At 67.5% G+C, this 57,671-nt stretch carries 52 protein-coding genes, 1 tRNA gene and 1 pseudogene (2 of these 54 cut by a window edge); 31 read left to right on the top strand and 23 right to left on the bottom strand.

Annotation, left to right across the window (positions count from 1 at the left end; all coding sequences use genetic code 11):
- The 7 genes from K3U96_RS22460 to K3U96_RS22430 all read left to right on the top strand — a co-directional run.
- A protein-coding gene (locus K3U96_RS22460; RefSeq protein ID WP_230982249.1) for a S15 peptidase family protein crosses the window boundary here: on the top strand, positions 1-2,010 show its 3' portion. The gene continues 462 nt to the left of window position 1, outside the view; 2,010 of the gene's 2,472 nt are visible here — the last part of the coding sequence; the start codon falls outside the window, past its left edge; it ends in the stop codon at positions 2,008-2,010.
- 110 nt (positions 2,011-2,120) lie between these two features.
- On the top strand, positions 2,121-3,926 hold the full coding sequence (gene stpK7, locus K3U96_RS22455) for a serine/threonine protein kinase StpK7 (RefSeq protein WP_220691145.1): 1,806 nt from the start codon (positions 2,121-2,123) through the stop codon (positions 3,924-3,926).
- Between the two features lie 61 nt (positions 3,927-3,987).
- Complete coding sequence (locus K3U96_RS22450) at positions 3,988-4,362, top strand: hypothetical protein (RefSeq protein WP_220691144.1); 375 nt, start codon at positions 3,988-3,990, stop codon at positions 4,360-4,362.
- Positions 4,363-4,516: 154 nt separating this feature from the next.
- Complete coding sequence (locus K3U96_RS22445; RefSeq protein WP_220691143.1) at positions 4,517-6,037, top strand: serine/threonine-protein kinase; 1,521 nt, start codon at positions 4,517-4,519, stop codon at positions 6,035-6,037.
- Between the two features lie 278 nt (positions 6,038-6,315).
- Positions 6,316-6,807 (top strand): DUF5994 family protein, encoded by a 492-nt coding sequence (locus K3U96_RS22440; RefSeq protein WP_220693649.1) that lies wholly within the window; start codon positions 6,316-6,318, stop codon positions 6,805-6,807.
- A 123-nt stretch (positions 6,808-6,930) separates the two neighbouring features.
- Entirely contained in the window at positions 6,931-7,134 is a 204-nt protein-coding gene (locus tag K3U96_RS22435) for a cold-shock protein (RefSeq protein ID WP_069404468.1), read from the top strand.
- 184 nt (positions 7,135-7,318) lie between these two features.
- Positions 7,319-7,837 carry a DUF5994 family protein gene (locus K3U96_RS22430; protein ID WP_069404469.1) on the top strand — a complete coding sequence of 173 codons (519 nt, stop codon included), beginning with the start codon at positions 7,319-7,321 and terminating at the stop codon, positions 7,835-7,837.
- Between the two features lie 8 nt (positions 7,838-7,845).
- Here K3U96_RS22430 and K3U96_RS22425 read toward each other — a convergent pair whose 3' ends face one another.
- Entirely contained in the window at positions 7,846-7,986 is a 141-nt protein-coding gene (locus tag K3U96_RS22425; RefSeq protein ID WP_165614103.1) for a hypothetical protein, read from the bottom strand.
- 242 nt (positions 7,987-8,228) lie between these two features.
- Here K3U96_RS22425 and K3U96_RS22420 point away from each other — a divergent pair, with 242 nt between their 5' ends.
- Genes K3U96_RS22420 through K3U96_RS22410 form a run of 3 tightly spaced genes read left to right on the top strand, consistent with a single transcriptional unit; the run spans position 8,229 to position 10,760 of the window.
- The gene (locus K3U96_RS22420; protein ID WP_220691142.1) at positions 8,229-9,329 is read left to right on the top strand and encodes a glycosyltransferase; all 1,101 of its coding nucleotides are present in this window, start codon (positions 8,229-8,231) and stop codon (positions 9,327-9,329) included.
- On the top strand, positions 9,326-9,523 hold the full coding sequence (locus K3U96_RS22415; protein WP_220691141.1) for a hypothetical protein: 198 nt from the start codon (positions 9,326-9,328) through the stop codon (positions 9,521-9,523). The genes K3U96_RS22420 and K3U96_RS22415 overlap by 4 nt, the downstream gene beginning before the upstream one ends.
- A 49-nt stretch (positions 9,524-9,572) precedes the next feature.
- Positions 9,573-10,760 (top strand): fatty acid desaturase family protein, encoded by a 1,188-nt coding sequence (locus K3U96_RS22410; protein WP_220691140.1) that lies wholly within the window; start codon positions 9,573-9,575, stop codon positions 10,758-10,760.
- Here the strand turns inward: K3U96_RS22410 and K3U96_RS22405 are convergent.
- Both K3U96_RS22405 and selD read right to left on the bottom strand, forming a co-directional pair.
- Complete coding sequence (locus K3U96_RS22405) at positions 10,757-12,145, bottom strand: glycoside hydrolase family 183 protein (RefSeq protein WP_220691139.1); 1,389 nt, start codon at positions 12,143-12,145, stop codon at positions 10,757-10,759. The genes K3U96_RS22410 and K3U96_RS22405 overlap by 4 nt on opposite strands.
- A gap of 140 nt (positions 12,146-12,285) precedes the next feature.
- Positions 12,286-13,278: a selenide, water dikinase SelD gene (gene selD / locus K3U96_RS22400; RefSeq protein WP_220691138.1), complete on the bottom strand. Its 993-nt coding sequence runs from the start codon at positions 13,276-13,278 to the stop codon at positions 12,286-12,288.
- Positions 13,279-13,315: 37 nt separating this feature from the next.
- Here selD and K3U96_RS22395 point away from each other — a divergent pair.
- Positions 13,316-13,410 (top strand) — tRNA-Sec (locus K3U96_RS22395).
- Positions 13,411-13,422: 12 nt separating this feature from the next.
- On the opposite strand, the gene K3U96_RS22390 is transcribed toward K3U96_RS22395, so the two are convergent.
- Positions 13,423-13,941: a DUF488 domain-containing protein gene (locus K3U96_RS22390; RefSeq protein ID WP_220691137.1), complete on the bottom strand. Its 519-nt coding sequence runs from the start codon at positions 13,939-13,941 to the stop codon at positions 13,423-13,425.
- A 41-nt stretch (positions 13,942-13,982) separates the two neighbouring features.
- Here K3U96_RS22390 and selA point away from each other — a divergent pair, with 41 nt between their 5' ends.
- The 5 genes from selA (at position 13,983) to nrfD (ending at position 22,168) form a co-directional block, all read left to right on the top strand.
- Positions 13,983-15,320: an L-seryl-tRNA(Sec) selenium transferase gene (gene selA, locus K3U96_RS22385; RefSeq protein ID WP_220691136.1), complete on the top strand. Its 1,338-nt coding sequence runs from the start codon at positions 13,983-13,985 to the stop codon at positions 15,318-15,320.
- On the top strand, positions 15,308-16,993 hold the full coding sequence (locus tag K3U96_RS22380) for a selenocysteine-specific translation elongation factor (RefSeq protein ID WP_220691135.1): 1,686 nt from the start codon (positions 15,308-15,310) through the stop codon (positions 16,991-16,993). The genes selA and K3U96_RS22380 overlap by 13 nt, the downstream gene beginning before the upstream one ends.
- 134 nt (positions 16,994-17,127) lie before the next feature.
- Entirely contained in the window at positions 17,128-20,397 is a 3,270-nt protein-coding gene (fdh, locus tag K3U96_RS22375) for a formate dehydrogenase (RefSeq protein ID WP_220691134.1), read from the top strand.
- The gene (locus K3U96_RS22370; RefSeq protein WP_220691133.1) at positions 20,394-21,227 is read left to right on the top strand and encodes a 4Fe-4S dicluster domain-containing protein; all 834 of its coding nucleotides are present in this window, start codon (positions 20,394-20,396) and stop codon (positions 21,225-21,227) included. The genes fdh and K3U96_RS22370 overlap by 4 nt, the downstream gene beginning before the upstream one ends.
- The gene (gene nrfD, locus K3U96_RS22365) at positions 21,224-22,168 is read left to right on the top strand and encodes an NrfD/PsrC family molybdoenzyme membrane anchor subunit (RefSeq protein ID WP_220691132.1); all 945 of its coding nucleotides are present in this window, start codon (positions 21,224-21,226) and stop codon (positions 22,166-22,168) included. The genes K3U96_RS22370 and nrfD overlap by 4 nt, the downstream gene beginning before the upstream one ends.
- 249 nt (positions 22,169-22,417) lie before the next feature.
- Here the strand turns inward: nrfD and sodC are convergent, their stop codons facing one another.
- From sodC to K3U96_RS22330, 7 genes are all read right to left on the bottom strand, one after another.
- Positions 22,418-23,287, bottom strand: coding sequence for a superoxide dismutase[Cu-Zn] (gene sodC / locus K3U96_RS22360; RefSeq protein ID WP_220691131.1), 870 nt, complete (start codon positions 23,285-23,287; stop codon positions 22,418-22,420).
- Between the two features lie 72 nt (positions 23,288-23,359).
- Positions 23,360-24,376 (bottom strand): NAD(P)/FAD-dependent oxidoreductase, encoded by a 1,017-nt coding sequence (locus K3U96_RS22355; RefSeq protein ID WP_220691130.1) that lies wholly within the window; start codon positions 24,374-24,376, stop codon positions 23,360-23,362.
- Positions 24,373-24,876, bottom strand: coding sequence for an isoprenylcysteine carboxyl methyltransferase family protein (locus tag K3U96_RS22350; protein WP_069404482.1), 504 nt, complete (start codon positions 24,874-24,876; stop codon positions 24,373-24,375). Before K3U96_RS22350 ends, K3U96_RS22355 begins: the two co-directional genes overlap by 4 nt.
- 1 nt (position 24,877) lies before the next feature.
- Complete coding sequence (locus tag K3U96_RS22345; protein ID WP_220691129.1) at positions 24,878-25,936, bottom strand: type III polyketide synthase; 1,059 nt, start codon at positions 25,934-25,936, stop codon at positions 24,878-24,880.
- Entirely contained in the window at positions 25,933-28,131 is a 2,199-nt protein-coding gene (locus K3U96_RS22340; protein ID WP_220691128.1) for an MMPL family transporter, read from the bottom strand. The genes K3U96_RS22345 and K3U96_RS22340 overlap by 4 nt, the downstream gene beginning before the upstream one ends.
- 166 nt (positions 28,132-28,297) lie before the next feature.
- The gene (locus tag K3U96_RS22335) at positions 28,298-28,834 is read right to left on the bottom strand and encodes a M15 family metallopeptidase (RefSeq protein WP_372515049.1); all 537 of its coding nucleotides are present in this window, start codon (positions 28,832-28,834) and stop codon (positions 28,298-28,300) included.
- Between the two features lie 382 nt (positions 28,835-29,216).
- Positions 29,217-31,469 carry a molybdopterin-dependent oxidoreductase gene (locus K3U96_RS22330; protein WP_268928458.1) on the bottom strand — a complete coding sequence of 751 codons (2,253 nt, stop codon included), beginning with the start codon at positions 31,467-31,469 and terminating at the stop codon, positions 29,217-29,219.
- A gap of 90 nt (positions 31,470-31,559) precedes the next feature.
- On the opposite strand from K3U96_RS22330, the gene K3U96_RS22325 reads away from it, so the two are divergent.
- From K3U96_RS22325 to K3U96_RS22310, 4 genes are all read left to right on the top strand, one after another.
- Positions 31,560-32,024, top strand: coding sequence for a Crp/Fnr family transcriptional regulator (locus K3U96_RS22325; protein WP_069404486.1), 465 nt, complete (start codon positions 31,560-31,562; stop codon positions 32,022-32,024).
- Positions 32,025-32,080: 56 nt separating this feature from the next.
- Positions 32,081-33,466 carry a WS/DGAT/MGAT family O-acyltransferase gene (locus tag K3U96_RS22320; RefSeq protein WP_220691127.1) on the top strand — a complete coding sequence of 462 codons (1,386 nt, stop codon included), beginning with the start codon at positions 32,081-32,083 and terminating at the stop codon, positions 33,464-33,466.
- Between the two features lie 92 nt (positions 33,467-33,558).
- A complete protein-coding gene (locus tag K3U96_RS22315) occupies positions 33,559-33,732 on the top strand; it encodes a CsbD family protein (protein WP_069406559.1) in 174 nt (57 codons plus the stop codon).
- Between the two features lie 145 nt (positions 33,733-33,877).
- The gene (locus tag K3U96_RS22310; protein WP_220691126.1) at positions 33,878-34,036 is read left to right on the top strand and encodes a DUF6307 family protein; all 159 of its coding nucleotides are present in this window, start codon (positions 33,878-33,880) and stop codon (positions 34,034-34,036) included.
- Here the strand turns inward: K3U96_RS22310 and K3U96_RS22305 are convergent.
- Entirely contained in the window at positions 34,033-35,187 is a 1,155-nt protein-coding gene (locus K3U96_RS22305; protein ID WP_220691125.1) for a N(5)-(carboxyethyl)ornithine synthase, read from the bottom strand. The genes K3U96_RS22310 and K3U96_RS22305 overlap by 4 nt on opposite strands.
- 360 nt (positions 35,188-35,547) lie before the next feature.
- Between K3U96_RS22305 and K3U96_RS22300 the strand changes: the two genes are divergently transcribed.
- The 3 genes from K3U96_RS22300 to K3U96_RS22290 all read left to right on the top strand — a co-directional run bounded on the left by K3U96_RS22300 (position 35,548) and on the right by K3U96_RS22290 (position 38,556).
- On the top strand, positions 35,548-36,930 hold the full coding sequence (locus K3U96_RS22300; RefSeq protein WP_220691124.1) for a hypothetical protein: 1,383 nt from the start codon (positions 35,548-35,550) through the stop codon (positions 36,928-36,930).
- A gap of 53 nt (positions 36,931-36,983) precedes the next feature.
- Positions 36,984-37,691 carry a hypothetical protein gene (locus tag K3U96_RS22295; protein WP_230982554.1) on the top strand — a complete coding sequence of 236 codons (708 nt, stop codon included), beginning with the start codon at positions 36,984-36,986 and terminating at the stop codon, positions 37,689-37,691.
- A 325-nt stretch (positions 37,692-38,016) separates the two neighbouring features.
- Positions 38,017-38,556 (top strand): VldE C-terminal domain-containing protein, encoded by a 540-nt coding sequence (locus tag K3U96_RS22290; RefSeq protein ID WP_308206813.1) that lies wholly within the window; start codon positions 38,017-38,019, stop codon positions 38,554-38,556.
- 62 nt (positions 38,557-38,618) lie between these two features.
- On the opposite strand, the gene K3U96_RS22285 is transcribed toward K3U96_RS22290, so the two are convergent.
- On the bottom strand, positions 38,619-40,184 hold the full coding sequence (locus K3U96_RS22285) for a DUF7937 domain-containing protein (protein ID WP_220691122.1): 1,566 nt from the start codon (positions 40,182-40,184) through the stop codon (positions 38,619-38,621).
- Between the two features lie 125 nt (positions 40,185-40,309).
- Between K3U96_RS22285 and K3U96_RS22280 the strand changes: the two genes are divergently transcribed.
- The gene (locus K3U96_RS22280; protein WP_220691121.1) at positions 40,310-41,734 is read left to right on the top strand and encodes a DUF7159 family protein; all 1,425 of its coding nucleotides are present in this window, start codon (positions 40,310-40,312) and stop codon (positions 41,732-41,734) included.
- A 209-nt stretch (positions 41,735-41,943) separates the two neighbouring features.
- The gene (locus tag K3U96_RS22275; RefSeq protein ID WP_220691120.1) at positions 41,944-42,984 is read left to right on the top strand and encodes a patatin-like phospholipase family protein; all 1,041 of its coding nucleotides are present in this window, start codon (positions 41,944-41,946) and stop codon (positions 42,982-42,984) included.
- Here K3U96_RS22275 and K3U96_RS22270 read toward each other — a convergent pair.
- From K3U96_RS22270 to K3U96_RS22255, 5 genes and pseudogenes are all read right to left on the bottom strand, one after another.
- A pseudogene (locus tag K3U96_RS22270) lies at positions 42,977-43,956 on the bottom strand (ERCC4 domain-containing protein). The gene K3U96_RS22275 and the pseudogene K3U96_RS22270 overlap by 8 nt on opposite strands.
- A gap of 53 nt (positions 43,957-44,009) precedes the next feature.
- Positions 44,010-44,405: a type II toxin-antitoxin system VapC family toxin gene (locus K3U96_RS22265; RefSeq protein ID WP_220691119.1), complete on the bottom strand. Its 396-nt coding sequence runs from the start codon at positions 44,403-44,405 to the stop codon at positions 44,010-44,012.
- A complete protein-coding gene (locus tag K3U96_RS22260; RefSeq protein WP_220691118.1) occupies positions 44,406-44,654 on the bottom strand; it encodes a type II toxin-antitoxin system Phd/YefM family antitoxin in 249 nt (82 codons plus the stop codon). It lies immediately after the preceding gene.
- A 363-nt stretch (positions 44,655-45,017) separates the two neighbouring features.
- Entirely contained in the window at positions 45,018-45,287 is a 270-nt protein-coding gene (locus K3U96_RS27230) for a WXG100 family type VII secretion target (protein ID WP_372515050.1), read from the bottom strand.
- Positions 45,288-45,291: 4 nt separating this feature from the next.
- Positions 45,292-45,576, bottom strand: coding sequence for a type VII secretion target (locus K3U96_RS22255; RefSeq protein ID WP_220691117.1), 285 nt, complete (start codon positions 45,574-45,576; stop codon positions 45,292-45,294).
- 237 nt (positions 45,577-45,813) lie between these two features.
- Between K3U96_RS22255 and K3U96_RS22250 the strand changes: the two genes are divergently transcribed.
- The 3 genes from K3U96_RS22250 to K3U96_RS22240 all read left to right on the top strand — a co-directional run bounded on the left by K3U96_RS22250 (position 45,814) and on the right by K3U96_RS22240 (position 48,117).
- On the top strand, positions 45,814-46,512 hold the full coding sequence (locus tag K3U96_RS22250; RefSeq protein WP_220691116.1) for a mycothiol-dependent nitroreductase Rv2466c family protein: 699 nt from the start codon (positions 45,814-45,816) through the stop codon (positions 46,510-46,512).
- Positions 46,513-46,612: 100 nt separating this feature from the next.
- Complete coding sequence (locus K3U96_RS22245) at positions 46,613-46,756, top strand: hypothetical protein (RefSeq protein WP_220691115.1); 144 nt, start codon at positions 46,613-46,615, stop codon at positions 46,754-46,756.
- A gap of 209 nt (positions 46,757-46,965) precedes the next feature.
- The gene (locus K3U96_RS22240; protein ID WP_220691114.1) at positions 46,966-48,117 is read left to right on the top strand and encodes a serine hydrolase domain-containing protein; all 1,152 of its coding nucleotides are present in this window, start codon (positions 46,966-46,968) and stop codon (positions 48,115-48,117) included.
- On the opposite strand, the gene K3U96_RS22235 is transcribed toward K3U96_RS22240, so the two are convergent.
- Positions 48,087-49,397, bottom strand: a complete 1,311-nt coding sequence (locus K3U96_RS22235; protein ID WP_220691113.1) for an alpha/beta hydrolase — start codon at positions 49,395-49,397, stop codon at positions 48,087-48,089. The genes K3U96_RS22240 and K3U96_RS22235 overlap by 31 nt on opposite strands.
- Positions 49,398-49,685: 288 nt before the next feature.
- Between K3U96_RS22235 and K3U96_RS22230 the strand changes: the two genes are divergently transcribed.
- Complete coding sequence (locus K3U96_RS22230) at positions 49,686-51,401, top strand: molybdopterin-dependent oxidoreductase (RefSeq protein WP_230982248.1); 1,716 nt, start codon at positions 49,686-49,688, stop codon at positions 51,399-51,401.
- Positions 51,402-51,457: 56 nt separating this feature from the next.
- Here the strand turns inward: K3U96_RS22230 and K3U96_RS22225 are convergent, their stop codons facing one another.
- The 3 genes from K3U96_RS22225 to K3U96_RS26975 form a co-directional block, all read right to left on the bottom strand.
- The gene (locus K3U96_RS22225; RefSeq protein WP_230982247.1) at positions 51,458-52,426 is read right to left on the bottom strand and encodes a hypothetical protein; all 969 of its coding nucleotides are present in this window, start codon (positions 52,424-52,426) and stop codon (positions 51,458-51,460) included.
- 39 nt (positions 52,427-52,465) lie between these two features.
- Positions 52,466-52,759, bottom strand: coding sequence for a DUF732 domain-containing protein (locus tag K3U96_RS22220; protein WP_230982246.1), 294 nt, complete (start codon positions 52,757-52,759; stop codon positions 52,466-52,468).
- 611 nt (positions 52,760-53,370) lie between these two features.
- Positions 53,371-54,153 carry a hypothetical protein gene (locus tag K3U96_RS26975; protein ID WP_230982245.1) on the bottom strand — a complete coding sequence of 261 codons (783 nt, stop codon included), beginning with the start codon at positions 54,151-54,153 and terminating at the stop codon, positions 53,371-53,373.
- A gap of 296 nt (positions 54,154-54,449) precedes the next feature.
- On the opposite strand from K3U96_RS26975, the gene K3U96_RS22210 reads away from it, so the two are divergent.
- Positions 54,450-54,746, top strand: coding sequence for a hypothetical protein (locus K3U96_RS22210; RefSeq protein WP_220691110.1), 297 nt, complete (start codon positions 54,450-54,452; stop codon positions 54,744-54,746).
- A gap of 14 nt (positions 54,747-54,760) precedes the next feature.
- On the opposite strand, the gene K3U96_RS22205 is transcribed toward K3U96_RS22210, so the two are convergent.
- Positions 54,761-56,077, bottom strand: a complete 1,317-nt coding sequence (locus K3U96_RS22205) for a plasmid pRiA4b ORF-3 family protein (protein WP_220691109.1) — start codon at positions 56,075-56,077, stop codon at positions 54,761-54,763.
- Positions 56,078-56,150: 73 nt separating this feature from the next.
- Between K3U96_RS22205 and K3U96_RS22200 the strand changes: the two genes are divergently transcribed.
- Positions 56,151-57,671: the 5' portion of an NERD domain-containing protein gene (locus K3U96_RS22200; RefSeq protein WP_220691108.1), read on the top strand. 138 nt of this gene lie beyond the right edge of the window; the window shows 1,521 of its 1,659 coding nt (coding positions 1-1,521); the start codon lies at positions 56,151-56,153; its stop codon lies beyond the right edge, outside the window.

The raw sequence follows: 57,671 nt of genomic DNA, 5'->3' as shown, positions 1-57,671 counted from the left end.
ATGCTCGGCGATCCCCGGCCAGTCGAGGAGCCTGCCCCAGCCGACGACGACGTGATCCCAGCGGCGCAGGACACGCCCTCGACGTCGACCGTCGACGTGGTCGTCGAGCAGCTGCCCGACCCGCAGCCGCAGGAGCGCATCACGGTCGTCATCTCGGAGCTTCTCACCGCGGTCTTCAACCCGTTCGCCGGTGCCGGTGACACGCCCGCGGCTCCCGCCGGTGCGCCCGCCGTCTGGGCGCTGGCCGCCGCCGCGCGACGCGAATTCCTCGGCGCGGTGCCCGATCTCGACCCGCAGCTGAACCCGGCGGCGACCGCGGCGGTGCAGCCCGTCGTCGCCATTGCGGTGACCCCGATTCTGGCGCCGCTGCAACACATTCCGATCCTCGGGCCGCTGGTGATCACCCCGATTGTCGCGACCCTCAAGCAGATACCGCTGATCGGTGACATCCTGCACCCGATCATCGGCTACCCGCTCGGCGCGACCGGCGGAACCACGCCTCGCGACGTGTACGTCATCTCCGCCGACGGCACCCCGATCTACGTGCACTTCTTCCCGGCGCAGGGGACAGCGAAGGGCACAGTCGCGCCGACGATCCTCTACGGGTCGGGCCTGGGTCTGCCCGGCGAGACGAACCCGCTGGCGATGAAGAGCCCGTTTCTGCCCAACCAGGTGATCGGCATCGGCATGCTGCTGCGGGCCGGCTACAACGTCGTCACGTGGGATCCGCGCGGTGAGTGGAGTTCTGGCGGCCGGCTCGAGATCGACCACCCCGATTACGAAGGCCAGGACATGGTCGCCATCATCACCTGGGTTTCGCAGCAGCCCGAGGCGCTGCTCGACGCGCCAGGCGATCCGCGAATCGGCATGGCCGGCGCCTCCTACGGCGGCGGAATTCAGTTGGTAACCGCGGCGATTGACCATCGGGTCGACGCGATCGTGCCGACGATCGCCTGGCACAACCTCAACACGGCGCTGGACAAGAACGGCGCCACCAAGAGCAGCTGGGGCGCCATCCTCAGTGCGGCGCTGCTGTTCACCGGCGCGCGGGTCAACCCGCGGATCTACTCCGCGGTCGCGATCGGCCTGATCACCGGGCAGCTGCCGAAGGTCGACCAGAATTTCCTGGACGCGCGCAGCCCGTCGCAGCTGCTCGAAAACATCACCGCCCCAACGCTGTTGATCCAAGGCACCGTCGACACGCTGTTCACCCTGCAGGAAGCCCACGACAACGCGATGGTGCTGATCGGAAACGGTGTGCCCACCAAGGTGGTGTGGTACTGCGGCGGCCACGGCGCGTGCATCACCAGCACCAACAACGGTGAAGTCATCGAGCGGGCCACGCTGGACTGGCTGGACAGGTACGTCAAGGGGCTGCCGGTGTCGACCGGCCCGCAGTTCGAGTGGGTTGACCAGCACGGCCAGAACTTCGGCTCGGATACCTACCCGGTCAAACCGGCGACCCCGCTGACCATCTCGAGCGCCGCGGGCGGCACCCTGCCGCTGCTGCCGTTGCTCGGCGGCTCCGGCCCCAACTTCAGCGCGCTGCGCGCAGGGCCGCTCGGCGCGCTGCTGGGCATACTGTCGGGCGCCAAGGCGATCAACGCGGTCAACCTGACCACCGCCAAGGCGGCGACGACCACGTACATCGTCGGCGCGCCCGAGCTGGAGTTCACCTACTCCGGCGCGGGCTTCACCCGCCACGTGTACGCCCAACTCGTCGACGACTCAACGGGTTTGGTGCTCGGTAACCAGGTGACGCCGATCCCGGTGACGCTGGACGGCAAGACCCACACGGTGAAGATCTCGCTGGAACCCGTCGCGCACACGCTCGCGCCGGGGCAGACGGTGACCGTGCAGATCGTCGCGTCCGCGGTCACCTACCAGGCCATCTGGACGCTGGGCGAGGTGCGCATCTCGGACATCACGCTGACCCTGCCGACCGCGGACGCCTCGGCGATCTCGACCCCCGACACCGAAACCGCCGCCGTACCGGTGCGAGCAGCCTGAGCCGGCCCACGCAGACGATCCGTCAAAATTGACACGCGCTGCCACATTGCTGGCAAACGTGATGTAGTTTCGATCGACACAGCGACGCGGGGACGCTGCGAGGAGTGAGGGTGGACGCGACACCTTTCGGGCACTATCAACTGCAGCAGTTGATCGGCCGGGGCGGAATGGGTGAGGTCTATCGCGCCTACGACACCCGCACCGACCGCATCGTCGCACTGAAGCTGCTTCCGGCTGCGATGGCCGTCGACGAGACGTTTCAGCAGCGGTTCCGCCGCGAATCCCAGGCCGCGGCCGGCCTGAACGATCCGCACGTGGTGCCCATCCACGGCTTCGGCGAGATCGACGGCCGGCTGTATCTGGACATGCGCCTCATCGAGGGCCGCAACCTCGGCACCATTCTGGCCGGCGGTAACAACGCGCTGGACCCGGCGCTGGCGGTCAAGGTCGTCGAACAGGTCGGCTCGGCGTTGGACACCGCGCACGCAGCGGGCCTGATCCACCGCGACGTCAAACCGTCGAACATCCTGATCACCGACCGAGAGTTCGTGTACCTCATCGACTTTGGGCTCGCACGCTCGGCCGGCGAGCAGGGATTGACGACGGCGGGCAGCACCCTGGGCACGATGGCCTACATGGCCCCCGAGCGCTTCGAGGGCAAACCCGTCGACCCCAGCGCCGACATCTACGCGCTGACCTGCGTGCTTTACGAGTGCCTGACGGGGGTGCGGCCGTACCCCGCCGACACGCTCGAGCAGCAGATCGCCGCGCACATGACCAAGCAGGTGCCGCGGCCGTCGGACACCGATCCCGGGCTCGCCGCGTTCGACGACGTCATCGCCAAGGGCATGGCCAAGAAGCCGGAAAAGCGGTTCCAGACGGCAGGGGCGCTGGCCGAGGCGGCCCGGCGGGCGCTCAACGCGCCGGTGCGGGTGGCGGGCAGCGGACGTCACGCCGCGCGCAGGACCCCGGTCGCCAAGCACGGGGTGTCGCGGCGGGCGCTCGCGGTGGCCGGCGCCGTCGTGCTGGTGGCCGCGCTCGGCACCTTCGGCGTCTGGCAGTGGCGCGGCGGCTCCGGGGGTGATGCCGCCCCGGCCAGCATGGCGGAGAGCTCGTCGACGGCGACGCCGGAGGCCGTGCCGGGTGCGGTGGAGTCGATCGCGGCGACGGTGCCCGCGGACATCCGGTCGACGGGCCGGCTGCTCATCGGCGTCAACGTGCCTTACGCACCAAACGAATTCAAGGACGCCGACGGGCAGATCGTCGGGTTCGACGTCGACTTGATGAACGCGATCACCCGCACGCTGGGCCTGGTGCCGGAGTACCGCGAGACCGCGTTCGAGGCGATCTTCCCGTCGGTGCGCGCTGGCGACTTCAACGTCGGGATGTCGTCGTTCACCGACACCAAGGAACGCCAGGAGTCGGTGGACTTCGTCAACTACTTCGTGGCGGGCACGCTGTGGGCGCAGCAGGCCGGCTCTTCGGTCGACCCGGACGACGCGTGCGGGCTGCGCGTCGGGGTGTCCTACGCGTCGCTGCAGGAGACCGCGGAGATCCCGGCCAAGAGCGCGGCGTGTGAGGCCGCAGGCATGGCCCCGATCGAGAAAACGGTCTACGTCAGCCAGAACGACCTCAACACGGCGTTGATGAACGGCGAGGTCGACGCCATGTCGGCCGATTCGCCGGTCACCGGGTTCGCCATCAAGACCTCGGGCGGCGAGCTGGAGGCGGCCGGGCAGGTGTTCGATTCCGCGCCCTACGGCTGGCCGGTGGCCAAGGGGTCGGCGCTGGCCGAGTCGCTGCGGCTGGCGCTGGAACACCTGATCGAGACCGGTGAGTACCGCACCATCGCCACGATGTGGGGCGTGGAGAAGGGCATGATCGACCAGCCGTCGATCAACGCCGCGACGAAGTAACGTTTTGCGCTGCGGGCACCAGGGAACCCGTGGGCTTTTACCGCCGAACCTGGGAGCGCTGATGAGGAAACCGATCAACCGCGCTGTACGACTCGCGATCGGCGCGGCCGCCGTCGTGGCGACCGCCTCCTTGGCCGCGTGCGGCGGCGACGAGGCCGAAGACACCACCACCACGACACCGACCACCACCACGCCCACGCTCACCACCCCGCCGCCGCCGCCCCCACCGTCGCCGACCCCGGCGCCGACGACCCAGCAGGCGCCGATCACCACATCGCCCGTCGTCGCGCCCACCGGCCCGCCCGTCGGCCAGCCGCCGGCAGAGGAGCCCAACGAGGGCCCGACGTCGGAGACACGCACACCCGATGTCAGCGCATCACCGCCGGTCACCGCGCCCAACCCGAACGCCACCGAGGAAGAAGAGTCCGGAGGCTGAGCTTTCATTCAGCGGGAGTACCAAACCACCTGTGCGGCATACACTTTGGTAGTGTCGAGCGCTCGCGCCTCCGACGTTCACGTTACGTCCGAGCGCCAAGCGGGAAGACTGATCCTGCACAGTCGCCGCACGCCGTAAACGGAAAGGATTTCATGTGAGTTCCCCGAAGGGCAGCTCACGTCTGGGCACCCGGTTCGGGTCCTATGAGCTGCAGTCTGTGATCGGGGTCGGGGGCATGGGCGAGGTATATCGGGCCTACGACACCGCGCGGGACCGCATGGTGGCGATCAAGTTGCTGCGCTCGGACCTGGCGTCGGATCCGACGTTTCAGGAGCGGTTCCGCCGCGAATCCCGGGTCGCGGCCCGGCTGCAGGAGCCGCACGTCATCCCGGTGCACGACTTCGGCGAGATCGACGGGGTGCTCTACATCGACATGCGCCTGGTCGAGGGCGCCAGCCTCAAGGAGGTGCTGCGCGACGGCGCGCTTCCGCCGGCGCGGGCGGTGTCGATCATCACCCAGGTGGCGTCGGCGCTGGACGCCGCGCACGCCAGCGGCCTGGTCCACCGCGACATCAAACCGGAAAACGTCCTGCTCACGCCCGAGGATTTCGCCTACCTCGTCGACTTCGGCATCGCACACGGCAGCGGCGAGGCGACGGTGACGATGACCGGGCTGCTCATCGGGTCCAGCGCCTACATGGCACCCGAACGCTTCAACGGCGAGCGCGGCGGCCCGGCGTCGGACGTGTACTCGTTGTCGTGCCTGCTCTACGAGGCGCTCACCGGCCGGGCCCCGTTCGAGACCGCCGATCTGCGCCAGGTCATCAGCGCGCACTTGTTCAACCCACCGCCGCGGCCCAGCATCATGCGGCGGGGGATCAGCCGGGCGTTCGACGACGTCGTCGCGCGCGGCATGGCGAAGAAACCCGCGGAACGCTACGCCTCGGCAGGCGAGCTGGCCAAGGCCGCAGGCGCGGCGCTCGATCAGCCGCCCGGCGCGCCGCCGCCTGCCCCGGCCCCGCCGCCGTCGACGCGGCAGTTCCCCGCGGGCTTTCCGAACCCGGTCGCGACGGGTTATCCGCCGTACGCACCGCCCCCACCTGCGCGGTCTGCGGGTACGTCGCGGTTCAGCCGGGGCCAGCTGGCGCTGCTGGTCGCGACGATCGTGATGTTCACCGCTGCGGTGGTGCTGGCCGCGGTGCTGGTGTTCGACGGCGGGGACGCCAGCCAGCCGCAGACCAAGCTGGCGGTGCCGCCGACGGAGCCCACCTCCCCGGCGACCACCACAACGACGACAACGACAACGACGCCCACGACGACCACTCCGCGGCCGAGCGGGGCACCGATCGCCGGGGTCTCGGGAACCGATTCGCTGGGGTTCGTCGGGCACTCGGCGCGGTGCGACGCGGGCGACGCACCGGAGGCGGCGATCCGGACGTCGAACTCGCTGGCGGTGGTGTGTGAATCGGCGCCGGGCAACTACTACTACCGCGGCGAACGGCTGCGTGACGGCGCCAGCCTCGAGCTCAGCAACGCGGTGCCGTCCGGCGCCGGGTTCGTCGCGATCAACCCCGCCGACGGGGCCCGATACGAGGTGCGACCGGACATGCTGACCATCTCCAGCAGCCGCGGAGTGGACTCGGCAGAACCGGCGTTGGAGTTCGGCGCGGGGTAGGGCCGTGTATCGTGGGTGTAGACCGATTCCGGTCAGCAGTGCATCGCCAACCCGCGTTGGAAGACGATCAGCCTGCGATTTCGATTGCCCTTCGCCCGACAGTGCGTTGGCCGAAGCGCACCATACTTGAGGACTTGCTTTATGAAGTCATCCGAACTCTTTTCCCATATCGAAGATTCCGAGCCCACCTCGAACACGAGCGGGTCCGACGAACCGGTGACCAACCCCGTGTTCTCCGATCAGCCGAAGCGGAACTCGTCTGTAACGACGCCGTCCTCGTGAACGGCTTGACGGGTACCCGCCGACTGGCCCGGCCCGTCAGACTCGTGCTCGCGGGGACGTTGGGCGCCGACATCGACGGGGCCTGGTGGCCCCATACCGGTTCGACGGCCGGCGAATTGCCGCAATTGATCGGCGTTTTGCACCGACGTCTGGGGGAGATCGTCGACATCTGCGTCAATTGGTCTGCCACCGAGGGTGCGCTGGACCTGAACTCGATTCTGACCAGTGCGCGGCCCAGGGCCGCCGCCGAGCATCGGCGCCACCGGCTGATGATGGTCGTCGGGCGTACCGCTCAAGCCAAGCTGCTTGTCGTGCCGCATATGACGACGCCGGCGCTGGGCAACACGGTGATGCGATGCGCGTCGGGCAGGCCGCTCGTCGGGTCCGAGCGCGACGGCCAATGGTGCGATGCGGCCGAAAGCGTGCTTCGCGACGCAAAGGCAGAGAGCGCGTTGTGGACCAGTCGCCTGTCGAGCTCTGTTACGTAACACATTGGGGATCAAGGCATTTCAGGCGACAGTTTGTCGCCGATAGGTTGATGGCGGCGCTTGCTGCTATCCTGACCGCGGATGTCCTTTGACATCCGTTCAGAATGAGAGAAGTTGGAAAGTATGACACAGGGAACCGTGAAATGGTTCAACGAAGACAAGGGCTTCGGCTTCATCGCTCCTGATGGAGCCTCGAACGATGTGTTCGTCCACTACAGCGAAATTCGCGGGGACGGCTATCGGACACTGACGGAAAACCAACGCGTCCAGTTCGACATCGAACAGGGCAACAAGGGGCCGCAGGCGGTCGGGGTGACGGCCGTCTAGCGAGTACGTCGTCGTTGTGGGCTGGCGGGTTTCCCGCCAGCCCACAATGCATTTCGGGGTTCGGACCAGATCCCTCTGACGTAGACTCGGGACATCGGCGGTATGTCGCGCACGATGCTCTGAACCGTGTGCATCGCCGATTCGAAGGATTCGGCTGCTTCGGTGGCTGAGACAGGATCGTCTTATGACCGCACACGTTGGCGCTGCTTTATCCGGGCTACGCGCTTCCGGACCCGAGAACACCCTGCGGCTGAGGTTGAAGCCCGAGGCGCCCGCAACGGGTTACGTCGATGGCGGGTGGTGGCCGCACAGTGATGAGCTTGCCCGTGAACTGCCCGACCTGCTGGCTGCGCTGTCGGTGCGGTCGGGTCCCGTCGACCGGGTGGTGTACAACCTCGACGAGTGGCCGGACGTGCCTGCCCGCATTCGGTTCGCGGATCGGCCGGTTCGGCTGGACGGGTCCCGGCTGCAACCGCACAACACCATCGAGGTGTTGGGCCTGGCAGGCGACAGAATCGTGTTGGTCGTCGTGCCCGCACTTTCGGACCCCGACCACGCTCACCAGACGCTGATGACGGCGGCGACGCCCGACAACGCCTCGTCAGCTGACGCGCTGCTCGAAATCAGCTTGCAGGACCGTGAGATTCGTGACCGCACGACCGCTACCGAGCAACGCTGGATCTCGGGGGCAGAAGCGAGATAGCCGCGCTATCAACGCTTCTTGTGTTGGAAGAGCGTATCGGTGGACGACTCTGCGCGGTCGGCGGCCTTGGCGTGCTTGGCGGCGCGTTTCTCTTTCAGGCTCTTACCGGACTTTTTGCTCATGGTCTGTCGAGGAGACTTGTCAGACATCGCTGGCCCTTCATTATGGGGCCCGATTGGTCCCGGCTGTGTCTGACACTACGCCACCTGGGTGTAGCGTGAGCAGTGTTGGAAATCCAGCCAGCCTGGGGTGTGTCTGCAGATCGTCGCTGACCGCCGAGCAACCGCTCACACCTGTCACCGGGTGCCAACCGCATGTTGGGATCGTTTTGAGCATCTTGTCTAGCTACCGTCCACCGGGTCACGGGACTCCTCACCCGCCGAGGATCGGCATGCTGAGCTGTTATCCGCCGACGCTCTGCGGGCAGGCCCGGTTCGGCTCCGGGTTGGCCACCGGGTTGAGCACCCACGGCGCCGAGGTCTCGGTGGTGCGGATCGCCGATGGATCGGTATCGGAAAGTTCCCGGGTCGTCGCAGAACTGGTGAAGGGCTCAGCACCGTCGCGGGCGGCGTGTATCGACGTGTTGAACCACAACGACGTTGCCGTCATTCAGCACTCCACCGAGATCGATCGCGGGCCCGACGCAGAGGACGTCGTCGAGATCATCGGCGCGTTACAGGTGCCGTCGATCGTCATCGCACACAGCGTGCCCAAAAGCCCGACGCGCCAACAGCGGTCGGGCTTAGAGGCGATGGCCGGGGTGGCAGACCGGGTGGTTGTCATGTCGGCGGCGGCAAGCAAACGGCTGCGCGAGAACTACCAGGTGGCGCGCCACAAAATCGCGGTGATTCCGCACGGCGCAACCGTGCCCAAGGACGTGGCCCGCGCGCGGCGTGGTCGCCCCACCCTGGTGACCTGGGGCCTGCTGGCTCCGGGAAAGGGCATCGAGCGGGTCATCGACTCGATGCGATCGCTCAAAGACCTACCGGGACGGCCGCTGTACGTGGTGGCAGGCCGAAACCACCCGAACGCGGCGCCCGCCGACGCGCAGGCGTACCGGGAGGCCCTGATCGAGCAGGCGCAGCGCCTCGGCGTCGCGGATGTGGTCTGCTTTGAAGACGGGTACCGCAACGGTGCGATGTTGAGCGGGCTGGCGCAGTCCGCGGCCGTCGTGGTGCTGCCCTACGACTCGGCCGACCAGGTGACCTCGGGTGTGCTCGTCGATGCCATCGCCAACGGCAGGCCCGTGGTGGCGACGGCATTTCCGCATGCCTGTGAGTTGCTGGCGACCGGGGCAGGCATCGTCGTCGATCATGACGACCCCAATGCGCTGGTGTCGGCGCTGCGGCGGGTGCTGACCGAACCGCGGTTCTCGGGAGCGCTGGCGGCCGAAGCGCGCCGGCTGGCACCCGAACTGGGGTGGCCCGTAGTCGCCGACGCCTACTTGCAGCTGGCGCACCGGACCAAGGTCGAGCGGCGCGCGGCCGTATGACAGTCACCGTGACGCTGCCCGACGGCAGCGCCGACAAGTACATGCGCTTCGGCGACTGCTACGTCAAGCACAACGACGGCACCCTCGACATCGTCCGCACCGGCAACAAACAGCACCACAGCTACGCGTCGGGAGAATGGGCCGACGTCGACGGCGATCAGAAGAAGTTTAGGAAGCGCCGCTTTTGGGGATGACCATCGCGAGCACATTTTCCCGCGCCCGGACGGATCAGTAGGACATCGATTGGCAATCACCGACATTGCCGCGTACGCGCACCTGAGCAAGACGGATATCGAAGCCCTCGGCGACGAACTCGACGCGATCCGCGCCGATATCGAGGCGTCACTCGGCGTGCGCGACGCCCACTACATCCGACGCACCATCCTCTTTCAGAGGACGCTCGAGGTGCTCGCCCGGCTGATCATCGCCACCAGCAGGTCACGGACCGGCTGGCTGCTGGGCACCGCGGCGCTGGCCTTCGCCAAGAGCGTCGAGAACATGGAGATCGGCCACAACGTCACGCACGGCCAATGGGATTGGATGAACGATCCCGAAATCCACTCGAACACCTGGGAGTGGGACATGGTCGCGCTCTCCGCGCAGTGGCGGTATTCGCACAACTACCGTCACCACGTGTTCAGCAATGTCGTCGGGGTGGACGACGACCTCGGCTTCGGCGTGATCCGGATAACCCGTGATCAGCCCTGGCAGCCGCAGCATCTCATGCAGCCGCTTCGAAACCTGTTGCTGGCAGTCATCTTCGAGTGGGGTATCGCGCTCCACGGCGTGCATTCCGAGCGGGACCGGCTGGCACCGGACGGCGAAAAGGTGTGGGAAGCCAGGATGGCGCTCGTCGGTAAGATCGCCCGCCAGGCCGCGAAAGACTACGTCGTCACCCCGGCGTTGAGCCGGTCACGCTGGCGCAGGGCCCTGGCCGCCAACGTATCGGCCAACCTGTTGCGCAACCTGTGGGCCTACCTGGTGATCTTCTGCGGGCACTTTCCCGACGGCGCGGAGAAGTTCACGCCCGATGCGCTCAAAGATGAAACGCCCGCCCACTGGTATCTGCGGCAGATGTTGGGAGCGGCCAACTTCAAGGCCGGCCCGCTGCTGGCCTTCTCCAGCGGAAACCTGTGCTACCAGATCGAGCACCACCTGTTTCCCGATCTACCGAGCAACCGCCTGGCGGAGATCGCGGTGCGGGTGAAGGCGCTGTGCGCGAAATACGACCTGCCCTACACCAGTGGATCGCTTGCCCGCCAATACTTTCTGACGCTGCGGACCATCCACAAGCTCGCGCTGCCCGACCGGTTTCTGCGGGCCACACACCACGATGCGCCCGAGACCGCCTCCGAGCACAAGTTCAGTCGAGCGACTGCTGTGCGGACCGGCGGACTGAAGAGCGCGTTGCAAGGCCGGGTACGGCGTTAGGGCAGCACGGTTTTCATCAGCATCACGTTGTAGGCCGACCACAGCGAGAGGTTGTAGTACAACTCCTTTCCGGTCGACCACGGATGCAGGAACGGCGCATAGATGCCGCCCGGAAAGTCCCACGACCGCACGAGAAGGCGCTCGGGGCTCCACGGCCCCTGCGGGGCGGGCGCGGTTCTGGCGACGATGTCGTTGGCACCGTTGCCGTACAGCACCAAGTACTGGTTGAGGTACGTGTTGTACTGGGCCGACATCTCGCTCACCGGGCCCGGGATCACCGGCGTCGCGGCGGCCGGATCGCCCGGCACCCACGCGTCGGCGGCAGAACTCCAGTACTCATACTTGCGAAGGTCGGGTACGTAGGCGGGAAGTACGCGCGAGACGAACGCCGGACCGCTGCGTCCGGACGGTGTGCCGAACGAGTAGATGTACGGGTCGCCGGGGCCGGGCTTGAGGAACGCACCCTGCTGGAAGTTCTGGTTGCCCGGCCTGTATTTGACGTCGGGGATGCTGTCTTCGGCCGCTGGCCGCACGCTGTCGGGGTAGATGCCCCAGTGCTCGCCATTGTCGGGGGACACCGCGATCGCCGAGTAGTTCGTGGTCCAGCGGCCGTCGCCGTCCCAGCTCTTGATCGACATGAAGTTGAGGTACTGCTTGCCGCCGACCGCGATCCCTGCGGTCGGGATCATCCCCTTCTCCTCGGGCGCCCACTTGACGCCGGGAAGGATCGCCTTGGAGATGTTCGGCCGCAGCATCGGTGAGCCCGAATAGTTACTGGCCAGAATGCCGTTGGGCACAGCGACGGTGTTGGACAGGGTGCCGTCCTGGCTGCGGAACAGCACGTTGTAGCGCCACTGCTGGCCGTGCACGCTGCAATAGCCGTAGGTGTCCCCGAAGGCCATCAGCACCTGGCGGTTGGCGGGATCGCCGTTATCCCACATGATTCCGAGATCGGTGCCGGTGACCGCGAAACGCTCGATGGTTTTGTTCGGGCTGTCGGGGCCAGTCACCCACCCGACGAGCGACGTCCCCGGCGGTGACGGCGGCGGAGCCGGCGCGGGTGCGGGAGCCACCGGGTTGGCGTCGGGAACCGCCGGAACGGGTTGCACGGCGGCCTGCTGTTGCAGCGGCGCCGAGATCTGGCCCAGGCTCGGCAACGGTGCACCGTCGTCGGCGCCGTCTGGACGCTGACCGACCGGTCGGCGGTTGAGCCCCGGCAGCAGCGGGGTTTCCTCGGCGTTGTTGGCCGCGGGCGGTTGTGCCGCCGCGGCGGCGCCGGTGCACGGTTCGGCGGCGGCCGGCGCTGCGACACCGAGGGTGGCGATCAACCCGATCGCGGCCGCCGACGCCACCGTGAGCGTTGCGATACGTGGACGCGGCGACATGTCACACCTTTCCGGGGCGGACGTCGCATCGACGTCAACAGTGGGGCTGATGTGACGATAGTGATCAATGATCTTGTTGTGACCGCTGAGTTCTAATGGATACGCGTCCGTGACCGTGTCGCAACCGCTGGATCGCGGTGTCAGCGCACCACGATCGTGTACTCGCCGCGCGGCACCAACTCGCCGATGACCGGCGCGCCCGGTATCTCCCCGGCGATCAACAACCCGCCGGACGTTTGCGCGTCGGCGAGCAGCAGCGCCTCGGTGTCGTCGACCGCGCTCAGGTCGACGTGCGGCGAGACCCAGTCGAGGTTGCGTTTGGTTCCGCCACTGACGTAACCGGCGGCCAGCGCCTCGCGCGCACCGTCGAGGTAGGGCACCGCTTTCGCGTCGAGCACCGCCGTCACCCCGCTGGCGCGCGCGAGCTTGTACAGATGTCCGAGCAAGCCGAAACCCGTGACGTCGGTGGCGCATTCGAGACCCGCGGCCAGCGCGGCCTGTGCCGCAGGGGCGTTCAGCGTCGTCATCACCTCGATGGCCTCGGGGAAGCGCTCACCGGTGCTCTTGTGCCGACTGTTGAGCACCCCGATGCCGAGCGGCTTCGTCAACGACAGCGCAAGCCCGGCCTTACCGGAGTCGTTGCGCAGCAACCGGTTCGGATCGGCGATCCCGGTCACCGCCAGGCCGTACTTCGGCTCCGGGTCGTCCACGCTGTGCCCACCGGCCAGATGGCAACCGGCAAGTCCGCACACGTCGAGCCCGCCGCGCAGCGTCTCGGCGGCCAGCTCGAAGGGCAGCACGTCGCGCGGCCAGCCGAGCAGGTTGACCGCGACGACGGGTCGCCCGCCCATCGCGTACACATCCGACAGCGCGTTGGCGGCGGCGATGCGGCCCCAGTCGTAGGCGTCGTCGACGACCGGGGTGAAGAAATCCGTCGTCGCGATCAGCGCCAGCCCGCCTTCGATGCGCACGGCCGCCGCATCGTCGCCGTCCTCCAGGCCGACCAGCAGTTCACCCGCCGGGTCGCGCGGCGCGGCCGACGTCAGCCCGCGCACCACGTCCTCCAACTCACCGGGCGGGATCTTGCATGCGCAGCCGCCGCCGTGGGCGTACTGGGTCAGTCGATAGGTCATGGCTCCATGCTGCCCTGGCATGATCGGCCGTGGGCAGGGAGGCGTATCTGGTCTGGTGACCGGCACGGTCTTCAAAATCGTTGAGCGGCAGATTCTGTCGCTGGCGGGTTCGATTCCCGTCCGCCTCCGCCAAGAATCACCAGGTCAGACCCACACCAGCTGACCGTCGTCGCGCACCTGCGCACCCTCGGACGGCGGGTGGGCCAGCAGCCGGCCGTCGTGCATGAGGTGGTGGACCTCCACACCGACCTTCACCACGGAAACGTCGGCGACGATGCGCCGATGACAGCGCCACCACACCGCCTCGCTGCACATCATCGCCGTCCGCTGCCTCTGCGACTGCTCGAGAAGCTGCGCGAACGCCTCGCCGAACTCGGCGGTGCGGGTGTAGGCCGCGTAGGCGGCGAACTGCTTGACCCGCCACCAGGTGTCCTCGGGCTCGGCGTCGGCCGGCAGCCGTCGGCGTCCACCCAGCCGCGCTTCCCAGCGATAGTCCAGCCCGGCGTCGGCGGCCCACGCGCTGATCGCGCCGCGCTCGACGTCGGGGTTGTGCCTGCTGTTGGGGTAGCGCCGGATGTCGACGAGCGCCTCGACCTCGGCGTCTACCAGCAGCTTGGCCAGCGCAGCCTTGTCGAGCGCTCCGTGTCCCACCGAGATCAGCACTTCCTCTGTGTACCCGAGGAACGGCTTGTCATGATGGCCCCATGCCCCAGCGATTTCGGCGCGCTAACGCCCCCTCAGCGTCCGTAAGCGCGCCCAAATCGCAAGATCCGCGCCGACAGGTACCGCGCACCGACGCGCTGCTGGCCGACCCGCGCCTGGTCGAGGCCTCCCGGACGCTGGGGCGCACGCTGGTCAAGTCGGTCATCACCGACGCCCAGCAGCAGGCCCGGGCGGGCACGATCGCGCCCGAGCAGGTGGCCGACTACGCCGTCGCGGCCCTGCCGACCAGCGCTGCGAGCCTGCGACCGGTGATCAACGCGACCGGTGTCGTCGTGCACACCAACCTCGGGCGTGCGCCGCTGTCGCAGGCCGCCGTCGACGCGATGGTCACCGCCGCCGGCGCCACCGACGTGGAGTTCGACCTCGAGACGGGACGGCGTGCGCGACGTGGCCGGGGTGCGTTGGCGGCGTTGGCCGCGGCCGTCCCGACCGCGGGCGGTGTGCACATCGTCAACAACAATGCCGCCGCGCTGCTGCTCACCGCGATGACGTTGGCGCCGGGCAAGCAGATCGTGGTCAGCCGCGGCGAGCTGATCGAGATCGGCGACGGCTTCCGGCTGCCTGAGCTGATGGAGTCCACCGGCGCGCGGTTCCGCGAGGTCGGCACCACCAACCGCACCCATCTGCGTGACTACACCGACGCGATCGGGCCCGACACCGGCTTCGTGCTCAAGGTCCACCCGTCGAACTATATGGTGAGCGGATTCACCTCGGCGGTAAGCATTTCCGAGCTGACCGGCCTTGGCGTGCCGCTGGTCGTCGACATCGGATCGGGGCTGCTGACGCCGCATCCGCTGCTGCCCGACGAGCCCGACGCAACGTCGGTGTTGCGTGACGGAGCCGACCTCGTCACCGCCAGCGGGGACAAGCTGCTCGGCGGGCCGCAGGCCGGGGTGCTGTTCGGTACGGCCGAGTTGGTCGAGCGGCTGCGACGACATCCGGCGGCGCGGGCACTGCGGGTCGACAAGCTCACGTTGGCGGCGCTGGAGGCGACGCTGAACGGTCCGCCGCCGCCGGTGGCCGAGGCGCTCGCCGTCGACGTGGCCTCGCTGCGTGAACGAGCGGCGCATCTGGCCGCGCAGCTGCCCGACGCCCAAGCGGTGGACTGTGTCGCCGCGGTCGGCGGCGGAGGCGCGCCCGGAGTCGAATTACCCAGTGCCGCAGTCAGTCTGCCCTCATCGTGTGCGACGCTGCTCCGGCTGGGCAGCCCGGCGGTGGTGGGTCGGCTGGAGAACGGCCGTTGCCTGCTGGATCTGCGCACGGTGCGACCGGACGACGACGACGCGCTGGTGCATGCGGTGCGGGCATGTATGTCATAGCCACCGCGGGGCATGTCGACCACGGGAAGTCGACGTTGGTGCACCGCCTCACCGGCATGTGGCCGGACCGGCTGGCCGAGGAGAAGCGCCGCGGGTTGACGATCGAACTCGGCTACGCGTGGACGGAGATCTCGGGTCGGCAGTTCGCGTTCGTCGACGTCCCTGGCCACGAGCGGTTCGTGGCCAATATGCTCGCCGGCATTGTGGCGGTAGCCCCCGCAAATCCAGTGATGTTCGTCGTCGCGGCCACCGAGGGGTGGATGCCGCAGTCCGAGGAGCACTTCGCCGCGCTGCACGCGTTGGGCGTTCGACACACGCTCGTGGTGATCAGCAAGGCCGACCTGGCCGATCCGACACCTGTCATCGCCCAGGTGCGGCAACGATTTCCGGATGCACCCGTGGTGTTGGGCACGGATCTGGATGCGGTGCGGGCAGAACTGGTGGCGCTTGCCTCGCGGTTGCCGGCCCCCGACGTCGATGCCGACGTGCGGCTGTGGGTGGACCGCTCGTTCACGATCCGCGGGGCGGGCACCGTCGTCACCGGGACGCTGGCGGCGGGCACGTTGCGGGTCGGCGACGAACTCGAGCACGCCGGCCGGCGCTATACCGTGCGGGGGTTGGAGTCGCTCGAACGTGCCCAAATGTCCCTTTCGGCGGTGGCGCGCGCCGCGGTCAACCTGCGCGGCGTGGACCACCGCGACATCGGCCGCGGTGACACCCTGCGCACGCCGGGCGCATGGCGCGACACCGCCGAAGTGGACATCTCGGTGCGGCCGCTGGGTGAGCTGCACCGAAACCTGATGCTGCATATCGGGTCTGCGGCCGTACCGGTACAGGTGCGGCCGCTGGGTACGGCGGCGAGGCTGCGGTTGGCGGTGCCGCTGCCGTTGCGCGTCGGCGACGTCGGGCTGCTGCGCGACCCCGGCGAGCACCGGATCGCCGCGGGTATCGAGGTGCTCGACGTGCGTCCGCCGCCGCTGCGTCGGCGTGGTGCGGCGCGTCAGCGGGCCGAAGAGCTGGCGTCCGGACACGCGCGGCCGCCGGTGTGCGCGCGTGCGGATGACCTGCGCGCCATGGGGTTTCCGCTCGATGGTGAGCGGGTCGGCGAGTGGGTGGTGGATCCCGACTGGTGGGCACGGCGCCGGCAGCAGGCTTCCGCGGCGGTCGAACGGTGGTCGACCGAGCACGACGTCGCCGCAGGCATGCCGCTGGAGACCCTGCGGCGAGCACTCGAGCTGCCCGCTGTCGAGCTGGTGGGCGAGCTGCTCGACGGGTCCGGGCTCGTGGTGGCCGACGGCCTGGTGCGGCGCCCGGACGCGGTGCTGCCGGCGCGAGTGGACGAGGCGCTGCGCACGATCGAAAAGTGGTTGGCTGCAGAGCCGTTTCGGGCACCGGACGCCGATCAGCTCGACGAGCTGCGGCTCGGCCCGCGTGAACTGGCTGCCGCCATTCGCGCCAAGCGCCTGACCCGTATCGCCGACGGCGTCGTGCTCGGCGCTGATGCGTTCGACCGGGCCGCCGAGATATTGCAGACCCTGCCGCAGCCGTTCACCGTCGCCGAGGCCAAGCGCGCGCTGAACACCACCCGCCGCGTCGCGGTGCCGCTGCTGGAAGGCCTCGACAAGCAGCGCCGCACCCGTCGCGCCGATGACGGCACCCGCACGCTGATCTAGGCGGGAGCCCGGCCGCACCGGCGGGAGCCCGGCCGCACCGGCGGGCCGACAAGGTCCTCGGACCGCTGACGTGCTTCGTTTGCAGAAGTGCCTACTCGTGGTTTGATCGAAGGACCGCCGGGTAGGGAGAGGTCATGGAGATCAAGAGACTGTTCCAGTCGTGGCCGGTATATCGGCAGCTCACGGGACAGGATCCGACGGGTCGCGGCCGGGCCGCCCAGTCCAAGCGGTCGCTGACGCTGACCCCGCGGACCGTCGATGCCGACCACGTCGCGCACTCGGTCTGCCCGTTCTGTGCGGTCGGCTGCGCGCAGAATGTCTACGTCAAGGACGGCAAGGTCATCCAGATCGAAGGCAACCCGGACAGCCCGATCTCCCGAGGACGCCTGTGCCCCAAGGGATCTGCCAGCAAGCAGCTGGTCACCGGTCCGCAGCGACTGACCAAGGTGCGTTACCGCCCGCCGTATGCCACCGAATGGCAGGAGCTCGACCTCGACACCGCGATGGACATGGTCGCCGACCGGGTGCTCGACGCCCGCGAGAAGGGCTGGCAACAGTTCGACGCCGACCGCAACACGCTGCGCCGCACCATGGGCATCGCCAGCCTGGGCGGCGCCACCCTCGACAACGAAGAGAACTACCTGATCAAGAAGCTCTTCACCGCGTTGGGGGCGTTGCAGATCGAGAACCAGGCCCGTATTTGACACAGCGCCACGGTTCCCGGTCTGGGAGCCTCCTTCGGTCGCGGCGGAGCGACGGACTATCAGCAAGACCTCGCCAACTCTGACTTCATCGTCATCATGGGTTCGAACATGGCCGAAGCCCACCCGGTCGGGTTCCAGTGGGTGGTGGAGGCCAAGGCCCGCGGCGCGCGCGTCGTGCACATCGACCCGCGGTTCACCCGGACCAGCGCGTTGGCCGACCGCCACGTTGCGCTGCGCGCGGGCAGCGACATCGCGTTCCTCGGCGGGGTGATCAACTACATCGTGTCCAACGAGCTCGACTTCCGCGAGTACGTCACCGCCTACACCAACGCGTCCTTCCTGGTCGACGAACGCTACCGCGACGCCGAGGATCTCGACGGCCTGTTCAGCGGCTACGACCCCGACACCGCCTCCTACGAGCCCGAGACATGGCAGTACCAGAGCACCGACGCGGCAGAGGGCGGCGCGCAGCACACGGAGAAGGCGGCACCCGACCGGCACGGCTCCGGCGGCGCGCCGATCGAAGGCGCGCACCAGATTCCGTCCGATCCGACGCTGCAGGACCCGCGCTGCGTGTACCAGATCCTCAAGCGCCACTACGCCCGCTACACCCCCGAGATGGTGGAACGGGTCTGCGGGGTGCCCGCCGACGAGTTTCTCGAGGTCGCGCGGGCGTGGGCGGAAAACTCTGGCCGAGAACGCACTTCGGCACTGGTGTACAGCGTCGGCTGGACACAGCACTCGGTGGGGGCGCAGTACATCCGCGCGGGCGCGATCATCCAGCTGCTGCTGGGCAACATCGGCAGGCCGGGCGGCGGGGTGATGGCGTTGCGCGGACACGCCAGCATCCAGGGTTCCACCGACGTGCCGACGCTATTCAACCTGCTGCCCGGTTATCTCGCGATGCCCGAAGCCGGCCACGCCACGCTGTCCGACTACCTCGACGACATCATCGGCAACAACCAGAAAGGCTTCTGGCACAACGCCGATACTTACATGGTGTCACTGCTCAAGGAGTACTGGGGCGACGTGGCCACCGCCGACAACGACTACTGCTTCGACTACCTGCCCCGCATCAACGGCGACCACGGCACCTACCGCACCGTGATGGACATGGTCGACGGCAAGGTGTTCGGCTACTTCCTGCTCGGGCAGAACCCCGCGGTGGGCTCCGCGCACGGCCGACTGCAGCGCCTCGGCATGGCCAACCTGGACTGGCTGGTGGTGCGCGAACTCGTCGAGATCGAGAGCGCGACGTTCTGGAAGGACGGCCCGGAGATCGAGACGGGCGAGATCACCCCGCAGACGTGTCGCACCGAGGTGTTCTTGTTTCCCGCGGCATCGCACGTGGAGAAGTCGGGCACGTTTACCCAGACCCAGCGGATGCTGCAATGGCGTGAACAGGCCGTCCAGCCGCCCGGCGACGCGCGCTCGGAGCTGTGGTTCTTCTACCACCTGGGCCGCCGGCTGCGCGAAAAGCTCGCCGGATCAACCGATGAGCGCGATCGGCCGCTGCTGGATCTGGCGTGGGACTACGCGATGGACGGCGACGAACCCTCAGCCGAGGACGTGCTGCGGCGCATCAACGGCGTCGACCTGAGCACCGGACGCGCGGTCAACGGCTACACCGAACTAAAGGCCGACGGGAGCACCGCTTGCGGCTGCTGGATCTACAGCGGCGTGTACGCCGACGACGTCAACCAGGCGGCGCGCCGCAACCCGCACACCGAGCACGACCCACCCGGCGAGTGGGGCTGGACGTGGCCGATGAACCGACGCGTCCTCTACAACCGCGCCTCGGCCGATCCGCAGGGCCGGCCGTGGAGCGAGCGCAAGAAGCTCGTGTGGTGGGACCCGGACAAGGGGGCCGCCGGCGAGTGGACCGGCTATGACGTGCCGGACTTCGAGAAGACCAAACCGCCCGGGTACGAACCGGATCCGGATGCCGTGGGCGTGGCGGCATTGCGAGGCGACGACGCGTTCGTCATGCAGGCCGACGGCAAGGCGTGGCTGTTCGCCCCCGGCGGAGTGCTCGACGGTCCGCTGCCCACGCACTACGAGCCCCACGAATCACCGGTGCGCAACGCGCTGTACAAACAGCAGGGCAACCCGGCGCGCAAGGTGTACGGGCGCACCGACAACCCGTCGAACCCCTCACCGCCGGAACTCGACGGCGACGTGTTCCCGTACGTGTTCACCGCAGCACGGCTGACCGAGCACCACACCGCGGGCGGTATGAGCCGGCAGCTGCCCTATCTCAGCGAGCTGCAGCCGGCGTTGTTCGTCGAGGTGTCACCGCAACTCGCTGCGCTGCGCGGACTTTCACACATGGACTGGGCGCACGTCATCACGAGCCGCACCGCGGTGGACGCCCGCGTGCTCGTCACCGACCGGATGCGCCCGCTGCGCATCGAGGACCGGGTGGTGCACCAGATCTGGATGCCGTATCACTGGGGACATTCCGGGTTGATCGACGGGGACGTGGTCAACGATCTGCTCGGCGTGGTGGCCGACCCGAACGTGTTCATCCAGGAGAGCAAGGTGGCCACGTGCGACATCCAGCCGGGCCGGCGCCCACGCGGCCCCGAGTTGCTGTCCTACATAGCGGAATACCGGCGCCGGGCCGGCATCACGATCGAGACGGGTACCCACCTGGACACCACGGGGGCGGCCGACGAGCACACCGAGGAGACGCCATGACCGGCTACGACGAGCAGCCGCGGGTCGGGTTCTTCACCGACACCTCGGTGTGCATCGGCTGCAAGGCGTGCGAGGTCGCGTGCAAGGAATGGAACGGTGTGCCCGACGACGGGTTCAACCTGCTGGGCACGTCCTTCGACAACACCGGTGAACTGGGCGCGAACTCGTGGCGCCATGTGGCGTTCATCGAGCAGCCTGCGGTGGATCTGGGGATGCCGGGTTTTCAGCGCCCGGGCGACGGTTCCGGCGCGGAGGGCCGCACCGACTTCCGCTGGCTGATGAGCAGCGACGTCTGCAAGCACTGCACCCACGCCGGTTGTCTGGACGTGTGCCCGACGGGCGCGCTGTTCCGCACGGAGTTCGGTACCGTCGTTGTGCAGCAAGATATCTGCAATGGCTGCGGCTACTGCGTGTCGGGCTGCCCGTACGGGGTGATCGAGCGCCGCGAGGGCGACGGTCGCGCCTGGAAGTGCACGCTGTGCTACGACCGGCTGCGCGACGGCCTCGAACCGGCATGCGCGAAGGCCTGCCCCACGGACTCCATCCAGTTCGGGGTGCTCGATGAGCTGCGCGAACGGGCGGCGTTGCGGCTGAACGGCTTACACGAACGGGGCATGACCGAAGCCCGGCTGTACGGCGAGGATCCCGACGACCGCGTCGGCGGCAACGGAGCGTTCTTCCTGCTGCTCGACGAGCCGGAGGTGTACGGGCTGCCGCCGGACCCGGTGGTCCCGACGCGTGACGCCCCGGCGATGTGGCGCTTTGCGGGAATCGCGGCGTCGGCGATGGTGGGCATCGCGGTGTCGGCGTTCGCGGGGCGGCGGCGATGAAGGAACAGCTGACGGTGCCGCGCGCGGAGTTCCGCTCCTACTACGGCAAGCAGATCCTCAAGACCCCGGTGTGGAACTGGATGATCGCGGCCTACCTGTTCCTGGGCGGGCTCTCGGCCGGCTCGGCGATGCTCGCTGCGGGTGCGGATCTGACGGGTTTGGCTGGGCTGCGCAAGGTTTCGCGAATCGGGTCGCTGGTGAGCGTGCTGGCGAGCCTGTACTTCCTGATCGCCGACCTCGGCAGGCCCGAACGGTTCCATCACATGATGCGGGTGGCCAAGCCCAGCTCGCCGATGAGCATGGGCACCTGGATCCTCTCGGCGTACGGGCCGGGCGCGGGCGTGGCGGCGGTGGCCGAGCTGATGCCTGGGCGGCTGCGCCGCACCTGGCTCGGCCGGCTGATTGCGCGGCTGGCGCGGCCTGCGGGGTGGTGGGCGGCGACGACGGCGCCCGCGGTGGCGTCGTACACGTCAGTCCTGTTGTCGCAGACGGCGGTTCCTGCCTGGCGGGAGGCGCACCCGTATCTCCCGTTTGTATTCACGGGCTCGGCGGCGGCCAGCGGCGGCGGACTGGGCATGCTGCTCGCGCCGGAGGCCGAGACCGGCCCGGCCCGCCGGATGGCCGTCGCGGGGGCGGCGCTGGAACTCACGGCGTCGCGGGTGATGGGCCAGCGGATGGGTGTGTCCGCTGAGGCGTACGCGACGGGAAGGGCGCACCGGTTCCGTCGGCTGTCGGAGGCGTTGACGGTCGGCGGTGCGGTCGGCGCGGTGATCGGCAGGCACCGCGCGGTCACCGCAGTGTCGGGGGCGGCGCTGCTGGTGGGCAGCGCGCTTCAGCGGTTCGCTGTGTTCGAGGCGGGCGTGGCGTCCACGCGCGACCCGAAATACGTGGTGGTGCCCCAGCGGGAACGGCTCGAGGCGGGGCAGCGCGCCCGGGCATAACCCCGCGCGCTGACCCCGCGTCTAAACCCAGCGTCCGTGCATACCCCCGCGCCCTGACCCCAGCCTCCGGGCATAGCCCCGCGCCTCTCAGGGGACACATACCGAAGTGTCAACCTCTTAGCGAATGTTTCGCTGTAGTCGCTACGCCGCGTAGTAGGTGAGCGAATTTTTCGCTCCGAGGTTGGCACAAATAGCACTATCACCCGCGCAGCGCCGGTGGTCACCGCGCAGCGCCGGTGATTAGCGCGCTCACCCGCCGGGCTGACCCTCTTCCGGCTCCGTCGGGGTGGTCGTCACGGTGGTGGTGGCCGTCGTGGTGGGAGCGGTCGTAGTGGTGGCCGGGCTCTCGGTGGTCGTCGGGCTGGTGGTCTCAGCCGGTGCGGGTGAGGTCGGGGGCGTGGTGGTCCCGGCGGGCGGCGGCACCACCGGCGAGGTCTCGGTGATCGTGGTGGTTTCGGTGGTCTCCGGCGTCGCGGTGGCTGGGGCCAACACGCCGCAGGCGACGCGGCTGCCGGCATCGCCGGTGGCCAGCGTCTCAGAGTCTGGGCCGGGCACCCCGTTGACGGCGTAACGCGGCGGGATGTTGGCGAAGTTGTCCGGTAGCGCGTGAAGCATCAGCGCGGATCCCTGCGAGGTGCGCAGGTCCTCGACGGTGAACGCGTCGGTCGTCGCGACCAGCCGGGCCGACCCGTCCGAACGGACCTCCACGGGGGTCAGGTCGCCGGCGGCGGGATGGGCGGCCGCCTGTCCGCGCGTGTGCAGGTGACCGCCGGCGGACAGGAAGTCCCCGGGCTCCCCGCCGCCGGGAGCGACGGAGTTGGCCTCGCATTTGCCGATCTCGTGGATGTGGAAGCCGTGGAAACCGGGCGACAGGGTGCTTCCTTCGGTGGTCTCCAGCGTGATGGTGGCGTAGCCATCGGTGAACTCGATCTTCGCGTTGGCGACGGTCGTGCCGTCGGCCGTCTTCAGGTCGGTGGTGATGGTTTGGGCCTCTGACGTGGGGCTGGTGGTGGGGGACGTGGTCTGGTCGGCACCCTGCTCGGCGTTGCAGGCACTGAGCATGGCGACGGCGACGGGGGCGGCGAACGCGGCGGCAGCTACGGTTTTCGACTTGGACATGAGGGGCGCGTACCCGAAACAAGATCTTTCAACCGTGGAGTCGGCCGTCGATTGCACACTCGGCGCACAGGCTCAGTCGGCGAGCTGGTTGACGACACCGGCGAACACGCGGGGAAACGCCGCGGCGGCCGGCACCACCCGGGACCGCACCGGCCGGTACGCGCTCGCCCGCACCAGCGCCGACGTCATCAACCGGTAGCGGCGCGACATCTGCCGCCACTGACGGTCGTAGGCGCCGGGCCGGTCTGCGAGGACACAACCCACCAGCAACTCGGCTCCGCCGAACGCGATGCCGAGCCCTTCGCCGGTCAGCGCGTCGACGTAGCCTGCCGCGTCCCCGACCAACAGCACCCGACCGGCCGTCAGCGCGCCGACCCGCTGCCGCAACGGTCCGGCGGCCATGTTTGGCCCGTGTGGGTGGCCGGAGACCCGGGCCTGCAGAGCACCGAAAGATTCGATCTGCCTGTCGAACCCGCCGCGCTGCGACGTCAGGACCGCGATGCCGACGCAGTCGTCGGCGACAGGTGTCACGTACGCTTCGGCGCCGTCAGCCCAGTACACCTCCACGTAGTCGGTCCACGGCGCGATCCGCACGTGCCTGCGAATGCCCCATCGCCTCGGGCCGTGCGTCGGCCGGGCCAATCCCAGCGATCGACGGATCGGCGAATGCAACCCGTCGGCGGCCGCGAGGTAGCGGGCCCGCCAGGAACCGGTCCGCACAGACACCGAATCCTGTGTCACCGCACCGGCTTCCGCATAGAAGATCGGCACACCGGCCGCCTGAACCGCATCCCGCAGCGCGGTGTGCAGCGCGGTCCTGCGCACTCCGCGGCCGGGGCCGGAGCGGAACGACGCGTCGACGCATCGGTGCTCGTCCAGATAGCGGATCCCGCGCAGCGGCTTGCCCGGCGGGTCGATGCCGAGAAGTTCCAACTGACGCAGCGCGTGCGGCATCAACCCCTCGCCGCACGCCTTGTCGATCGGGCCGCGGCGCCGTTCGACGACGACGACGTCGAGCCCCGCGCGGGCGCCGTACAGGGCGGTGGCCAGCCCGGCCGGACCACCGCCTGCGACCAGCAAGTCGATCACCGCAACCCCACCAGCGCAGCGTTCTCGACTTTGATCCGCGTCCGCAGCATCGCCGCGTTCAGCACTGTGAAGACGACGGCGGTCAGCCAGGCGGTGTGCACCAGCGGCAACGCCACCCCCTCGGCGATCACCGCGACGTAATTAGGGTGCGGCACGACACGATACGGGCCGCGTTCCACCCGGGCAGCGCCGGGGATGACGATGACCCGGGTGTTCCATTGCCGGCCCAGCGTCATGATGCACCACCAGCGCAACCCCTGCGCCGCCAGCACGATCGCCAGCATCGGCCAGCCCAACCACGGCAGGAAGGGTCGGTTCATGGCCTCCACCAGGCATCCCGCCAGTAGGCCGGTGTGCAGCAGGACCATCGCCGGGTAGTGACGCGCGCCCCACTCGACACCGCCGTGCAACCGGCTCCAGGTCAGGTTGCGTTGGGCCACAACAAGTTCGGCAAGGCGCTCGAGCGCGACCGCGGCGACCAGCAGCACATACCAGGCCATGTCAGTGCCAGCGCACCAGGACCAGCTCCGAGCAGAAGCCCGGACCCATCGCCATCACGACCCCGGGGCTGCCGCTGGGCGGCTGTTTGGCGATGGTGTCGCGAAGCACGTGCAGTACTGACGACGAGGACAGGTTGCCGACCTCGCTGAGCGAGCGCCACGTCAGTTCCAGCGCGTCGTCGGGCAGGCCGAGGGTGTCGACGATCGACTCGATGATCTTCGGGCCGCCGGGATGGCTCACCCACGCGCCGATGTCGGCGATGGTCAGCCCATGCGCGCGTAGGAAGTCGGTGACGTCATCGCCGAGATAGCGCTCGATGATATCGGGCAGATCCGGCGCCAACACCAATTCCATTCCGTCCGAACTGATGTCCCAGCCCATCGTGCGCAGCGAGTCGGGATACAGATGGCTGCGCGAGTCGAGGATGTCAGGTCCGCGGGCACCGATCTGCTCGGCACGTCGCTCGCCGACGGCCACGACAGCGGCCGCACCGTCGCCGAATAACGCGCTTCCGACAATGGTGGCCATCGTCGGGTTGACCTTCTGGCCCAGCGAGCACAGCTCCACCGACACCAGCACCGCGACGTCGTCGGGCGCGCCACGCAGATAGTCGTTGAGCCGGGCCAGCCCCGCCGCCCCGGCCACACAGCCCAGCCCGAATACCGGCACCCGTCGCACGTCGGGGCGAAGGCCCAGCCTCGTCGCGATGCGGGCGTCCAGCGACGGCACCGCGATCCCGGTGACCGTCGTCGTCATGATCAGATCGACGTCGTGCGGCTGCAGCCCGGCTTCGTTCAGTGCGTCGGACAGCGCGGTGGCCCCGAGTTCGACGGCGTGCTCGATGAAAGTGTCGTTGGCGGCGCCGAAGTCGATCAGCATCGGGTAGTCCTCCAGCGGCACCGCGAGGTGGCGGCTGCGGACGTGGGCGCTGGCGTGCAGGGCCCGGATCTCAGCTTCGTAGCGCTCCCAACCGGGATAGGCCAGAAGCGATTCGGTGATCTCGGCTTGGGTGTAGTGGTGCCGCGGTAAGACGCCGCGGACGCTCGCGATGACGCTCATGTACTAGATACGACTTCGGGGTCCGGTCGGTTCAGCGTGCCGTCACCGTCGTCGAGACCGAAACGGTTGTGCAGCCGCGACATCCATTTGGGCGCCCACCAGTTCCAGCGACCCAGCAGGTGCATGAACGCGGGTACCAACACCATTCGCACCAGCGTGGCGTCGGCGAGCACGGCCAACGTCAGCCCCAGACCCAACAGCCGCAGCACCGACACGTTGGCCGCGATCAGCGCCGCGAACGAAATCGACATGATCAGCGCGGCCGCGGTGATGACGCGGGCGGTGCGGGCCACCCCGAGCGCGACGCTCTCGTCGTTGTCGGCGCTGGTGCGGACCCAGGCTGATGTCGCCGGCTCCGCGGCCCCGGAGGCCAGCCAGAACTCGCGGATCCGGGAGACCAGGAAGACCTCGTAGTCCATCGACAGGCCGAACGCGACGCAGAACAGCAGCACCGCGATGTTGGCGGTCAGCGTCCCGGTGGGCGTCGTCCCCAGCGCGTCGAGGTGCCCGTCCTGGAAGATCCACACCATCGCGCCGAACGCGGCGGTCAGCGACAACACGTTGAACGCCAGCGCTTTCAGCGGGACGACGGCGCTGCCGGTCAGCAGAAAGAGCAACCCCAGCATGATCACCGCGATCACCCCGAGCACCAGCGGCAGGCGCGTGGTGATGGCGGCGACGCTGTCCCGGTTGATCTGCGCGGTCCCGGTGATGAGCACAGGCTTGCCTGCGGGGCCCTTCACCGCGTGCACCCCGTCGAGTTGGGCTTCGGACCGTTCGGTGAACAGCGGAGCCGTGCTCTCGACGGTGAAAAATGCGCTGCCTTCCGCCACGGTCGGGGGCGATACCGCGGCGACGTCGGGCACCCGGGCCAGATCGGCGGCGTAGCGGCGCATCTCGCCGGCGTCGACGTCGGCGGCGTCGGGCATCACGACGGTGACCGCGGACTCGAAGTTGGTGGCGAAGTCGTTGCGCAGCTGATCGCCGGCTTGATGTGACGACGCCGACGGTGGCAGGACGCGGTCGTCGGGGAAGCCCCACCGCACCCCGAAGAACGGCACACCGAGCAGCAAAAGTAGCGCCAGGATGGTCAACCCGATCGGAATGGCGTGGGACATGACGAATTTGGGTGCGCGGTACCAGAATTGGTGTTCGACGGGGCGGGGCACCTTTCGGTGCGCGTTCAACCGGTCGCCGAGCAGCACGATCGCCGCGGGCGTCACGACCAGCGCGGCAAGCATCGTCAACCCCACGGTCGCGACACCGGCGTACGCGAACGACCTGAGAAAGGGCATCGGGAACAGCACCATCGCGGCCACCGACAGCGCGACCGTCGTCGCGGAGAACACCACCGTCCGGCCCGCGGTGACCATGGTGCGGATCAGCGCGTCGTCGCGGCCGGCGCCCTCGGTCAGCTCGTCGCGGAACCGGCTGACCATCAGCAGCGTGTAGTCGATGGCCAGCGCCAGGCCCATGGCGGCGGTGAGGTTGAGCGCGAAGATCGACACGTCGGTGGCGAACGTGATGAGGTGCAGCACGGCGAGCGCACCGAGGATGGCCGTCACGCCGACCGCGATCGGCACCGCGGCGACCAGCAGCCCGCCGAACACCCACACCAACACCAGGAAGCTCAACGGGATCGCGATCATCTCCATCAGCAGCACGTCGCGCTGGGACTGCTCGGTGATCTGCACGTTGACCATCGCGACGCCGCCGGCCCGGATCGTGACGCCGTCGCGGTCGTGGGCGACCTGTTCAGCCAGCATCTTGGCGTATTGCTGCGCGTCGTTTTCCCCGCCGCGGATGCCCGCGATGATCAGCCCGGATCTGCCGTCTTTGCTGATGAACTGGGCGTCGGTCGGCGGGGGCGCGGTCCACGCGGAGGTCACGGTGGCGACGTGCGCAGAGCGGTGCAGCTGGTCGACGATGTCGATGCCCGCATGACGGGCAGACGCGCTGGTGGCGCCGTCGGGCGCGGTGACGACGATGAGCAGCTGCACGTCGCCGTGGTCGAATTTCTCGGTGAGCAACTGCGTCGCTCTGGTCGACTCCGAGGTGGGGTCTTGGAAGCCACACGCGCACAACCGGTTTGCCACGGGGATGCCGAACAGGGCGGCGAGCACCGTGATGAGCGCTGCCACGGCGATGACGCGGCGCGGCGCGACGATGGCCAGCCGTGCAATCCCGTGCAGCACGCGGCGTCCTTTCGGTAAGTCTGTCTATCCGATATTTACGTGTGCAAAGGGCGATTGGTTCACCGATTCTGCTGGCAAGCTGCTGTGATGACCGATTTGTCATCGCTGGTGGCGGTGTTTTCGATGACGGTGTGGTCGCTGTGCGCATCGGGGGCGCACGTCGAGATCAGGGCAGTTCGAAGTGCTGATAATCCTTGGGCGTCCGCCAGTGCCCACCCCAGGTCCACCCGCGATCGGTGAAGGCGAGCACGGCCGGGTCGCCGTCGTGCAGCAGGCCGGGGTCGATGCGGCGGCGATCCAGGTACACCTCGGCGTTGCCGGGCTGGAAGTCACCCGCGGCGTCGATGTACGGGTTGATCAGCGGGTTGAGGTCGATGGCACGGCCGTAGGCGTGCCAGGACCATTGGCCGCTGCCCGGGATGTCCCGGCAGTTGAACGCCGAAGTGTTGTTGTCCCGCATGGACAATTCGTCATCGGCGTTGGGATAGTGCTCGACCGTGGTCATCTTCTCGATGGGATAGCCCAGCCGGTACAGCTGCCCGAAGATCGCGATGACCTCGCCGACCAGGTCCTCGTGCACGATCAACTCGCCGCGGTGAGGCAGGTTGTCGAAGCCGACGTAGTCGATTTCGACCCGTCGCAGGCGCTGCGGTTCCAGCGGGCAACCCGGGCGCCAGCTCGCCCCCAGTTCGGCGGCCGTCACCGGGTGGACGGCCGGCGGCAGCGGGACGGTGGGCGACGGCGGTGGGCTTGGGGAAGCCGCCGGGACGGTGGTCGACGGCGGTGGGCTTGAGGGGGCCGGGGCGGTGGTCGACGGCGGTGGGCTTGAGGGGGCCGGGACGGTGGTTGACGGCGGTGGGCTTGAGGGAGCCGCCGGCGGCGGCGCGGGCTCGGCGCTGCAATGCGGAAGTGCGACGAACGCCGTGGCGGCCATCGCCAGTGTGGCCAGGCGCCGTCGGGTGTGCACTCGCATCGGCCAATGTATCGCGGTTTGGTCGCCCCACTTCATTCGCGACTGTGCACTTTCATACGGTCCGAGCGGCGCGTCGCGTATGAAACGATACTGTCGCGGCCAACCGCGCGCATTAGTCGGGTCGGCGGACCCGGCACGGCACGCCGTTGACCACCTGGGTGCTGCTCGGCACGTCGAGCAGATCGGCGGGGTTGAGCAGGTTGGCGTTGACGCCCGGATGGTCGTTGGCGACCTGAAGACGGGTGCCGTCGACGCCGTGTCCCCAGCCGTGCGGCAGCGACACCACGCCGGGCATCATCTCATCGGAGACCTCGGCGGGCACCGTCAGCGCGCCCTCGCTGGTGGACACCTCGACGATGTCGCCGGTCCGGATGCCGGCGGGGTCGGCGTCGACGGGATGGATGAGCAGCGTGCAATGGTCCTTTCCGCGCATCAACGCGGGCACGTTGTGCATCCACGAGTTGTTCGACCGCAGGTGTCGACGGCTGGTGATCAGCAGCCCACCGGCGGGCCGCTGCAAGCGTGCCCGCAACCGCGGAACGTCGTCGACGAGGCGTTGATGCACCAATTCGACTGTGCCGGAAGGGGTGCAGATCGTCTCGTCAAGCCGGCCGCCGTCCAGTTCAGCCAGTCGCAGCCCGTTGGGATGGCGACGCACCTCGGCCAGCGTCAGCCCACCCGGGCGTCGCCCGAGGTCGTCACCCCACGGACCGAGCCGAATCCCCAAGTCCACCAGGCGCTCTGGTCCGCGTCCGGCCAATGCGGCTGTCGCCTCCTGCGGATCGCGCCCCGTCAGCGGTGTGCCCGGCGCGGCGCACGCCGTGGCGACCAGCCCGGCCACGTAGAGATCGTCCATCCCCGCGACGTCGACCTCGGGCATCGGGATACCGACCATCGCGCCCGCCAGCCGCAACAGGATCTCCCACTCCGACGGGCGATTCGGGTCCGGCGCGAACACGGGATCCGACCACTTCAGGCACGACGACACCGCGTAGATCCAGTACAGGTCGTCGGCGTGCGGCCGTTCCAGCGGCGACAGGCCGGGCAGGATGACGTGGGCGTGCCGGGTGGTCTCGTTGAGCCAGCTGTCCACCGCGATCATCGCGTCGAGGTCGGCCAGCGCCGCGTCGAGGCGTCGCGCGCCCGGCGCCGACACCGCCGGGTTGCCCGCCACCGTGATCAAACCGCGCAGCTGTCCGTCGCCGGGGGTGTCGATCTCCTCGGCGAGGCAGCTGACGGGGAACTGGTTGAACACCTCGGGCGCACCGCGGACCCGGCTGTGGAACCGCCCGAACCGCCAGCCGGGACCGTCCTGGTCGGGCGGCTTCATGAACATCGGCGACCAGACCGCCGGCTTCGCGAACACCGCGCCGCCCGCCCGGTCCAGCGAGCCGAGTGCGGTGTTGAGAACGAACACCAGCCAGGTCGCCAGCGTGCCGAATTCCTGTGTGCAGGTGCCGATTCTGCTGTAGAGCACCGGTGCTTCGGCGTGGGCGAGGTCGTGGGCGAGTCGACGGATCGTGGTCGCGTCGACGCCGCAGGCATCGGCGACGGTCTCCGGCGCGAAGTCGGCGGCCATGGCGATGACGTCGTCGAGTCCGGTGACGCGACCCGCGAGGTGGGCGGGCCGGCGCACCCAGCCCTGCTCGGCCAGGGTGAACAGGATCGCGAAGAGCAGCAGCGCGTCGGTACCCGGCCGGATCGGCACCCATTGCGACGCGCGTTGTGCGGTCAGCGTGCGTCGCGGATCGACCACGGTGACGGTTCCGCCACGGCCGCGGATCGCCGTCAGCCGGCCCATGAGGTCGGGCGCCGAGAGCATGGAGCCTTGGGAGGCAGCCGGATTCGCGCCGAGGATCATCAGGTAATCGGTGCGGTCGACGTCGGGAATCGGTGCGTTCCACATGCCGCCGAACAACAGCGCGCTGACGAGGTTCAGTGGCCACTGGTCGACAGTGCCCGGCGAGTAGTACGCAGGCATGCCCGCCGCCTGGGCCATCCCGATGAGCGCGCCGATGTGGGTGCTGAGCCCGAGGTTGTGCGCGACGGGGTTGCCGACGTAGATGGTGACGGCGGAGGCGCCGTGGCGGTCGAGCACCGGTCGCAGCACCCGTTCGACTTCGGCGTAGGCGTCGTCCCACGACACCGGGGTGTGGCCGGTGCGGGTGCGGACCATCGGCTGACGCAGGCGGTCGGGGTCGGTGTGCAGATGCGCCAGCGCGGTGCCCTTCGGGCAGATATGACCCCGTGACCACACGTCGTCGCGGTTACCGCGGATGTCGGTGACCGCGCCGTCGTCGACGCGGATCTGCAGGCCGCACATCGCCTCGCACAGGGGACAGGTCACCGCGGTTTGGCTGGACACCTGTCCAGGATAGGAAACAAGGTCTGCGGATGGGGCGCATTCACTAGGCTCCCGGTGTCAGCGCCACCTCGCGGATCGGAGACCGTCATCATGGACAACCGTGCGTATGCCCGGGCGAGCGAAGAGGCTCGCGCGCAGGAGATCGCAGAGGACGCGCAACGGCTACGGGAGTTCGACACGTTCGCGAAGTTCTCCGACAAGGACCTCAAGCGGCTGGTGCAGGCCGCGCATCGCACGTCGACGTCGGGGCCGTGGCCGCTGATCCAGGAGCAGACGCCCTCGGACGCGTGCTACATCCTGCTCAGCGGAGAGGCCGGGGTGTATGTCGGACATGACCGCATCGCGGTGGTGGGCCCGGGCGAGGTTATCGGGGAGTCGGTGCTGCGCGGATCGCTGCGCAATGCGACGGTGACGACGATGGGTCGGGCCGCGGTGCTGCACATCGCGCGTGATGATCTCAGGCGGCTGCTCGATGAGATACCGGCGTTGCGCGAGACGATGGATCAGACCGTCGCGCGCCACGTCCCCGGGGCAGCAGCGGACGGGTCGAGCTAACCGCTTCGCCCCCCGCCAAGGTTTGACGAAAGTGTCAGCGCGGGTACATCGCGTCGATGGAACGGTTGACCGCATTCGACGCCAGTTTGCTTTACGCCGAATCGAGTTCGGTGCCGATGCATGTGTGTTCGATCGCGGAGCTGGACACGTCCACGATCCCCGGTGGCTACAGCTTCGACGGCATCCGCAGCCACCTGGCGTCGCGGATGCGCGCGCTGCCCGAGTTGCGGGCAAAGCTCGCGAACAGTCAGCTGAACCTTGATCATCCGGTGTGGGTGGAAGACACGGAACTGGACGTGGCGCACCATCTGCACCAGATCGCGCTGCCCGCGCCGGCCGGGCGCCGGGAACTGTCCGAGGTCTGCGGACGCATCGCGTCGATTCCGTTGGACCGCAGCAAGCCGCTGTGGGAGATGTGGGTGATCGAGGGCGTCGCCGGCGCCGACCCGCACGACGGGCCGATCGCGTTGATGATCAAGGTGCATCACGCGGCGGTGGACGGCGTGTCGGCAGGAAATCTGATCAGCCAGCTGTGTGACTTGCAGCCCGACGCCCCGCCGCCCGACCCGGTGGACGGCCCGGGGGTCGCCAGGCCGTTGGAAATCGCGGCCGGGGGTTTGGTGCGGTTTCTGACGCGTCCGTTGGAGTTGACGAGGGCGGTGCCGTCAACGGTGTCGACGGTGGTGAGCACGGTGGGCCGGGCGCTGACCGGGCGGGCGATGGCGGCGCCGTTCACGGCCCCGGCGACGGTGTTCAACGCCGAGATCACCGGGGACCGCACGCTGGCGCTGGCGCAGTTGGAGTTAGACGACGTCAAGCGGGTGAAGAACCGGTATGGCGTCAAGGTCAACGATGTGGTGATGGCGCTGTGTGCAGGGGCGTTGCGCGGCTACCTGGAAGGCCGCGGGGAGTTGCCGGAAAAGCCATTGGTGGCGGTGGTGCCGGCGTCGGTGCGTGGGGTGTCGGACCGGCCGGGGCGCAACCAGCTGTCGGGAATGTTCTGCAACTTGAAGACAGACATCTCGGACCCGGTGGAACGGCTGCAGGCGATCGCCGAATCCAGTTCGCGCGCAAAGGAACACAGTACAGCTCTGGCGCCGACGCTGTTGGCGGATGTGACCCAGGCGATCCCGCCCGCGGTGCTCGGCGCGGCGTTCGAGTTGATGTCGCACACGCCGTTGAAACACGCGCCGATTCACAATGTGGTGATCTCCAATGTCGCAGGCCCGACCGCCAAGCTGTACGCGATGGGGGCGGAGATGAAGGCGCTGTATCCCTTGGGCCCGATCTTTCACGGCTCGGGGCTGAACATCACCGTTATGTCGTTGAGCGGCAAGCTGAATGTCGGCATCATCACCTGCCGCCAACTCGTCGACGACCTGTGGGATCTCGCGGACCTGTTTCGGAGCGAGTTGCGCGAACTGGTCGACCGCAGTCGCTGACTCGCGTGGGCCGATGTTTCCGTTCCGCGCTGGCGAGGTATCCCCCACGGATGACCAGCCACTCGGGCCGGGTCGTGAAAAGGAGCATCGCCGTGAGCGGAACAGACAAAGCCAAGAACAAGGTCGACGACCTTGGTGGCAAGGCAAAGGAAGCGGCTGGCAATCTCACCGGCGACAAGAGCACCCGTGACGAGGGCCGCGCCGATCAGGCGAAGTCGAGCCTCAAGGACGCCGGCGAGAAGATCAAGGACGCCTTCAAGAAGTGACGGTTCAGCCCCCTCGAGAGCGCGACGCGCTGCAATCGAGGGGGCTGCCTGCCGTATCGAACATACTGGCGGAAATGGGTGTAGGGTCCTAGTTATCGGACAGCTCGATCATGAGCGAAACATGTTCGATTGAAAAGGAATTCCCATGACTGCTACCGCTGAAGCACGCACGCCCTACGCGAAACGTGTTGATTTGGTTGCTGAAACCATCAAGGCTCACTCGAAGCTCGCCGACAAGGCGGCCGGTGAACTGGCAGTGCATGTCCTGCACGCGCTGGACTCCATTCCCGAACGGATCCGCTAGCTCGAGGCATCGTCGCGGTGCTGAAACGACAGAATGTCGCGGTTGAGGACGGCACCATCACGAATTTCGATGGCCCGCTGGATCGTTGGGTTTTTGTCCCAGGCGGCCGGGCCGGCGAGAAGTGTCTCCAGGTGCGGTAGCAGCGCCTCGCTGACCTCCCACGTCGCAGAATCCCATAAGTACGACGGGCTGTGGTCGACCGCGTAGTAGTGCACGCGGTTCGGTAACTCGCGCAGCGGCTCGGCGAACGACGTCGGCCGGGCCCAGCTGAAGCCCATGCCCTCGTCGCAGGAGACGTCGATGATCAGGCTTCCCGGCGTGAACGCGCTCAGATCGTCGGTGGTGGCGAAGATCAGCGGTTTCGCGGGATCCTGCAGCACACAGTTGACGACGATGTCGTTGTCGGCGAGAACGCGGGCGACGGGGACGACGCCGTCCTCGGGGGTGTCGGCCCAGGTGTTGTCGGGTGGCGCGGCGTCATCGTGGCCCATCTGGATGATCTGGGTGGTGGGAATCGGTGCGGCGACGGCTGCGACATCGCGGTTGGTCAGTACGCGTACATCGTCGACGCCGTGGGCGTTCAACGCGGTGACCGCTCCGCGGGCGGTCGCACCGAACCCGATGACTGACGCCCGCAGGCGTCGACCGTAGTTGCCGGTGACGCCGATCATTTGCAAGGCATGCAGGACCGAGCAGTATCCGGCGAGCTCGTTGTTCTTGTGGAAGACGTGCAGCCCGAAACCGCCGTCGGCCTGCCAGTGGTTCATCGCCTCGAAGGCGATCAAGGTCAGTCGGCGATCGATGGCGACCTGGGTCAGCTCGAAGTTCTGGACGCAGTGCGGCCAGCCCCAAACGATCTGTCCCACACGGAATTCAGCCAGGTCCTGGGTGCCGATTTTGGGTAGCAGGATCACGTCGCAGTCGGCGATCAGCTGTTCGCGGGTCCGGATTCCGCCGACGAGCCCGGCCAGTGCGTCGTCAGTGGCGCCGAAGTCCGCGCCGTAACCGTGCTCGAGAAATATACGGCTGCGAAGCGGTGCGGCGATCCTGGGAAAATGGTCAGGGTGGATGGGAAGTCGGCGCTCGTTGGGCTTGCGCGAACGGGCCAGGACTCCTAACGAAAGCGATTCTGCGTCGGCGCTTTGCGGCATCAACGAGAGGTCGCCGCTCGGTCGGCACGCTGCTGGTGTTGGAGTTTGGTGTCACGGCAGCGGTCGACCAACGTCGCGTGATCGTGAAGCTGGGCGGCGGCACGCCGGGATTCGGCTGCCCGGCTCGCAGCGGGCTGGGCGCCCGTGAGAAATCCGATGGACGCCACCGTGCCCGACTCGATGAGAGCAAGGATGCGGGATTCGATGAGGGCGAGCATGGGGGTCTCTAATCTGCTGGTAGATGTCCAGTACACGCGTAATTTGCCTGCGTGTCAACAGAGTTGCCCGGCGGTGCATGCCGTCTGCGGGGCTGGAAAATATGTGTTCGGAACAGGTGGGCGGATCGGGGAGAATCGAAGGGTGCTGCCGAGCCGATCGACGTTGGAGAGCTGGCGACCAGACACGTTGTCGACGTCGTCGGCGGCCGTTCGTGCCGGTGGTGAGGCGGTTTGTTCCGCTGTGACGGGTGTGGACGATGCGTGTGAGTGGTTGCCGGAGGTGCGGGCGTGGTCAGGGCCGGCGCACGACGCGGCGGGCGCGATGTTCGGCCGAGCCGACGTCGAAGCCTCGCGGTTCTCCCGCTATGCCGGTGCGGTGGCGATGGCACTGGGCAACGGCGCGGAGTCGCTCGGCAATGCGCGCAGCGCGCTACTGGGTAAGGCCGCCGAGGTCGACGCCGGGCCGCTGAGTGTGACTGATCAGTGGGTGGTGCTCATCGATCCGGTGTACGCGTCCGAGGAGGAGATGGCCGAGCTTCAGGCGTTGGCGCTGCGGGAGCAGGGAGAGGTCAACGGCTTGCTGGCAGCGGTGGGGGACGCCGACGACGCGGCAGCGGACGCGGTGCTGGCGGCGGGTGAGGGATTCGGGTTCGTCGAACCGGGGCCGGCCACCGACGTGGCCGACCTGATGCTGGCCTCGGCGCAGCGGCCCGCCGATCAGGTGCCTGATCCGCGCACGGTGGTGGGCCTGGCGGGCCAGGAGGCGATCCGATCGGCCGATCAGCAGCAACAGGTTCGCGAAGTCGTCGAATCGACTAACGAGTATGGCGAGGAGACGACGACGGTGACCAAGCAGGACGGAAGCCGGGCCGTCACCACCCGGATGGACCCGTTCGAGTGGCCGAGCAAGCTGAACTTCTACCAGATCGAGGAGTTCGACAAAAACGGCGAGTTCGTCGCGAGGACGAGTTCGTGGCATGACATGGGCAACGACTGCGATTACACGTCGTTCGCTTATGCCGACGGGTCCAACCTGTCGATATCGATGGACCCGACCGGGCACGTGACCGTCGGCTTCACCACGGCCGACGGCCGACACAGCGCGGTGCCCGTCGAGTTGATCGACCACATCTCGCTGGCGACCAACGCGGGAATGTCGGGGCTGGAAAAGCACATCGCCCGGGGCGGTTCGCTGCCGATGGTGACCGAGGAGTCGGTCGAGAAGATCGGCAAGGCAATGAAATTCGGTGGCCCGGCGTTGACGGTGGCCACCACGGTGTTCGACATGGTGATGGCCGACTCAGACCACGAGCGGTGCATCGCGCTGGTCGCCGGGGTCGTCGGCGGAGGCGGTGCTTGGGGCGGTGCTTGGGGCGGTGCGGAAGCCGGTGCGGCCCTCGGAGCCGTGACGGGACCCGCTGCACCGTTTGTTGTGCCGCCGCTAGCCGTTTTGGGTAGCGTGACCGGAGGTTTCGGTGGCGCAGAATTGGGCAAGTTCGTCGGCGAGGTCGTGTGTCCGTATTAGCGCTACCCGAGCCCCCCGGTTGGCGGGGCGGCCGTAGATTCCTGGGGTTGGCAGTGACGCTCGCCGTCGTGGCTTCCGTGACGTTCATCTATCTGGGTGCGACGGCGGCAACCCACGGAAACTATTTGACGACATTTGTGATGGTTGCGTTCGTGATCGTTCTTCTGACTTTCATGTTAGGCATCTCGCTGGCCGGCCTTGGTCGGACCACGGCGCGAACCACAAGTGATGCAACAGGTTTCACTGTCTGGCCAGATCGGCGGTTCGGCATCATCATGCTCGTCGGCGCTGTGATGTTCATTCCAGGTGGTCTTCTTTTCGCAGTTTTCGCTCCATTCGGTGCTATCGAGCTGCCTGATTCACATTGGCTGCGCGGCACCGTGCCGGTTGCCGCAGGTTTCGCAGTGTTGACGAACATCACCGGCTTGATCACCGTATGGCGGCGCGGGGGGATTGGGCATATCAAGTTGACGCCTGGGGTGATCGAAAACGCCGACGTTCTGGAGACGCGGGTGTTCGACTGGGACGACGTGGTGAACGTCGCCGACCATGCGGAATCCAAGAAGGCGCGTCGAGCAGTGGTACTTCGGTTGCGAGACGGCCACGAAGAGATCATCACGATCGCCGATATCTACCTACCGCGCGGCGCCGCGCTGTACTGGCTGGTGCGCCACTACTGGCGACATCCCGAACATCGAACGGAATTAGTGGACGGTCGCGCGGCGGAACGCTTGCGTCAAGGCCGGTTCGACCTCACCTAGATCGCGTGAGGCCCGCTGCAGGGGCACGGCTAAGGGGTCGAGGTCACAACCGTCGCTAAACATGATGCTGACCACGGGTGGTGCGCCGGGCAACGCGTTCCCCGGCGCCCCTGGAAGCTCCGGGTGTGACCGCTGTGAACTGGTGTTTTAGCTGTCGGTTAGCGCCATGATCAAACGTCGCGGGGTCGCCGGCCGGTCAGCGGTTGGGTGGCGAACCGTGGGAAGCGGTCGGTAGCGTGCGCCGTCGATGGGACGACATTCGTTAGCCAAATCGCGGCAGTCGGCACGCTTGGCCGTAGTCGCGGGGCTTGTTTCCGCCGCCAGCTTGTTTGTTGTCGGTGCGGACGGCGCTCCGCACGTTGATGACGCGGCCGAGACCGCCGCGGTGGCACCGCCGCCGATTCCGGCTGCGGTGCCGATGCAGCTGATGGCCGCCGAACCGGCGCCCCCGAGCATCCCGGCTCCGTTGCCGCAAGGGGTGGCAAAGGAGACCGGACTGCAGGTTGACACGATCCGGACGGCCCGTGCGGTGAGCGAGGCGTTTCCCGAGATCCTCGACATCGGCGGGGTCCGATCGGATCCGTTGAAGTGGCATCCGCACGGGTTGGCGATCGATGTGATGATCCCGAACGCCCGCTCCGCGGAGGGAAAAGCGCTGGGGGACAGCGTCCTGGCATACGTGATGGAGAATGCTGAGCGCTTCGGTGTGGTCCACGCGATCTGGCGGCAGAGCATCTACAAACCTGACGGCTCGGTGCGAACGATGGCGAATCGCGGTTCCGACACCGCTAACCATTACGACCACGTACACATCGCCACCGAGGGCGGCGGGTTTCCGCACGAGGGTCAGACCTACCTGCGCTGACCTCCCTGCGATTTCGGCGCGCTGACGCCCCGCCAGCGTCCGTAAGCGCGCCCAAATCGCAGTTACGACGGCGGTTCGCGGCGCTGGATCCGCAGCGCGGTGGTGAACTGCTCGGTCTCCGGCGCCGACACGGTCGTCGACGAATCCTCCGGCCGCCGAACGATTCTCGGCGGTGCAGACGGCTGCGCCACGGTCGACGGCTCCGGCTCCGGCACACGCGGTTCGCGCCGGCGCATCAGATACCCCGCCAACGGGCCGGTGAACAGCATCACGACCATCACGACCAGACACAGCATGCAGATCACCACGTCGAACGTGCTGGTGATCTGCTGAGCCAGGTTGTTGCCGTAGATCGCGTCGGGCGACGGCTCGGCGTAGCGCGGCGCCAGCGCGACGCCGATCGCCACGTTGGCCACCGCGAACACGAACAGCAGCGCGCTGAACGCGGAGATGACCGCCACCGCCGGTGAACCCCGGCCGAGCTGGCGGTGCAGCCACCACGCGATGACGCCGGCGAACAGGTTGAACGCCGTCATCGCGACGCTGTCGTACAGCGCGCGAGGCAGATCCAGCGATGCCGCGATCACGAAGTCGACCACCCGGCACACCGCCGCGGCGAACGCCCAGAACGCGATCAGCGTCAGACACTTTTGCGCCGCGGAGCGAAACGCCCCCAGCGTCGGCGGCTTGATGAGGAACACGGTGTAGAGCGTCGTCGGCGCGACGATCGCCGCGGCCGCCGCCCAGAATAGATACCCCTCGTAGCCGATCGCCGCCGTCGACGTGTTCTGCGCGATGCCGTGAAACGCGTCGACGTCACGGCCGACCGGGAATACCCACACCAGCAAAGCGGCCAACCCCGCCGAGGCGCCCAGCGCGGTGGTGGCCATCCGCGCGGCCGCCGACTTCAGGATGAGCCAGCGCGACCCGATGATCACCGCGGTCAGCGCCACCGCGCCGTAGAGCAGGGTCGTGACGATGACCGCGACGTCCTGACCGTCGAACGCGGCGTCGCTGACGAACAGATACCGCAGCCGCCAGTACAGGTTCCACCCCATCGACAGGGTCGCGAGCGCGATCGAGACGGCACCGAGTATCCGCGCGATCGCATACCAGCGCCGAAACCCGTTGTCCTCGAGGGTGACGCTGGTCACCGGCCGCTGCGCCGCCAACAGCGCGCCGCCGACCCCGAGCACCAGGCCCGGGCCGATACCCGGCGGCACGATGCCGGTTCCGCCGTCGCGCACGGTCTCCACCAGGTGATAGCCGACAAAGCCGACACCGACGACAAGGTAGGGCAGGCAGACGAACAGTCGGATCCGGCTGAGCAGGCGGATGTCAAGGTGCGGGTTGGTGAGCCGCAGCGGGCCGATGTGCGCATCGAGCGCGGCGCTGACCGCCAGCGCCGACACGACGATGACCAGCGCCCACACACTGTTTCTGCTGCCGGGCACGGCGAACCCGAAGTCGAGGTTCCACGGCAGCAGCAGCGCGAGTATCAGCAGGGCGACCGCGATGCCGTCGCGCACCCGGTTGGTGCGGATCGGCACGTAGCCGACGCGCGATGAACGCTCGGCGGTGGTGGGCACCGCGACGGTGGCCGACGCGTCGTAACGCGGGTCGCTCACGGGCCGATTCCTCCTATAGAGACGTGTCGGGTTTCAGCGTGCCACTTTTGCGTGCTCACACAAGCGAGACGCGAAGGGTAACTTTGGACGGTCGTGGCGGGCAGGAGAATGGCGAGGGTGAGCTGGTGGACGTAGTCCTCGGAGTGGCGGTGACCGGGCGGGTCGCGCGGCTGGCGATGGTCGGCGCCGCGGACGCGCAGGTCTACGACCAGTACGCGCTGGATCTGCCCGACGACGCGATGACCGATCTCGCCGACACGATCGTGGGCACCTACCGCGCGGTGGCCGAGTCGGGCAACCGGGTGGCCGCGACGCGGATCTGTCTGCCCGACGCCGCGCGCGCCGAGACGCTGCGCCAGACGGTGCTGGGCGCGGGCGTGCAGAACGTCGAGGTGGTGTCGGAGGCCGATGCGCTGGCAGGCGGTGCCGACGTGGACGACGAGTTCGCGACCGCGCGGGGTGCGGCGCAGACGGCGGAGACATCCGGGTTTCCGGCGGGCGCGGCGACGCAGATGGCACCGCTGGTCGGCGACGCGACGCAGATGGCGCCCGCGGCCGATGCGACGCAGATGGGGCCGGCGGCCGGTGAGGCGACGCAGATGGCGCCGACGGCGGATCCCGCCGTGGTGGGGCCGCAGCTGGCGTACTCGCAGGAGGAGCCGGGTGAGTACGAGCTGCCGCTCGATTCGCTCGAGGAGTTCGTCCCGGAACTGGAGGACGAAGAGGCCTACACGTCGATGATCCCGGCGCCGCCGCCGCGGACGCTGCTGATGGGCAGTGCGTTGGGGTTCGTGGTGGTCAGCTTCGCGACGCTGGCGGCGTCGGTGGCGATCGCGGTGCGCCCGGTGGCCGATGTGTCGGCGCAGCCGCCGCCCCCGGCGCAGGAGCAGGCGGAGACGGTGCCGGGGCGGTTCTTGCCGCAGGTGCCGCATGAGCCGGATCCGGTGGCATTGCCGGTCGCGGTGGTGTCGCCGGCGCCCGAGGCGCCGCGGGGGTTGAGTGAGCGGGTGAACCGGGGGCCGAACCGGGTCGTGCCGCAGATTCCGGTGCCGCAGGTGCCGCCGTTGCCGCCCGCTCCGGCGCCGAACGTGCCGGTGGTGCCCGTGCCCGTGCCTGTCGTTCCATTCCCGCCGTTCAATCCGTTCCCGACGGTGCCGACATGGACGACGACGGTGACGACGTCGGTGACGCCGACGACGACCGCGACGACGCCGACCACGACCGAGCCGACGACCACGACCGAGCCGACGACGACGACGGAGACTGTACCGACGACGACGGAGACCGTGCCGACAACGAGCGAGGCGCCCACCTTGGAGCCCACGGTCCCGGACTCGCCGGTCACGCCGGCGCCTGAGCCACCGGTCACCCAGGCGGTGCCGGCCTACACGCCGCCGCCAACCGTTGCGCCGGCACCCGCGCCGGCTCCAGCCCCTGCGCCGGCACCCGCGCCGGCTCCTGAGCTGCCGTCGAGCGGAAGCAGCGGAAGTGACAGCAGCAGCGGCGGTTCCGTTCAGGCGCCCGCGACGACGGTGCTGGAGTCGCCGTAGCGTCGTGGGGAATTCGCCTCCTCGCTACGCGGACGTCGAGCCCGACGCAATGGTCGAGTCGGCGGCGCTGAAACCAGCCGGAGCGCCGGTCTGGGATGCAGGCGCGGCCGTCCGGGGCCTACACGTCCGCCGGCACTCGTCTCCTTGTCAGCCGTCGCCCGCGGTGAGGTTCGGGATCCGATGTCAGCATCTCGTGTCAGGCTGGACCCATGACAGTGACGCCGCCCTCCGGTCGACGGCCGGGCCGTGCGGATCTCGTGTTGTCCGGCGGCGGGGTGAAGGGCATCGGGTTGGTGGGGGCGGTCGGCGCGCTCGAGGACGCGGGCTATGAGGTCCAGCGGGTGTCGGGCACGTCCGCGGGGTCGCTGGTGGGTGCGGTGGTGGCCGCAGCGGCCCAGCGCGACGCACTGACCAGCGAGCAGTTACGCGACCTCGCGGTGAACGTGCCGTACCACAAGTTCGGGGACAGCGGGCCCATCGAGCGGATCCCGGTGCTGGGCACAGCATGGGGATTGCTACGCGAAACCGGGATCTACCGAGGCGATTTCGCGCACGACTGGATACGCGGTGAGCTGAACAACCTGGGCGTCAGCACCTTCGGGGACTTGGCCGTCGACAACGATCACTTGCTGCCGGAACGACGGTACCGGCTGGTGGTCACGGTGGCCGACCTGACGACCGGCCAACTCGTGCGGCTGCCGTGGGACTACCGACGGGTCTATGGCCTGGACCCCGACGAGCAGTCGGTCGCCGACGCGGTGCGGGCCTCGATGGCCATCCCGTTCCTGTACCGGCCGGTGACGTTGAAAACCGCTGGTGGACAACCGTGTACGCTGGTCGACGGCGGTGTGCTGTCGAACTTCCCGATCGATTCCTTCGACCGTCCTGATGGCAAGGAGCCGCGCTGGCCGACGTTCGGTGTGACGGTGGTGCCCTACCTGCCGGCCCCGACGGCCGGAGAGCTGATTCCCGTGCTGGGCCGGTTGCCGCTTGGTGGGCCGTCGTTCCTGGAAAGCCTGATCACCACCATGTTGGTCGGGCACGACCAGACGCACCTCAGCCAGCCGTGGGTCAAGGTGCGCACCATCCAGGTGGATTCGACCGATGTTGGTGTGCTCGACTTCGACATCAGCCGCAAGGATGCGGAAACACTCTACGAGAAAGGGTATTCGGCTACTACCGAGTTCCTGTCCACCTGGGACTGGCCGGCGTATCTCGAGCGGTTCCGCAAGGCGCACCGGGTCAGCTAGGGCCGTCCGCCTCGTGCCACGCCCGCCAGATGTCGGGGCGAAGCCGACGCGGTCGGGTACCGCGAGTCCGGCCGTGCGGGCCCAGGCGCGGACCTCGGCGGTACTCGGGCCGGACGCTGGCGTTGCCTCACTGAGGTCGACGGTAGCCGGTGAGATACGTTGCAGCGCAGCGTGTTCAGTGGTCGCCCAGGCATGGGCGGCGGCAAGGAATCGGTAGGTCCATTCTTCGGCGAGCTGGCGGGTCTCGCAGAACCCGATCGGCACGTTGGGCCAGCGGATCTGCCGCTCTGCCAGCCCGTCGCTGACCACGGCGGGACGCACCCAGTCGAGCTTGAACACCTGTGAGTAGCGGTCCTCCACGACGACGGCCGCGCGCGGCAGCGCGGCCAGATCGGCGACCTGATAGCGCAGCTTGCCGTTGGTCAGGCTGGAGACCAAATCGGCCAGTGATTTGCGTTCCACGCTGGCGATCAACTGCCCGTCGACCACGAGCCCGTAGTCGCCGCACGGCAGCGCGCGCTGCACGGTGCTGACCTGCTGGGTGCTGAACCGGTAGGCGTAGCGCTCGTGGGTGTCGATCACGATCTGCAGCTCGTCGATGCCCTGGGCACGTGCGGTCGGGGTGCGCACGTTCGGACGCGCCTGCTTGCGGGTGCGCGGTGCCTGCCAGAAGACGGCGTCGCGGCCGCGGGCGGTGGTGAACACCAGCTGCGAGCGGTTCTCCCTGGACCGCTGCACGATCACATCGATGGCCGCACCGCGGCGCTGGCACGAGCGCAGCTCGAGGCGTTCGACGATTTCCGCGTCGGCGGGCCACTCGTCGAGGCCGACCGGATGGCAGTACAGCGCCTTGACCCGCGGCCAGGTTCCCGACGTGCGAAACAGCAGGTCACCGCCGGGTTGTGGAAGCCGCAGCAGGTAGGGCAGCCGGGAATTCTCATCCGGGTTGCGCGCGATCACCAACTCCGCCACACCTCGAGTCTGCCCGGTGCCAGCCAGGTCGGGCCCAACGACGTGTCGACAAGTCACACCGCGGCAACCCGGATCAGTTTCCCAAGCCCGGCGAAGTCGGCGGCGTTGCGGGTGTAGAGATCCAGGCTGTTGGCATGCGCGGTGGCGGCAATGAGCAGATCCGCGAAGCGGCTGCGGGGCTTACGCCCTCCCTCGATGATCGCTGCAACGATGAGTCCGTAACTGCGAACTGCTCTGCCGTCGAACGGGATTGGCTCCATCAGGGATTCGACCTCCTGCAACCTCGACTGGCGCTTGGCGGCCTCGACCGGCGTACGCGCGAGTAGGGGGCCGGCCGCCAGTTCGGCCGCGGTGATGGCTGAGATCGCCATCTCGTCCGGTAGCTTGGCGACGACTGACGGGTCGTGCCAGTCGATCACCACCGACGTGTCGAGCAGTCCGGCTGCCATCTACACGCTCTGATCGACGGCATCGTCGAGGTCGCGACGAAACTGATCGGGGTCGATGCGGACACCTGCGCCGGAAATGCGCGCCAGGTCGTCGCGGGTGATAAAGGTCTTCCGGGCACGCTGAACGGGGCGAAGTTCTGCGACCGGCTCCCCGTGGCGGGTGACCACGAATGTCTCGCCCGCGGCAACCGCATCCATGAGCTTGGCGTTCTCATTGCGCAGTTCCCGCTGCGGGATGGTTTTGGCCATACGTAAAGCGTAGTGTGAAATGCTACGCATTGCTACGCCCTGACGGTCGGACCCCCCGCAGCGGGTGGTGCCCGCCGGCGCCGTTTCTGCGTCGCGGATACCCTTGCGTCCGCCTAGGTAGCGTTTTGCACGCGGCGATTCGAGCTGAGGCAGATTCGTCAGGCTGGGCCCATGACCGCTACCACGAACCTTCGCGCCGACGTCGTCCTGTCCGGCGGCGGCGTAAAGGGCATGGGTTGGTCGGAGCCGTCGGCGCGCTCAAGGACGCGGGCTAAGCGATGAGCACTACCCACAGATCCGTTACTTGGAGCTCACCGGCGTCTACTGCCTCCGCGTAACCCAGTAAGGCCGCTCGGGCACCTCCTATCGACCGTTGCCCTTCTTCAGCGCTGTCGCGACCGTTTCGGTGTAGTGCGCGAAATCGGAGGTCGTAATAGTCGCGCGGCGAAACACGGTCGTCGCCGCGTCATGCGCCTGACCCGACCATGACTGCGCGGCGGACATACGATCGATTCCATCGTCAAGATCTCGCACCGCTCCGTAAACGGATTGACCCGCGCCCTGTAGAGCCGACGCGGCGGGCGTCAGCGAATCGGGATTCCACGATTGTAAGCGGGGACGTGAGGCCAGCACCGGATCAGAACAGCCCGTCGAACGTTCCCGCAAGAGCGCTGTCGGTCACCTCGTATCGGTCGCCCGCGCCACGAACGGCTCCCCCCATGTCGTTGACATTCTTGGCGATCGCATCCGCTTGCTGGGTCAAGTGCACGCCGACGAGGCGCATTGCCCACTGTGTGGTCGACCCGACAAGACCATCGGCAGAGGTCGTTGCCTTAGCGCCCACGTCGGCGCTCTTGATGCCCTCGGACGCTGCACTTACCTGCCCCGTGAATGCACGAAGTACTTCCGGATCGACAAGCATAGAGTCCCCATTGGCTATCGCCCGCTCGCGCGGCTACGTCTCTGGCGAATTAACCCTAACGCCCCTGCGACGCGCGTAGGCACGGAAATTCCCCCGTCTACACCTCCCGCGCGAGCCACCACGAGCATCCGCTCCGTTTCGCTGGCGACGGGGTCACCGGCCGGCGACGGTTATCGACTTAGGCGCGGTCAGCTGGCAGGATGACGCTGGTACCGCCCTCAACTGAAGGTTCACATTGTGACCAATCGTCCTGTCTCCGTTGACTTTCACTTCGACATCATGTGTCCGTTCGCGTATCAGACGTCGCGGTGGATCCGCGAGGTGCGCGACCTGACCGGCCTGACCGTCAACTGGCGCTTCTTCAGCCTCGAAGAGATCAACCGTCAAGAGGGCAAGAAGCACCCGTGGGAGCGGGAGTGGTCCTACGGGTGGTCGATGATGCGCATCGGCGCGCTGTTGCGTCGGCAGTCGATGGCCGACGTCGACGCCTGGTACGAACGCGCGGCACGCGCCCTGCACGCCGAAGGACAAAAGCCGCACGAAAAGGCCGTCGCCCGAACTCTTTTGACCGAACTCGGCTTTGACCCCGGACTCGTCGACCAGGCCATCGCCGACCCGAGCACCAACGACGAGGTGATGGCCGACCACCAGCGCGTCGTCGACGCCGACGGCTACGGCGTGCCGACCCTGTTCTTCCCCGACGGCCAGTGCCTGTTCGGGCCCGTACTCATCGACCCACCGGCCGGCGAGGCTGCGGCGCGGCTGTGGGACGCCGTCGTCGCCTGGACGGAATTCCCGCATCTCTACGAACTGCAGCGACCCAAGACGCCCGCCGACCAGCAGGCGATCGTGGAGTCGTTCCGCCCGTACCTGCAGGGCCGTGACTGGGTGTCGATCAATCGCGGTGAGGTCGTCGCCTTCGACCCTCCGCGGTGAGGCGGCGTCTCAACGCCGGACAGGGCCTCAAATCATCGGCTGACCACCAGCCAGCAAATGTGATACCAGATTCGGTACTTAAATTGGTACCGTGCGAAGTATGCCTGCCTTGAACGTCAACTTCAGTGACGAGGAGATGGACCAGTTGCGTACCGCGGCGTCGGCTGGGGACCTGTCGCTGCGCGCGTTCGTGCATCGCGCCGCCCTCGAAGTCCGCTACCTGGACGTTTCTGTATCTCAATAGCGTCGAGTTGGATCCCGGCTTCGACGTCGACGACGCCGAGAACTTCATGAATACCCTTGCCGCCAAGGGGGATCTGGAGTTGGCCGAACTCGCGCTGACGCTGCAAGCATTTGCGTCCGAATGACCGGACCTAGGCCCCTCGTTCCGCCGATATACCCCGTGCCTCATGCGATGATGGCCCGCGTATCCCGAAAGCAAAGGAGCTTGTGATGGGGTTTGAGCGTATCGACGACCTGCTCAACGGTGTGACCGCCGACGGCACCCTGCATGGCGTGGCCGCCGCGGTGGTGGGCCGCGACGGTGTGCTTTACCAGGGTGCGGCCGGAGATGCCAAGCCCGACAGCATGTTCCGCAACGCGTCGATGACCAAGGCCGTCGCCACCACCGCCGCGCTGCAACTCGTCGAGCAAAGCCGCGTGCAGCTCGACGCGCCTGTCGCCTCGATCCTGCCGGAGTTCGGCGCGCTGCAGGTGCTCGACGGCTTCGACGGCGGTGAACCGGTCCTGCGCGCGCCCAAGACCCCGCCCACCGTCCGGCAGCTGATGACCCACACCGCCGGCTGCGGCTACCACTTCCTCAACGACAAACTCTTCACCTACTGCACCGGACAGGGCTTTCCCAACCCGCTGGAAGGCGTCAAGCGCAGCCTCAGCGCGCCGCTGGTCCACGACCCCGGCACGGTCTGGGAGTACGGCGTCAGCACCGACTGGCTCGGCCTGGTCGTCGAGGCAGTCAGCGGCCAAACACTGGCCGACTACCTCGCCGAACATGTCTACGGCCCACTGAAAATGACCGACTCCACCTTCATCCTCAGCGACGAACAGCGCGCACGGTTGCTGCCCATCCGTTTCCGCACCCCCGACGGCGCCCTCGTGGCGACCGACCTCGACCTGCCCGCCGAGTCGGAGTGGGACGCCGCCGGCCACGGGTCCTATGGGACCGTCGCCGACTACGGGCGCTTCATGCGCGCCTGGCTCAACGGCGGCGAGCTCGACGGCGCGCGCATCCTCAGAGAGGAGACCGTCGAGCTCGCGCTGCGCGATCACCTGGACGGGGCGTCGCTGCCCAAGAAGATGGAGCCGACGATCCCCGAGCTGGCCAAACCGGTCGAGCTGCTCGACGTGCCGCAGGGCTGGGGCCTCGGTTTCCACCTGTATCTGACCGACTTGCCCGGTATGCGCAGCGCCGGCTCGGCCGACTGGTCGGGGCTGTTCAACAGCTTCTTCTGGATCGACCGCAAGGCGGGCATCGGCGCGGTGATCGCCACCCAGCTGCTGCCGTTCTTCGACGACAAAGTGGTCGAGACGATCCTCGGCTTCGAGGCGGCGGTCTACGCGGAGCTCGGCGCGTCGGCCTCCTGAGCAGCGCCACCTTCTGATCCCGTCTGCCAGTTCGCATAGATCTCGGCAAGGAACTGTTCGACGGCCACGGCCGAATGTGCGGCGCGCGCAGAGCCAAACATATCGAAAGCGTGCTGAGCCAGCGGTAATTCGGCGTAGGCCACCGGCTGGGTACTGACGTCTTCCAGTTTCGCGACGAACGCCCGCGCCTGCTCGACAGGCACCAACGAATCGTTGGTCCCGTGCAGAACAAAGAACGGTGGAGCATCGGCGCTCACGTAGTTCACCGGCGAGGCGTCGGCGTACGCCTCGAAGTTCGTGGCATGCGATTGCTTCATAACCATCTTCTCGAGCAACTCCGGCATCGACGGATGCATCGCGTCGTCGAAGCGGGTGAAGTCGTAGACCCCGTAGAACGGCACGGCGGCCTGCACCCGGGTGTCGATGTCTTCAAAGCCCGGCTGAAAACGCGGATCGTTGGGCGTCAGCGCCGCCAACGACGACAGATGACCCCCGGCCGAACCGCCGGTGATCGCGATGAAGTCGGGGTCGCCGCCGTATTCGGCGATGTGCGTCTTCACCCACGCCAGCGCGCGTTTGACGTCGACGATGTGGTCGGGCCAGGTGTTGCGCGGGCTGTGGCGGTAGTTGATCGCTACGCAGATCCAGCCGAGCTCCGCCAGGTGGCTCATCAACGGATGCGCCTGCCCGCGTTTGTTGCCCGTCACCCAGCCGCCGCCGGGAACCTGAAAGAGCACCGGTGCCTTGCCGTTGCGGTCGAGATCCGGACGATGCCAGATGTCGAGATGATTGGCGCTGCCGTAGGGGCCGTAGCTGATGTTGCCGTCGTGGGCGTAATCGCGGTAGATCCGCAGCATCCGCAGTGCGCCGGGGCTTTTGGCGGTGCCCGCGCCGGCGGGTCGGCGCCACAGCCCTGTCGAATCGGTGCGGCGACCGGCACCCAGACCGCGGTCCAGTGCTTCCGTCAGCGGGGTACCGGCCTGATGCCCGGCACGGTTGAAGTTCAGCAGGCCCACCGCCGAGATCGCGGCCACCGCCCAGGCGATGATGCGCACCGGACGGGTCAGTCGGCGGCCGGTCAACGCCAGCCCGCCGAGCTGGCTGGCCAGCGCCTGCAGTGGCAGTTCGCTGACCACCAGGCCGTACCCGAACGAGGCCATCGACGGGTAGCCCTTACGCGCCAGCGGTCGGTATCCGTTCCAGGTCGACGCGGCGGTCATGGCCGCCACAGCTAAGGCCGCCACCTGGCGGGCGATGTGGAGAAGTCGATCCTTGCGCATTCGGTCACCTTACGAGGCGACGCTGACCTCGTCATGGGCCGGTCACCGCACAGGGTTCACGGCGCGAACCTGATTCGCGAGCGCGTGACAACCTCGGGGACCGCTTGGCGCTGACCCGTTGCCGCACAACATGTTCAGACGAGACGCCCAAGCTTCCTCAGCGTACCCGGTGTCGGCGTACGCGATTCGGACCAACAACCACGGCATTTACCCTAAGGTGGCAGCCGTGCGGCGGATCGATGTAGCTGCGAGGACGGTCCCGGGTCTGTGCAGTCGAACTCACAGACCGTGACCGAGCGTGTCCGGCCTGGGGAGTGGGCCGGTGGCATCGCCGACGAGCCGGCCCAGGTCCCGTCGGTTCGGATCGGCCGACGCTGGATCAGCACGCTGTGGGTGGTGCCGCTGACGGTTGCCGGGCTCGCCGTGGCGGTGGCCATAGCCCAGCACCTGCGCCAATTCGAGTGGATGCAGGAGTTCGTCCTGCGCTATCCGGGCACCGCAGCCACCCGCGGTGCGATCGAGTCGGGCTTTCCGGCGTGGCTGCGGTGGAGCCACCTGTTCAACATCGTCTTCATGATGTTCATCATCCGGGCTGGGCTGCAGATCTTGGCGGACCATCCGCGCCTGTACCTGAACCCGGGCAGCACGCCGGGTACCGCGTGGCTGCGGCTGCGCGGTCCGATCCCGCCGGATCGGCTCGATCCCGCCGACCCGACGAAAGGGTGGACCGCCAAGGATGACTCGGTGTCGTTGCCGACCTGGCTGGGCCTGCCCGGGATCCGCCACACCATCGGCCTGGCCCGCTGGTGGCACTTCACCTTCGACGGGTTGTGGCTGCTGAACGGGCTGGTCTTCTACATCTTGTTGTTCAGCACCGGACAGTGGCGGCGCATCGTCCCGCAGTCGTGGGACGTGCTGCCCAACGCGGCATCCACGGCCGTGCAGTATCTCTCGCTGGACTTTCCGGTCAACGAGGGATTCGTCGCCTACAACGGCTTGCAGCTCATCGCCTACTTCCTGACGGTGTTCGTATTCGCCCCGTTGGCATTCATCACCGGGCTGCTGCAGGCCCCGGCGATCGCCGCGCGGTTTGGCCTGGGCCGCGGACCGGCCAACCGGCAGGTCGCGCGCTCGGTCCACTTTCTGGTCCTGGCGTGGATGGTCATGTTCATCGGGGTGCACACGGTGATGGTGTACAGCACCGGGCTCATCGGAAACCTCAACCACATCGTGTTCGGCACCGACACCGACTCGTACTGGGCGTTGGTGATCTACCTCGTCGCGATGGCCGTCATCGCCGCGTTGTGGCTGCTGGCATCCCCGTTCACGCTGCGCTATCCGCGCATTGTTCAGCGCGTCGGACGCCACGCGGTCGGCTGGATCAAGGGGCTGATGGAATGGTTCCATCCTCACGCCGACTACACCGAGAAGGACATCTCACCCTACTTCTGGGCCAACGGCACACTGCCCACCTCACCGGAATATCGCCGCCTGCAGGCCGACGGCTGGCGCAGCTACCGGCTACGGGTCGGCGGTCTGGTCGAAAACCCCACGGAATTCAGCTATTCGGATCTGCTGGCGATGGACAAGCACGAACAGATCACCCAGCACTACTGCATCCAGGGCTGGTCGGGGATCGCCAAGTGGGGCGGGGCGCGGGTCTCGGATCTACTCGAGATCGTACGGCCGTTGCCGACGGCTCGGTGGGCGGTCTTCTATTCGCTGGCCGACGGCTCCGAACCCGGCGCCGGCCGCTACTACGACTGCCACAAGATCGAGCACATGCGCGACCCGATGGCGATGCTGGCGTACCAGATGAACGGCGAACCCCTCACCGAAACCCATGGCGCCCCACTGCGACTGCGCAACGAGGTCGAGTTGGGTTTCAAGCAGGTCAAATGGATCGCCGCGATCGAGTTCGTGGAGAGTTTCGAACACCTCGGTCTAGGCCAGGGCGGCTATAACGAGGATCACGAGTTCTTCGGCTACCGGATGCCGATTTAGCGCGATCCGCTAATACGGACCCAGCGTTGATCTTTCGCTGGTTTCACGCAACGGCGCTAACTCCTCGCGGCGGCCCGCAGCTGCTTGTCGATGCGCTTGACGAGCTTCGCATCGGCGACGATCTCGATCGTGACCGTTCCGAAATCGACTGCGCCAGAGGTGTAACGCCTCATCGTGGGCAGCTCTTCCGCAACCTCGACCATTTCGTCCATGAACCTCTCAATGCCCTCGAGCGGGACGGCCATCAGCTGCGAGCAGTCTCGCATGAGCCCGGTGTACGCCGAGGGCACGCTGGCGTCGCGGCACCGCTCAGCCAGGTCGAGATAGCGCTCGTAGAAGTCCATCAGCCGGTTGGCCACATGCAAGATCCCGTCGGCGTCGGCGTCGCTGTCGTCCTCGCCGAACACCCGCGTGAACGCCGGCGCTTCGATGAAGGATTCCAGTCGGCTGGTGAGCTCGGTCAGGTCAGCAATGCGATCCTCGACGAACGCGGCGACCTCCTTGCCGGTCCGCAGATACCGGCCCGCCGTTGACGAGTAGTGCAGTTCGCAATCGCGGATACGCGAACGCAGCTTTGCGGATCGCTGGACGAGTATCGACACGAAAACCCCCCAACGCCACTCCGCTGGCTTTTCGCGAAGCAGCGCATCGAGTTCCGCTGCGGTGTGGGCGATCGCAGCGACCCGAGGCTTCTCGTCGGGCGTGTCAGCCGGCGGTACCTCAGGCTGAGATGTGATCGACCGCATCAACTCGGCCCCTTCGACGCCGTAGACGCCCCTCTTGTCGCCGCGCGACGCCCAACGATGCTGTCGGTCGGCACGCAGAGCCAGGAGTTTGGCTTCGTCTGCTGCCTCGAGCCGGCGTTCCTGTTCGCGGCGGACAAGTGCGCGCACTCCGAAGAACAGCCCAACGGCAGCCGCCACTCCGAGGATGATCCAGTAGTAGGTGATGACCACCCAGATCAGGATCAGCACACCGAAGAACGCCGCTTCCCAGTCGGAATCTGAACCGCGACTGGCCATCATGACCGCCTGTGCCTGCTGACGAACACCTGTACGTCCCGGCTACAGCGGCTGGGTGGGACCGATGCTGCGTGCCCACTCGAGAACCGCCGGCTTAGCGTCCAGGCACAAGGTGTCGACCGCTGACACCAAGACGATCGCCGACTCCGCCGGTGCGAACCCCGTTCTGTCCAGCTTGCCCAGCACCGCCGGTGGTGGCACCCCGAAGCGCAGTTCGTGACAGATACCCTTGCCGATGTCGATCATGTCGGTGACCGAGTCGTAGTAGACGCCCATGTTGTCGAGCTGCATGAGGAAGTCGTACTGATCGGCCCGGGCCGGAACCGCCAGCGCCACTGCGCCGCACACCGCCCCTACAGCTGCTGCGATAACCCCACGTCCGCGCATCATCCCCCCTTGATTTGCGCTTCCGAGGTGACAGTAACCCCACCCACCGACAAGGCCGTCGCCGTCGTCACCCCGCGCCCAGCCGCTTACGGAGACTGTCGGTCGGCTGCCTGAGTGCGACGAAATCACCGCCCGGCAATGTTGCGGGACGCCCTGAACGCGTTCGCGAATAGGGCTGTGTGGAAACCGTCTTGGGATATCTTGGCGGTCCCCGACGAAGCGTGCTTTGGCAGTGCGCAAAGTGTTTTCAGCTTGGCACCGCCGGAAGAATGGCGCGAGTGCCGCGGCTATGGATCCACCGATTCCGCTCACGTGGCCGCTGGTAGGGCTGAATCGGGGCCGAAGCACTCGCGACCAGAAGGTCTGACCGAGCAAGAAACCGAGAACGCCGAGCTACGCCGACTCGACTACAGCCATATCCCACCCTTGCGTATCGCTGAACGGTACGCAGGTGGCAGGCGACGGCGGCGTTGATGGCTCGCAAAGTGACCGGCCTCCTAGAGGATGCGGCTGACGTCTAACCGCGGCGCAACCAACAAGCGCCACAACCAACCAGAGCGTCACCACCGATGCCCGCACAACGTGCACGTCCAGATGTCGTGCGTCACGCAGCAGCCCCGCGGGTCGTACCACGGCTCGATGTCGTCGAAACTCGAGAGCATCCCGAACAACGCCCGTTTCGTCCGCCGTCCGACACAGCGTGGACAGGCCGGATGCCGTGCGAACCTGTAATCGAGGAACGTCGCGAAACCGCCGTCGTGCATGGTGGTTTGGCACTGTGGGCACAGGACCGCGGGCCAGTCGACAGGTTCGCGTTCCGGTTCTTTGGGCGCTTCGACGGTCCAGATTGACACCGTTTCGCGCGCGTCCTCGCCACGGAGGTTCAACGCATAACCGCACCCGCTGCAGACGCCGTCTGACTTCAGCAGCACACGCGCTGCCGCCATCGACGAGCCACCGAACCGGTCCATCGCCTGGGCGCCGAACCGGTGGTCATCCAGCGCGCTCAACAACTCTGCTGCGGCGTCGCCCTCGAACAGCGCATAGGAGCCACGAACGTCGTCGAGCCCGGCGCCGACGCGAGACGACAGATCGACCATCGAGCGTCGCAGCCCGGCGATCGCCACCTCGACGCCGCCGACATCGTCGACCAACCCCACCTCGATCAGAACCAATCGCGGCTCGCAGTCGAGGGTCACCACAACACCGTCGCCGCGTCGCGCATCCGGCACGGCCGGCCACGGCCGATACTTCGACCGTGGATCCAGAAGGCTGATCACCGCGTCCTTCCACGGTGAGCCGACGACCACGTGAAGCCGGTCCGACACGAAATCAGTCGTCATCGAAACCCCCTCGCATCCCCTCAACGACGCTGAGGACCGAACTGTACGTGGGGACACCGACAACTCGCCGTCGCCGCAGCAGACTTGTCAGGGCCCGCGCGTAGCGTCCGCATCATGAGCGACGGACGCAGGCGACGCCAGGCCAAGCAAGCGCGACGAGATGCACGTCGACGGTCCACTCGGGAGCGGAGTACTGCTGACGAACCTCCGCTTGTGCCAGAGATACGCGACCTGCTTTCCAGGCCTCGACCTGCGCAGTTGCTCTGGTTGGCGAGCGCACTGATTAACGCGAGCTATTGCTTGAGCTCCTCGATACCGGCACGGGGGATGCGCTGCGCTGGAGCACAGCACGCGTTGAACAAGCATTGGGCGCAGCATCGGTCGATGACCGTTACATGCCAATCGGCAGTATCCTCAACGCGCCCGAGATTCTGCGAGCGTTCATCCCATTCGCTCACGCACAGAGTGGGATTCGCGCAGGTCTCACCGCAGAAGCAATTGCGGTGGTTGACCGGATGGCGCAGCCATACAAACGGCAAGTGCTGGAGCAAGCCGCAGAATGGCGCGAAGACTACGGTGCCGATGCGTCGTAGGGCACCCTGTCCGGCTATCCGCGCCGCCGCAGCGCAGCGCGCGCCAACACCGATGCGGCGGGGCTGATCCGGTCGCGCTGCCTCCAGTCCCTGAGTTGGCCCGAGACGTTGATGAGCGCAACGAATATCGGCAGGCGGTAGAGTTCGTAGCCCCGTACGGGCTCACCGTCCTGATGCCGCCAATCGAGTTCGGTTAGCGCAGCGGCGATCTCACCGACCGGCAGGTCATTACCACCGCTGCTACCGGCATACGCCAGCAACAGCAGGCTGGCCTGACCCTCGAACGTGCGCTCATCGGCGGGTAGCAATCGCGCAGCCAGGTGGTCCCACAGCAGCGCCGGATCGCGTTGGGCCGCCGCACCGGCCTTGGTCAACGACAAGACACCCTTGTGCTTGCGCAGCAGCCCCAGCGACTGCAGCGACTGTCGAAACTCCAACAGCGGCAGGCAATGCACCTCACGATTATTAGTGCCCGGCCAACTACCCATCGCCGGAACGACTTCCGTCGCTGTCCCCACGTCATCGGGCTTCAAATAGCCGGCCGACGTCAATGCAATCCCGCCGTCGGCGGCCCGGTCGAGAAACCACTGATACGCACGCAGCGACGCCGTCGTCTCGGCCTCCTCGACCGTCGTCGGCTCCGAGACCAACCGCGACACGCGCTCGACCAACCCCGCGCCGACGGGCGTGGGCTCCAGTCGGTACACCAGATTGGCCAGGCGGGCATCGACCCCCGCCTCACGCAGAAGAAAAAACGGACCGCGCAGTGCCGCGGTGATCCCCTCGGAATCGAACCGGGCAGGGTCGTCGAGTACCTGCGCAAGCTGCTCGGCGTCGGTCAGGCCGCCGCAGTCCTCCGGCGGTGCCGCGCGTTCGCCATGCTTCAACACCGCGGTGGGGGAGTCGTCGAGAGCCGACATCGCCTGCTCGAGCTGCAGCGTCAGCTCCCAGGAATCGCCGTAGTCGTAGACATAGCGCAGTGTGTCCCCCGGCTCCTGCAGCGTCTCGTCCAGTCGCACCTGCGACGCGCGCGGTCCGTCGTCGTCATCGAATTCCGGGTTGTCGGCGTCGTACTCGCACAAAAACACCTGGCTGCCCGGATCGAAAGGGCGGCCGCCCAACCCGAAGCGGTGCAGGTGATAGTCGTTCCAACTGAACGCTGCCTGCAAAACCTGATGGAGGACGTCCAACGTCACATCAGAGCGCAGGTCGAGCCGACGCCAGATCGGCGGGCGGGCGCCGTCGAGGTCGACCCGGACGCGATAGATCGCCGGCTCGGCGCGCGGCGGCCGAAGCAATTCCGGTCGTGGGGTGGCATCTGCACCAAACACAGGGCCACGGTAACCGGAAGACGCAAAAATTGTCGGTCGTCCGCTCTACCCTTCAACAGCGTGGGGGAACGCGATGACGATTTCGCCTGATGAAACGCCCCGGTTGGCCAACGCCGCTGAGCGCAGGGTCTACCAGTGCCTGCTCGAGCAGCTCGAACCCAACGATGCGGTGATCGCCGGCCAGCGCGTCACCGATCACCTCAAGGACCACGAGGTCGACTTCGTCGTCGCCATCGAGGGCGCGGGCATCGTCTGCCTGGAGGTCAAGGGCAGCGACGTCTGGCACGACGGCGAGTCGTGGTGGCAGCGCCGCCGCGGCCACGAACACAAGATCAACCCGGTGCGCCAGGCCCGCGAAGCCTGCTACGCGCTGCGTGAGTTCATCGAGAAAGACGACCGCTGGACCCAGGGCCGGCTGCGTTGGGACCACGTCGTCGTGTTTCCCAACGCCGAGATCGCCGCCGACTTCGCACTGCCGGAGTGCCCGCGCTGGAAGGTCATCGACCGCAACGACCTGGCAACGCTGGTCGACAAGCTGCGGTACGTGCTTGTCCGCCAGGAGCTCGATCGTCCGCTGCTGACCGCTGAAGGTGTCCAGCAGCTCTCGACGGCCCTGAGTGGCAGGGGATTACCGCAGCGCAGCATCGTCGCGCGCGCGTTGGCCAACGAGGACTCCGCCGATGCGCTCACCGAACACCAGGCCGTCATCCTCGACGCCATCCAGCTGCTCAACCGTGTGGAGATTCGTGGGGGCGCGGGCAGCGGCAAGACCTTCCTGGCCATGGAGCAGGCCCGACGGCTCTCGGCGAGGGGCCAGCGCGTCGCACTGGTCTGCTACTCGCACGGGCTGGCGTCGTACCTGGAGCGCATCTGCGCCACCTGGCCGCGACGCCAACAACCGGCGTATGTCGGGGAGTTCCATGACCTCGGCAAGCTGTGGGGCGCCCCGGAGGGACCCGACGAGTCGCTGCGCACCGAGGAGACCGTCCAGTTCTGGGAACAAGATCTTCCACTCCAGATGACCGAACTGGCAACACAACTCGAGCCGGGACATCGGTTCGACTCGATCGTGGTCGACGAATCCCAGGATTTCGCCGACGCCTGGTGGGATCCGCTGCTGGCTGCGCTCACCGACGACGAGTCCGGCGGCATCTATGTCTTCACCGACGAGGGGCAGCGGGTGTTCAACCGGTTCGGCGCACCGCCGGTTCCGTTGGTGCCGCTGCTGCTCGACCACAACCTGCGCAACACCCGCCAGATCGCCAATGCGTTTCAGCCCCTTGTCGATCACCCGATGCGCTACCTCGGCGGGGAGGGTCCCGCGGTGCGGTTCGTCGCCTGTGCGCGTGAAGACGCGATGGACGTCGGCGACGACGAGATCGAGCGACTCCTGGAGGAAGGCTGGCGCCCCGAAGACGTGGCGCTGTTGACCACCGGCAGCCGTCATCCCGAGCAGATCGAGCGCCAGAACGCGGGACACAAGGCCTACTGGGACAGCTTCTGGGACACCGACCAGGTGTTCTACGGTCACGTCCTGGGGTTCAAAGGCCTTGAGCGACGGGCCGTTGTGCTGGTCGTCAACGAGGAAGCCGCG

The organism is Mycolicibacterium holsaticum DSM 44478 = JCM 12374, assembly GCF_019645835.1.
Classification (GTDB): domain Bacteria; phylum Actinomycetota; class Actinomycetes; order Mycobacteriales; family Mycobacteriaceae; genus Mycobacterium; species Mycobacterium holsaticum.
The sequence above is the reverse complement of the archived record's forward strand: the minus strand, read 5'-3'. Positions and strand labels throughout refer to the sequence as shown.

Bases quoted from the DNA above. Each gene is read 5' to 3' on its own strand.
- K3U96_RS22305 (WP_220691125.1), bottom strand. From the start codon at position 35,187: ATGCCGCAAAGCGCCGACGCAGAATCGCTTTCGTTAGGAGTCCTGGCC.
- K3U96_RS22370 (WP_220691133.1), top strand. From the start codon at position 20,394: ATGACCGGCTACGACGAGCAGCCGCGGGTCGGGTTCTTCACCGACACC.
- K3U96_RS22380 (WP_220691135.1), top strand. From the start codon at position 15,308: ATGTATGTCATAGCCACCGCGGGGCATGTCGACCACGGGAAGTCGACG.
- K3U96_RS22260 (WP_220691118.1), bottom strand. From the start codon at position 44,654: ATGGCCAAAACCATCCCGCAGCGGGAACTGCGCAATGAGAACGCCAAG.
- K3U96_RS22430 (WP_069404469.1), top strand. From the start codon at position 7,319: ATGACCGCACACGTTGGCGCTGCTTTATCCGGGCTACGCGCTTCCGGA.
- K3U96_RS26975 (WP_230982245.1), bottom strand. From the start codon at position 54,153: ATGACGACTGATTTCGTGTCGGACCGGCTTCACGTGGTCGTCGGCTCA.
- K3U96_RS22420 (WP_220691142.1), top strand. From the start codon at position 8,229: ATGCTGAGCTGTTATCCGCCGACGCTCTGCGGGCAGGCCCGGTTCGGC.
- K3U96_RS22255 (WP_220691117.1), bottom strand. From the start codon at position 45,576: ATGCTTGTCGATCCGGAAGTACTTCGTGCATTCACGGGGCAGGTAAGT.
- K3U96_RS22275 (WP_220691120.1), top strand. From the start codon at position 41,944: ATGACAGTGACGCCGCCCTCCGGTCGACGGCCGGGCCGTGCGGATCTC.
- K3U96_RS22240 (WP_220691114.1), top strand. From the start codon at position 46,966: ATGGGGTTTGAGCGTATCGACGACCTGCTCAACGGTGTGACCGCCGAC.
- K3U96_RS22265 (WP_220691119.1), bottom strand. From the start codon at position 44,405: ATGGCAGCCGGACTGCTCGACACGTCGGTGGTGATCGACTGGCACGAC.
- K3U96_RS22325 (WP_069404486.1), top strand. From the start codon at position 31,560: ATGGACAACCGTGCGTATGCCCGGGCGAGCGAAGAGGCTCGCGCGCAG.
- K3U96_RS22415 (WP_220691141.1), top strand. From the start codon at position 9,326: ATGACAGTCACCGTGACGCTGCCCGACGGCAGCGCCGACAAGTACATG.
- K3U96_RS22345 (WP_220691129.1), bottom strand. From the start codon at position 25,936: ATGAGCGTCATCGCGAGCGTCCGCGGCGTCTTACCGCGGCACCACTAC.
- K3U96_RS22235 (WP_220691113.1), bottom strand. From the start codon at position 49,397: ATGCGCAAGGATCGACTTCTCCACATCGCCCGCCAGGTGGCGGCCTTA.
- nrfD (WP_220691132.1), top strand. From the start codon at position 21,224: ATGAAGGAACAGCTGACGGTGCCGCGCGCGGAGTTCCGCTCCTACTAC.
- selA (WP_220691136.1), top strand. From the start codon at position 13,983: ATGCCCCAGCGATTTCGGCGCGCTAACGCCCCCTCAGCGTCCGTAAGC.
- K3U96_RS22225 (WP_230982247.1), bottom strand. From the start codon at position 52,426: ATGATGGCCAGTCGCGGTTCAGATTCCGACTGGGAAGCGGCGTTCTTC.
- K3U96_RS22310 (WP_220691126.1), top strand. From the start codon at position 33,878: ATGACTGCTACCGCTGAAGCACGCACGCCCTACGCGAAACGTGTTGAT.
- K3U96_RS22405 (WP_220691139.1), bottom strand. From the start codon at position 12,145: ATGTCGCCGCGTCCACGTATCGCAACGCTCACGGTGGCGTCGGCGGCC.
- K3U96_RS22435 (WP_069404468.1), top strand. From the start codon at position 6,931: ATGACACAGGGAACCGTGAAATGGTTCAACGAAGACAAGGGCTTCGGC.
- K3U96_RS22425 (WP_165614103.1), bottom strand. From the start codon at position 7,986: ATGTCTGACAAGTCTCCTCGACAGACCATGAGCAAAAAGTCCGGTAAG.
- K3U96_RS22450 (WP_220691144.1), top strand. From the start codon at position 3,988: ATGAGGAAACCGATCAACCGCGCTGTACGACTCGCGATCGGCGCGGCC.
- K3U96_RS22350 (WP_069404482.1), bottom strand. From the start codon at position 24,876: ATGGCCTGGTATGTGCTGCTGGTCGCCGCGGTCGCGCTCGAGCGCCTT.
- K3U96_RS22245 (WP_220691115.1), top strand. From the start codon at position 46,613: ATGCCTGCCTTGAACGTCAACTTCAGTGACGAGGAGATGGACCAGTTG.
- sodC (WP_220691131.1), bottom strand. From the start codon at position 23,287: ATGTCCAAGTCGAAAACCGTAGCTGCCGCCGCGTTCGCCGCCCCCGTC.
- selD (WP_220691138.1), bottom strand. From the start codon at position 13,278: ATGACCTATCGACTGACCCAGTACGCCCACGGCGGCGGCTGCGCATGC.
- K3U96_RS22320 (WP_220691127.1), top strand. From the start codon at position 32,081: ATGGAACGGTTGACCGCATTCGACGCCAGTTTGCTTTACGCCGAATCG.